This is a genomic window from Pararhodobacter sp., from assembly GCF_034676075.1.
GTDB lineage: Bacteria > Pseudomonadota > Alphaproteobacteria > Rhodobacterales > Rhodobacteraceae > Pararhodobacter.
In genome coordinates, this window is sequence record NZ_JAUCCQ010000005.1 from 55,760 (window position 1) to 97,956 (window position 42,197).

The following is a 42,197-nucleotide window of genomic DNA, read 5'->3' on the forward strand; positions in this document are numbered from 1 at the left end:
CCTCGTGGTTGTCGGCCTCCTTGGTCAGGGGCAGGGCGATGGTCAGGAAGTCATCCATCGCGGTGCGGTCGAAACAGGCGACCAGACCGCCATAGATTCCCTTGATGCCATGCGCCTTGCCGATGCCCTGGGTGGCGTTGGTGATCGGCTCGCGCGGGTCGCTGTCGCTTTCCACCAGCTCGTGCGGGATGCCGCAGGGATGGGCAAAGGCCACGCGGTCGGCGCCGAAACGGGTGATCTTCTTGGCCTCGATGCCGCGGCCATTCAGGCGGTCGACCCAGAAATCGGCCGCGCCCATCGGGATGGCCTGCATGATGGTGCGGGCCTGGTTGGTGCCGCGCCGGCCGTAAACCCCGGGCTTGCGGAACGGGAAGGTGGTGATGATGGTCGAGGCATCGCCGTTGGGCGAGCCGTAGTACAGGTGGTAGACGGGGATCACGCCGTCGAACAGCACGGTGCGCTTGACCGAATGCAGACCGAGATCCTTGGTGTAGAAGTCAAAGTCTTCCTGGGCACCGTCGGTCGACATGGTCAGGTGATGATAACCGCTGATTTGGCTCATAGTCGGGCTCCTCCCACTGGGCCGGATGCGCGCTGTCCCTCAGGACAGAGCACGAGGTTGAGGTCGAGCGCATGGCGGCGGGGTCCATCGGGGGACGCCAGCATGCGGAACTCGGCCAGAAGTTCGGGTTTGACCCCGAAGACGGCATCCCGACCGATGGCGGGATCCGCCCGGTCGAAAATCTGGGTGGTGAGCGTCTGGAACCCGGGGGCCGAGACGCGGAAATGCAGATGGGCGGGCCGGTCGAGCGACAGGCCCAGCCGGGTCAGCAGCGCCGCCACCGGCCCGTCGCCGGGCAGGGCGTAGCCCGCGGGCCGGATCGTGGTGAAGGCGAACGCGCCGCGCTCGTCGGCGGTCAGGCGGCCGCGCAGGTTGAACTCGGGTTGCAGGTCGGGTTCCTGATTCTCGTAAAGGCCCTGGGCATTGGCGTGCCAGACCTCGACCAGCGCGCCCGCGACGGGGGCGTGGTCCAGCCCGGTGACCCGGCCGGTGACCGCCATCGCCTCGCCCCGCCCGTCGAGCGAGAGGCTGCCGCCCAGCGGCACCTCGGGCGCGTCGGCGCGGTAGAAGGGACCGGCGGGCGTGTTCGGCGTGGCACCCGGCGGGCGGGGGGTGTTCAGATCCTCGACCGCGGCCGAAAGCCCCAGCGCATCGGCCAGCAACACCCATTCCTGGCGCCGCGGGTCGGTGTGATAGCCCACGTCGGTGAGGAAGCCGACCAGCGCCCGCAGGTCGTCGGCATCGGGGCGCAGCTCGTCCATCAGCGCCTGCAGGTGATCCGCCACCGCCATCATCGCCGCCACTAGCCGGGCCTGCGACGGATCGGCCGCGGCCGGGCCCCGGGCAATGCGGGCCCGGAAGGCGCCAAGCGGCGACAGGCATTCCTCGGCCTCGGACGGACTCGGCGCGGCGTGACGCATGATCGGGGGACCTCCCAGCTCCCGCCCTAACGATGGCCGAAGAATGCGCCCCGGGTGATGAAATGAACGCCGTGCAATATAGCGGTTTGCTATGTTGCCGCCGGTGGGATAGCCGAGGCGGTGGAGCGGGCAGGCGTGGGCGGGCTGATCACGGCCCGTGGCGTTCCCGGCGATGAACTGTATAGCGTCGGGCTATGTTAACCCCGACACTGCGCATTTGACTTCCCGCCCTTGCTGTTTCGATACTGCCGCCGATTTCGCCCCCGGCCTCAGGGCGGACCCCGGACAGGCGGGGCGGGCGCATCAGGTCGGTTGACATCGCGCCGAAGCGGTTAGTAGTATCATCATACAATCATACTCACGCCTGGGGAGGAGCCCGTGGGAACTCAACATGTGCTGGTCGCCGGTGGCGGCCCGGCGGGATTCATCACCGCCCTCGGACTGGCCGGCCGCTACGGGATCAAGGTGACGTTGGTCGAGGCCGAGCCGCAGATCGTCAATTCGCCCCGCGCGATGGTCTATCACTGGTCGGTCCTGCAGGGGCTCGAGGATCTGGGCATCCTGCAAGAGGCCATGGATCGCGGTTTTACCAAGCAGGATTACAGCTTCGTCGTCCACCGCACCGACGAGCGGATCCATTGGTCGCTCGACGCGCTCGAATCAGTCACCAAGCATCCCTACAACCTGCATCTGGGCCAGAACGATCTGGCCGAGATCGCCTGCCGTCGGCTGCAAACTAACCCGCTGGCGTCGATTCGCTTCGGCACGAAGATCACCGATCTGGCGCAGGACGACCACGGCGTGACGGCCTCCCTGCAAGGGCCCGAAGGCACCACCGAAGAGCGGTTCGACTGGGTGATCGGCGCGGATGGCGGCGGCAGCACGGTGCGCGAGAAGATCCTGAAGATGAATTTCTTCGGCATCACCTGGCCCGAGCGATTCGTCGCCACCAACGTCAAGCTGCCGTTCGAGGCCTACGGCTATGCCCGGGCCAACATGATCATGGACGATATCTATGGCGCGATCATCGCCAAGATCGACCGCGACGACCTGTGGCGCGTCACCTTCATGGAGGACGCGGGCCTGCCGCTCGACACGATCCGCGACCGGATTCACCATTTCTATCAGGCCTATGTGCCGGGGATCGAGCGCGACGCCTATGACCTCGTGCAATTCTCGCCCTACCGGATGCACCAGCGCTGCGCCGATACGATGCGGGTGGGGCGCGTGGTGCTGGTGGGCGATGCCGCGCATATCACCAACCCCACGGGCGGGCTGGGGCTGACCTCGGGCCTGTTCGATTCGTATTTCCTGACCGAGATCATGAACGCCATCGTCAACGAAGGCGCCTCGCATGACCTGCTCGACCGCTATTCCGACGAGCGGCGGCGCATCTTCCTCGAGATCGCCTCGCCCCAGGCCAGCCGCAACAAGCAGCGGGTGTTCCACGCCTACGAGGGCGCGTGGTTCGACCGCGAACTGACCCAGGTCCGGCGGCTGGCGACGGATCGCGACGCGGTGATGGCGCAGGCGACCTTCACGCGGCAGCTGCAATCCACGCTCTGAGCCCGCCCGGGCTCTTAGTTCCCCCTTCCTTTCAGCGAGGCCCCCGATGACCCGGACCGAGACCGATACGGGAGAGATCGCCGCCGACCCGGCGCTGCAGGCACCGGCTCCGGAGCCGGTGCCGCCGTCCCGGGTCCGCGATGCGCTGGCGGCGATGGATGAAGGCGTCGGCCGGGTGGCGCGGGTCGTCGCCACCGCCGGTGCCCTGACCATGCTGGGGGTGGCGCTGGTCACGACCTTCGATGTCGTGATCCTGCGCTGGATCTTCAACGCGCCGATCCCCGGCTCGAACGAGATCTTCCACACCGTGTTTCCGACCGCCATCGCCGCGGTGCTGGCGGCGGGCCTCTCGGCCCGGGCGACGCTGGAGATCGACCTGCTGGGCCTGATGCTGAAGGCAAGGACCATCGCCTGGCTTCGCGCCTTCGGGGCGGTGCTGTTCACCGTGACCGTGGCGCTGATCGCCTATGCGGTCTGGCGGCAGACGCTCTCCGCCTTCAATCAGGGCAAGGTCACGACGATCATGCAATGGCGGCTCTGGCCCTGGTATTCGGTCATCACCGCCTTCTTCGTCCTCTGCATTCCGGCGCAGCTGATGGTGGCGCTGCGGGCTTCGGCCGATCTGACCCGCCGCTGGTATGTCGGCGTGATCGTCGTCTTCGCGTTGGGGCTGGGCCTGTCGGCCGGGGCGGTCTGGCTGTTCCTGTCGCTGCAGACCTTCTTCCTGATGAACATGCTGACGGCAGCCGCGGCGCTGGTCGGCCTCCTCTGGGTGCTGATGCTGCTCTATGTGCCGCTGGCCGCGGCGCTCACCGCCTGCGCCACGCTGGGGATCCTGGGCATCTTCGGCCCGATGCAGGCGGTCAACATCGCCGGGGCCGAGACCAAGGGCCTGCTCATCAGCCTCGACCTGGCGGTGGTGCCCTTCTTCCTGATGATGGGCGGTTTCGCCGTGCAAAGCGGCATGTCGCGCGACATCTACGCCTTCGCGCAGGCGATCTTCGCGCCGTTCCGGGGCGGGCTGGCGCTGGCCACCATCGGCGGCTCGGCGGGCTTCGGGGCGCTGACCGGCTCGTCCGTCGCCACCGTCGCCACCATCGGCTCGGTCGCTTATCCCGAGATGGAGCGCCGCGGCTATTCGCCGAAACTGGCGGCAGGCGCCATCACCTCGGGCGGGACGCTGGGCCAATTGCTGCCGCCCTCGACCGTCGCCGTGGTCTATGCGCTGCTGGTCGAACAATCCATCGGCGCGATCTACATCGCCATGCTGATCCCGGCCCTGATGACGGTGATCTTCTACATGATCGCCATCGGTCTGACGGTCACCTTCGTCCCCTCGGCCGCGCCGCAGGGCGAGCCCTGGAACGGGCGCGAGATCGTGACCAGCGGCCTGCGGTCGCTGCCGGTGGTGGTGATGTTCCTGCTGGTCTTCGGCGGCATCTTCTTCGGCATCTGCACCGCGACCGAGGCCGCGGGGCTGGGCGCCGTCATCGCCTTCGCCATCCTCGTGCTCCGTGGCGGGCTCAAAGGCGGCGGGTTCTGGAAGGTCATGGCCGAGACCACGCGCTCCACCTCGATGATCTACTTCCTGATCATCGGCGCGCTGATCACCACCTTCCTCTTCTCGGCGACCGGGCTTTCCACGGCGATGACCGATGCCGTCGCCGGGCTGAACGCGCCGGGCTGGGTGATCGTGGTCATGCTCTGCGCGGGCTACATCCTGCTGGGCTTCATCCTCGACAGCATGGCGATCATGATGATCACCGCCAGCCTGACCGCCGGGATCGTCGGCGCCTATGGTTACGACCCGATCTGGTGGGCGGTGATCATGGTCGTGGTGGTCGAGATCGGCGTGATGACGCCGCCCTTCGGCCTGAACCTGTTCATGCTGAAATCGGTGGCACCGAAACTGCCGCTCAGCCAGCTCTATGCCGGGGTCATGCCCTTCCTGGTGGCCGACCTGATCAAGCTGGCGCTGCTGATCGGCTTCCCGATGCTGATCCTCTGGCTGCCCGGGTTCCTCTGACCCGGGCGATTCGCCAAGGCCGGAGCAGGGCGGTGTTCGCCCTGCGCAAGGCGCTGAAATCAGGCCGTTTTATTGTGTCTCCCGGGCGCGATGCGCGATTGACAGCACGGCATCCCGGTATCTAGCATATCGTATTATTGTATCACTAATCGGAGGGTCGAGATGCAGCATGTCCTGGTCGTCGGAGGCGGGCCCGTCGGGTTCCTGACCGCGCTGGGCCTTGCGCAACGCGGCCTCAGGGTCACGCTGGTCGAGGCCGAGCCGGATATCGTTAACTCCCCCCGCGCCGCGGTCTATCACTGGTACGTGCTGGAGGGCCTGAAGCAGCTGGGCATCCTGGACGAGGCGCTGGAAACCGGCTTCGCCAAGCAGGATTACTGCCATTTCGTGTTCCGCACCAATGAACGCATCCATTGGTCGCTGGCGCCCCTGGCCGAGGTCGCGCCCTATCCCTTCAACCTGCATCTCGGCCAGAACGATCTGGCCCGCATCGCCTGCCGTCACCTTGAGCGCTTCGCCAGTGCCGAGGTCCGTTTCGCGACCCGTCTCACCGATCTGACGCAGGACGCCAGCGGCGTCACCGCGCGCCTGTCCGGTCCCGGGGGCGAGACGGTCGAGCGGTTCGACTGGCTGATCGGCGCCGATGGCGGCGGCAGCACGGTGCGCGAGAAGTCCCTCAAGCTCAATTTCTTCGGGATCACCCATCCCGAACGCTTCATCGCCACCAATGTCCGGCTGCCGTTCGAATCCTTCGGCTATGCGCGGGCCAATATGGTGATGGACGATGTGCATGGCGCGATCATTGCCAAGCTCGACAAGTCCGACCTCTGGCGCGTCACTTTCATGGAGGATGCGTCGCAGCCCCTCGACACCGTGACCGAACGGATCGACGCCTTCTACCGCGCCTATGCGCCGGGGGTCGAAGAGTATGAGCTGGTGCAATATTCACCCTACCGGATGCACCAGCGCTGTGCCGACACCATGCGGGTGGGGCGGGTGATCCTGGCCGGGGACGCGGCGCATATCACCAACCCCACCGGGGGGCTCGGCCTGACCTCGGGGCTGCTGGACCTCTACTTCCTGCTCGATATCCTCAACGCCATCGTCAACGAGGGGGCCTCGCCCGACCTTCTCGACCGCTATTCCGACGAAAGGCGCCGGATCTTTCTGGAGATCGCCTCGCCCCGCGCGGTCCAGAACAAGCAGATGATCTTTCACGCACATGCCGGACGCCTGCTGGACACGCAGGTGCAGGCCGTCCGCCGCCTCGCGACCGATCCCGACGCCGTTCGGGCGCAGGTCCCGTTTGCCCGCTCGATGCAGTCCAGCCTTTAGGGCGGGCGGGGCCAAGATCCGATCCGGCGCGCGCCGGTCGGCCAATTCACTCTGGGAGGAGAGACCATGACGACCACGACCAAGACCGCGAGCCGCCGGTTCGCCCGCAGCCTGACCGCGGCGCTGGCCCTGTCGCTGCTGCCGATGGCGGCGCCCGCGCAGCAGCACCTGCGCTTCGCCACCGCGCAGGCGCCCGACAGCATCATCATGCGCTGCTGCTATCAGCCCTGGATCGACGCCCTGAACGAGGGTTCGAACGGCACGCTGGACGTGGCCCCCTATCCGCCGCCCTTCGCCGCGGCTGACAACATGTGGGACCGGGTGACGGCCGGCGTGGCCGATATCGGCAACATGATCACCTATGCCACCGGCCTGCCGTTCCAGCGCACCGCCGTCGCCTCGCTGCCGGGTCTGGCGTCGAATGCCGAGGCCGCCTCGGCCGCGCTCTGGCGGCTTTACGAACAGGGCATGCTGGACGACACCTTCGAGGAGGTGCATGTGCTCGGCCTCTATACGCCGATGGCGCTGTCGCTCTATTCGCGCACGCCCGTGCAATCGCTGGACGATCTGGCCGGGATGCGCGTGCGCTCGACCGGGCGCGAGACCTCGGCCGCGCTGGAAGCGCTGGGCGCCTCGCCGGTGTCGATTTCGTTCAGCGAGGCCTATCAGGCGATCAGCCGCGGCGTCGTGGATGGCGCGGTGGGCAACGGCAATTCGCTGGTCGTCTTCCGCTTCAACGAGATGCTGGAATACGAGGTCGACAACGTCTCGTTCGGCCTGTCGGTCATCGCCTTCATCATGAACCGCGACAGCTATGCCAATCTCGAACCCGAGGCCCGCGCCTCGATCGACGCCTGGAGCGGCGAGCGCCTGTCGCGCCATCTGGGCCGCGAACAGGATGTGCTGCGCGCGCAGTTCAACGACCAGCTGATCGAAGCCGGCACGCTGCACCAATACTCGCTGCCCGATGAAGAGCGCGCGCTCTGGCTGGAGCGTCTGGCGCCGATCACCGAGACCTGGCTGGCCGAGACGGACAACGGGCAGGCGGTCTATGACGCCTTCGTCGCCGAATACACCGCTATCCTGGCCGAGATCGAGGCCGCGGCGAACTGATCGCCGCCGCCCGAACCGGGGACCAGGGGGCAGGGGGCGATCGACCACGTCGGTCGCCCCCTTTCCGTGCCGGGGCCGCAATCCCCGCTGCCGATCAGCAAAAAAACACCGCTTTGAAAAGAACTTGGCGGTCAGGCGTTGCAGCAGAGAATATTGTATTATAGTATGATCATAGAGATTCTGGAGGAACGGGAATGGGCAGAACGATCGGCTTCATCGGGGTTGGGAACATGGGCCGTCCGATGGCGGAGCGGCTGATGGCGGCCGGTTTCGATCTGGTGATCCACGACGCCAATGCGGCGGCGGTGGCATCGCTGGTCGAAGCCGGCGCGCGGTCGGTCGCCAGCGCCGAGGCTCTGAGCGATGCGGTCGATACGGTGTTCCTGTCCCTGCCGACGCCGCCGATTGTCGAGGCGGTCGGCCGCCAGTTGCAGGGCAAGGCGCTGCGCCGGGTGATCGACCTGTCCACCACCGGGCCGCAGAAGTCGCGCGAACTCTCGGCCGCGCTGGGTGCGCGGGGCGTGCGCTGGCTGGACAGCCCGGTCAGCGGCGGGGTCGGCGGTGCCGTGGCCGGGACGCTGGCGGTGATGTTCTCGGGCCCGCGCGAGGATTTCGACGATCTTCAGGACATGCTGAAGGCGCTCGGCAAGCCCTTCTACATCGGCGCCGAGCCCGGTCTCGCGCAGACCATGAAGCTGGTGAACAACTGCCTGTCGGCGGCGGCGATGACGCTTTCGTCCGAGGCGGTGGTGATGGGCGTGAAGGCCGGGATCGACGCCCGTACCGTGGTCGATGTGATCAACGCGGGCAGCGGGCGCAACACCGCGACCATGCAGAAATTCCCGCAATCCATCCTCAACGGCGCCTTCGACTATGGCTTCCACACCGGGCTGATGCAGAAGGACGTGGCGCTTTTCGTGCGCACGGCCGAGGAGCTGGGGCTGGACCTGCCGGGCTGCCGCTCGGTGCTGGCCGCCTGGGACGAGGCGCTGGAAAAGCTGGGCGCGGGGTCGGATTTCACCCGCATCGTCACCCTGACGGAAGAGCGCGCCGGGGTTCAGGCGCGGGGTTGAGCATCGCCCGGGCGGGCGGCGCGCGCCTTCCGCCCGGGAGGGCCCCGGTCCGCCGGGGCGACAGGGAGGGATACCATGATCGAGATCTCGCGCAGCGGGACCCGGGCCTCGTTCCGGGCGCCAGCCAGCCGCTTCAGCGGCGCCGTCTGGCAGGACCAGATCGTCAAGATGCCGAAGCCCGGGCTTCTGTCGTCGAATGTCGTGACCTTCGAGCCCGGCGCGCGCACCGCCTGGCACACGCATCCGATGGGGCAGGCGCTGTTCGTGACCGCCGGGCAGGGGCTGATCCAGCGCTGGGGCGCGGCGGCCGAGGTCATCAACCCCGGCGACAGCATCTGGATCCCGCCCGGAGTCAAGCATTGGCACGGCGCGACCTCGACCGTCGCCATGACCCATATCTCGATGCAGGAAAGCGAGGACGGCCAGGTCGCCGACTGGCTGGAATTGGTCAGCGACGCCGAGTATGCCGCCACCCAGGCGCCGCAGGGCTGAGGGCGGGCGATGTCCATCGAACCCTACGAGGTCTTCGCCGTCAAATACGGCCATAACGCCGCGGCGACGGCGGCCGGGAACCATCTGGGCGGCGATCCGCACGACGGGCCGATGCCGCTCGATTATTTCGTCTGGGCGATCCGGGGCAACGGGCGGACCTTCGTGCTGGATACCGGCTATGACAAGGCGATGGGCGAGAAGCGCGGCCGCGCGCATCTGCGCTGCCCGGGCGAGGGGCTCAGCGCCCTGGGCATCAACCCGGACACGGTCGAGGACGTGATCCTCTCGCACATGCATTTCGACCATTGCGGCAATCACACGCTGTTCCCGCGCGCGCGCTACCATCTGCAAGACGCCGAGATGGAATATTGCACCGGGCGCTGCATGTGCCACGGCGCGCTGCGTCATCCCTTCGAGAAGGAAGATGTGACCGACATGGTGGGCAAGGTCTTCGACGGCCGCGTCACCTTCCATGACGGCGAGAGCGAACTGGCCCCGGGCCTCACGCTGCACAAGATCGGCGGGCATTCCAAGGGCTTGCAGGTCGTGCGGGTGATGACGCGGCGCGGCTGGATGGTGCTGGCCTCGGACGCGAGCCATTTCTATTCCAACATGGAGACCGGGCGCGCCTTCCCGATCCTGCACAGCCTGGCCGATACGCTCGAAGGCTATGACCGGCTCTACGCGCTGGCCAGCGACCGCCGGGGCGTGATCCCGGGCCATGATCCGCTGGTCCTTGCCCGCTATCCCGCCGCCGCGCCCGGGCTCGAGGGCATCGCCGCCCGGCTCGACGCCGACCCGAGGGAGTGAGCCGATGCAGCGCTACGGACATTTCATCGCCGGTGACTACGTCGACTCCATCGCCGGCCGCTGGTTCGAGACCGCGAACCCCTATACCGGCAAACCCTGGGCCGAGATCGCCCGGGGCGATGCCGCCGACGTGGCCCGCGCGGTCGCCGCGGCGGTCGCGGGGCAGACGGAATGGGCAGCGCTGACCGCCACGGCGCGCGGCAAGGCGCTGGTCCGGCTGGCCGAGCTGATCGAAGACCACGCCGACCATCTGGCCGAGATCGAGGTGCGCGACAACGGCAAGCTCTATGCCGAGATGCGGGCCCAGACCGGCTATATCGCGGAATGGTATCGCTATTTCGGCGGGCTTGCCGACAAGATCGAGGGGCAAGTGATCCCCTCGGACAAGGCCGGTGTCTTCAACTTCACCCGCTACGAGCCCCTGGGCGTGGTGGGGATGATCACCCCCTGGAACTCGCCGCTGCTGCTGCTGGCGTGGAAGCTGGGCGCGGCCTTGGCGGCGGGGAATGCGGCGGTGATCAAGCCCTCGGAATTCACCTCGGCCTCGACGCTGGAGTTCATGCCGCTGTTTGCGAAAGCCGGGTTCCCGGCGGGCGTCGTCAACACCGTCACCGGCTTCGGGGCCGAGGCCGGCGCACCTCTGGTCGACCACCCGGAAGTCGCCAAGATCGCCTTCACCGGCTCCGACATCGGCGGCGCCCGGGTCTATGAGGCGGCGGCGCGGCAGATCAAGCCGGTCTCGCTGGAACTGGGGGGCAAGTCGCCGAACATCGTCTTCGAGGATGCCGATCTGGACGCGGCGGTGATGGGGGCCATCTCGGGCATCTTCGCCGCCACCGGGCAGACCTGCATCGCCGGCTCGCGCCTCTTGCTGCAACGCTCGATCCATGACCGCTTCGTCGAGCGGCTGGTCGAGGTGGCGGGCGCCGCCAAGATCGGCGATCCGATGGCGGCGGATACCCATGTCGGCCCCGTCACCACCCCGCCGCAATACCAGAAGGTGCTGGATTACATCGCCATCGCCCGCAACGAAGGCGCGTGCTGCGTGCTGGGCGGCGGCCCGGTCGAGGGGGCGCCGGGCGGGCAATTCGTGCAGCCGACGATCTTCACCGGCGTCCACAATGGGATGCGCATCGCCCAGGAAGAGGTCTTCGGCCCGGTGCTGGCCGTCATCCCCTTCGAGGACGAGGCGGAGGCAATCGCCATCGCCAACGACATCCCCTTCGGCCTGGCCGCCGGGGTCTGGACCCGCGACATGGGCCGCGCGCTCAGGCTGTCCGAGCGGCTGAAGGCCGGGACCGTCTGGGTCAATACCTACCGCGCGGTCAGCTACACCTCGCCCTTCGGCGGCTACAAGCGCAGCGGCATCGGCCGCGAGAGCGGGATGGAGTCGATCAAGGAATATCTGCAGGTGAAATCCGTCTGGATCGCCACCGAAACCTCCGTCGCCAACCCGTTCATCATTCGCTGATCCCGCCCGGGGCGGGGCCGCGAGCCTACAGACAGACAGCCAGGAAGGAACACAGGCCATGTCATCCGATCACTTCGCCGACGGTCTCGCCGCCCGCAAGGCCACGCTGGGGGCCGATTACGTCCAGCGCAATCTCGACGCGGCCGACGATTTCTCGCGCCCCTTCCAGGAGGCGATGACGGCCTGGTGCTGGGGCTTCGGCTGGGGGGACGAGGCCATCGACCCCAAGACCCGCAGCCTGATGAACCTGGCGCTGCTGGGGGTGCTGGGCCGCTGGTCGGAATGGGAAACCCACCTCAAGGGCGCGCTCAACAACGGTGTCAGCCGCGAGCAGGTGCGCGCCGCGATCCATGTCGTGGCGATTTACGGCGGCGTGCCCTGTGGGGTCGAATGCTTCCGCATCGCCCGGAGGGTGCTGGACGCCCAACCCAAGGCCTGACCTTCGGCCGCGGCCACCCTCGGCCGCGGCGCCCAAGTCGATCCAGACAGCACAGCGGGAGGAACCCTGATGCCCAAGACTGACGCCCGGCCGACGCGGCCGAACCGGCCTCTGAACGGCAATCACCACATCACCGGCATCACCGCCGATGTCACGGCGAATGTGGATTTCTGGAGCCGGATCATGGGGTTGCGCCTCGTCAAGAAGACGCTGAACTTCGAGACGACCTTCCGCTACCACACCTATTTCGGCGATACCGACGGCGATGTCGGCAGCGTCGTCACCTTTCTGGAATTCAAGGAATTTCCGCGTGGCCTGCCGGGCAAGGGCAACCATCACGCGGCCATCCTGCGGGTCAAAAGCCACGCCGCGCTCGATTACTGGATGGACCGCCTGACGCAGGAGCAGGTCTATAGCGAGCTGATCCGCCTCGACCCGACCCAGCCCCGTCGACTGGTGTTCCAGGACCCCGAGGGCCATAATGTCGAGCTGATCGCCACCGATGCGACGGACGCGCCGCAGGCCTTCCCGGCCTCGGATATCCCCGCCGATTTCCGCATCACCGGGATCGAGGGGATCCGCACCAACGCCTCGCTGGACGAGATCGCGCCCTATGCCGAGCATTTGGGCTTCACCCGCAACGACGGCCTCGGCCGGTTTGAATTGCAGGGCACCACGCGCTCGTCGCGCTGGTATTCCAACCCCGCCCCGAACCCGCTGCCGTTTCAGGAAATCGCGGTCGGCGTCTGGCATCACCTGGCGCTCGATGCCGAGGAGAACCTGCAAGGCTGGCGTGATTTCTCGAACGAGGGGCCGCTCAGGACCACGCCGGTCTACGACCACCACGTCTTCGATTCCTGCTATACCAACACCCCGGCGATCATCGAACTGACCAGCGCGGGTCCGGGCTTCCTGGTCGATCAGACCAAGGAAGAACTGGGCGAGCGGCTGGCCTTGTCCAAACGCGTCGAGCCCCTGCGCGCCAAGCTGGAACGCGAGCTGACGCCGATCACCAACCCGCGGCGCGCCGATGGCACGCTGATCACCGAGCCCGCGTCAAAGCCCGTCCGGGCCTGACGTGTCCGCCCGCCGCCTCTCCCTGGGGGTGGCGGGCCTCCCCCTTCCTTGCCCCGCAGGTTGCCGATGACCCGTTCCTTCCGTCCCGAGGACCTCCACGCCGCCAGCCCCGCGCCCCTGACGCTTGCCGCGCAGGGCTTCTTCTGGACCGGGATCGAGTGGGTCGAGACCGCGGGCGGCCCGGCAATCCGCGGGCAGATGTATGTGGAATACTGGATCCCCGCCGCGCTGGGCTACCGCACGCCCCTGGTCTTGGTGCATGGCGGGGGCGGGCAGGGGCTCGACATGCTGGGCACCGCCGATGGCCGCCCGGGCTGGGTGCAGCATTTCGTCCGCGCGGGCCATCCGGTCTATGTAGTGGACCGCCCCGGCCACGGCCGCTCGCCGCATCACCCGGACGCGATGGGCGCCATGGGCCCGCTGCCGCCGCCCGCTTTCATCGAACGCGCCTTCACCCGGCCCAAGGGCTGGCCCGAGCAATACCCGAGCGCCGCGCGCCATGACCAATGGCCGGACGGCGGGCGGCCGGGCGATCCGGGCTTCGACGCCTTTCTGGCGGGCTCCGGTCCGATGATGACCGACCTTGGCCGCCATCACCTCGATTGCCAGCGGGGTCTGGTGGAACTCCTGGAACGGATCGGGCCCTCGGTCGTGCTGACCCACAGCGCCGGGGCGCCGACCGGCTGGCTGGCGGCGGATGCGCGCCCCGATCTGGTGCGGGCGCTGCTGGCGGTCGAGCCGGTCGGCCCGCCCTTCGCCTCGCGCCCGACCGGCACGCTGAGCTGGGGCCTGACCGCCGCGCCGCTGAGCTTCGATCCGCCCGCCGCCAGCCCCGAGGACATCGCCAGCGAGCTCCGCGCCCCGGCCCGGCCCGGCGATCTGGAATGTCTGGTGCAGACCGAACCCGCCCGCCAATTGCCGCGCCTCGCACAGGTGCCGGTGACGATCTTCACCGCCGAGGCCTCGTGGATGGCGCATGACAACCACGGCACGGTGGATTTCCTGCGGCAGGCAGGCGTCGGCTGCGATCATGTCCGGCTGGAAGAGCACGGGCTTCGCGGCAACGGCCATGCGATGATGCTGGAAAAGAACAGCGACGCGGTGGCGGCGCTGATCGCGGGCTGGGTGCGGGACGCGAGCGACCCCGCCGCCTGAGCCGCACCGCAAAAGGCCCGCCGGTGAGGCGGGCCTTCGGGTCATCGCAAGGGGCTCAGGCCCGGGGCGGAACCCGGGTGATCTTCGCCCCCATCGCGTTCAACCGCTCGTCGATGCGCTCGTAACCGCGCTCGATCTGCTGGGCGTTGTTGATGGTCGAGGTCCCCTCGGCGCACATCGCGGCGATCAGCATCGCCATGCCGGCGCGGATATCCGGGCTCTCCAGCCGCGAGCCGCGCATCTGCGAGGGGCCGGCGACGATGGCCCGGTGCGGGTCGCAGAGCACGATCCGCGCGCCCATGGCGATCAGCTTGTCGACAAAGAACATCCGGCTCTCGAACATCTTCTCGAACAGCATCACCACACCTTCGCATTGCGAGGCGGTGACGATGGCGATGGACATCGTATCGGCCGGGAAGGCGGGCCAGGGCTGGTCGGAAATCGTCGGGATATGCCCGCCGAAATCGGCCTGCACCTTCATCTCCTGATCGGCGGGGATGAAGAGGTCATCGCCCTTGATCTGGCAGCGGATGCCGAGCCGTTCGAACCCCATCAGGGTCGAACGCAGATGCTCGGTGCCCGCGTTCTTGATGGTGATCTCGGATTTGGTGACGGCAGCAAGGCCGATCAGCGAGCCGACCTCGATATGATCGGGACCGATCCGGTGCGAGCAGCCGCGCAGCTTGCGGCCGCCGTGGATGGTCATCGTGTTGGTGCCGATGCCCTCGATCTCGGCCCCCATGGCGATCAGGAAGCGCGCGAGGTCCTGCACATGCGGCTCCGAGGCGCAGTTCCGCAGGATCGTCGTGCCCTCGGCGTAAACCGCGGCGCAGAGCGCGTTCTCGGTCGCGGTGACCGACGGCTCGTCCAGGAACACGTCCTTGCCGACCAGTTTCTCGGCCCGGAAGGCATAATGCCCGTTGGTCTTGATCTCGGCGCCCAGCTCCTGCAGCGCCAGGAAATGGGTGTCGACCCGGCGGCGACCGATGACGTCGCCCCCGGGCGGCGGCAGGGTGACCTCGCCGCAGCGGGCCAGCATCGGCCCGGCCAGCAGGATCGAGGCGCGGACCCGGGCGCAAAGCTCGGGGTCGAGGTCGGCGGGACGCAGGCTCGCCGCGCGGATCTCCAGATGGTTGCGGCCCAGCCAGCGGGCCTCGGCGCCGACCGACTGGATCAACTCGACCAGCACCTCGATATCGCGGATGCGGGGGACGTTGGTCAGCTCGACCCGTTCGTCCGTCAGCAGCGCCGCCGCCACGATGGGCAGCGCCGCGTTCTTGTTGCCCGAAGGCTCGATCTCGCCCGAGAGGCGGTGCCCGCCCTCGACGATATACTGGATGCGCTCGTGTGGTTGTGCCTGTGCCATATCTGCCGCCTGCTTTTTTACCACGTCTAGCAAAGGACGGGCGGCACGGGAACCGGGTTTGACCCCGGTTCAGGGCTTCCAGCGCAGGAAATTGGCGATCAGGCGAAGGCCCGCCGACTGGCTCTTTTCCGGGTGGAACTGGGTGCCGAGGATATTGTCGCGCCCGACGATGGCCGTCACCGGCCCGCCGTAATCGACATGCGCCAGCAGTTGCGCCGGATCGGCGACCTGGAAGCGGTAGGAATGGACGAAATAGGCGTGATCGCCGGTCTTCAGCCCCTCCAGCACCGGATGCGGGCGGTCGAGGATCATGTCGTTCCAGCCCATATGCGGTACCTTCATCGCCGGGTCCGAGGGCGTGATCCGCACCACGTCGCCGCCGATCCAGCCCAGGCCCGGGGTGGTCTGGTATTCGTGGCCCGCGGTGGCCAAGAGCTGCATGCCGACGCAGATGCCGAGAAAGGGCTTGCCCTGCCGGATCACCGCTTCTTCCAGCGCCTCGACCATGCCGGTCGCGGCCAGAAGCTCGCGTTTGCAGGCGGGAAAGGCGCCGTCGCCCGGCAGGACGATGCGGTCGGCGGCCAGAACCTCCTCGGGGCGGTTGGTCACGCGGACCGTGCCGCCGCCGGTTTCGGCCGCCATCCGCTCGAAAGCCTTCTGCGCCGAGTGCAGGTTGCCGGATTCATAATCGACGAGAACGGTGAGCATGGCGGAGATCCCTTGTGCGGCTTTCCCCTAGCGCAGGCGCCGCACCGCGTCCAGAACCCGGCGCCCGCTTTTCAATCTGCCACAAATACGCCTGCAACCCCCGGAACCCGCGCCACCGCCGGGGCAGGGCGCTGCGCGCCACGGGAACGGGGCGGCGGGTGGGAGTGACCGTGGCGCGCCTTTACAGCATGCCCTTGGTCGAGGGCACCGCATCGGCCTTGCGCGGGTCGACCTCGCAGGCGTCGCGCAGGGCGCGGGCTACGGCCTTGAAGGCAGCCTCGGCGATGTGGTGGCTGTTCACCCCATGCACCTGGTCGAGGTGCAGGGTGATCCCGCCATGGGTGCTCAGCGCCTGGAAGAATTCGCGCACCAGCTCGGTATCGAAGGTGCCGATCTTCTGCGTCGGCAGCGCCACGTTCCACACGAGGAACGGCCGCCCCGACAGGTCCAGCGCACAGCGCACCTGCGCGTCGTCCATCGGCAGCGCGCATTCGCCATAGCGCCGGATGCCGCGCTTGTCGCCCAAGGCCTTGGCCAGCGCCTGACCGATGGCGATGCCGGTATCCTCGACCGTGTGGTGGTCGTCGATATGCAGATCGCCATCCGCCCGGACCGTCAGGTCGAAAAGCGCGTGCCGGGCCAGCTGGTCCAGCATGTGATCGAAGAAACCGACGCCCGTCTGGTTGTCGTAGCGGCCCGAGCCGTCGACATCCAGCGTCACGCTGATTTCGGTTTCCGAGGTCTTGCGGGTAATCGTGGCGCTGCGCATCTGTCTTATCCGTCGCGGGAACGCCGCGGGTATAGGGCGGGGCGGGGCGCTTGACTAGCCCTCGTAACCCTCGACGATCACCAGATCGGCGGTCGAGATCGGATCGCGGATCGCTTTCGCCGCCTGATATTCGGGGCTGTCGAAACAGGCGGTCGCGGCTTCGAGGTCGGGGAATTCGATCACCACGGTCCGCGCCCGGCTCTGGCCCTCGCGCTGTACCTGCGGGCCGCCCCGGACGATGAAGCGCGCGCCGTATTTCGCGAAGGGGATCGCATTGGCCTCGCGGTATTTGGCATAGATCTCGGGGTCGGCCACGTCGACATGCGCGACCCAATAGGCTTTGGGCATGGGGTTCTCCTTCAGGTGGGGGGATCTTGGCGTTCCGGCCGCCGGGCGCAAGTCAGAACTTCAGCCGCATCCGGGCGCCGGGGTGGAAAGGTTCGAACCCCAGCGCGGCATAGAAGGCGCGCGCCTTGTCGTTGCCGGGATGGGTGCCGAGCGCGAGGAACCGCCCGCCCTGGGCCCGGGTCTGCGCGATCGCCGCCTCGACCAGCGCCTTGCCCAGCCCGCTGCCGCGCTGGGCGGGATCGACGTAGAGGTGATGCATCTCCATCCCCCGCACCCCCCAATGCAATTGGGCCACCGGATAGAGCGCGGTATAGCCGCCCTCGGCGATCAGCACGCTCAGAAAGGCCCCGGGCCCGAAGAGGTCGCGTTCCAGCGCCTCGCGGGTGCAGGCGGCCGGGTCGCCGTGATGGGCCGCGAGCGCATGCACCATGGAAAGCAGGCGGTCGAGGTCGTCGGGCATGGCGGGGCGGATCATGGCTCGGGTCCTGAAACGGGCTGTGCCCCGGGGAACCGCGGGGGCGGGCGGGGCGCGCTACTGTCATCCCATCGCCCCCTGATCGCAACCCCCGCACGGAGCCCGCCATGCCGCGCCTTCCCCTCCTCCCCGCCCTGCTGCTGCTTCCGATCCTCTCGCCGCTGCCGGCCGCCGCCGTGGCGCCGATCTGCTACCACGCCCCGGTCCTGTCGCAGCCCGGCGCGACGGTGGCGATCATCTCGCGCATTCTCTGCGTGCGTCCCTCGCAAACGAGCGTGCGGCGCTGATCCGGGAGATGGGATAGGATGCCGCCATGATGCCGCCCGATCCCACCGCCCAAGGCCCGCACCTGGCTGCCACGCTCGCCGCCGGAACGCTCGATACCGGGGCGTTGGAGGCATTGCTGACCGACGCCCGCGCCGCGCCGCTGGCCGCGTATCCGGTCACGGCCCGGCGGCTTCGGGCCGTGGCGGGAACGCTCTATCAGGCCGGGCCGATGGGCGCGGCGCTGACCCGGGCGCCCGATCTCGCCTGGCTGCTGATCCATTCCCCGAACGGCTTTCACCGCGATGCGGCGCTGCTGCGGCTGCCCCTGCCGGCGCATCCCCTCGACCTCGCCGCGCTGCTCGCCCGGCTGGACGATTGGGTGCCCGAGGTCCGCCGCCTCGCCGAGACCCAACTCGCCCGGCATCTGCCCGCGATCCCGCCGAGGGTCGCGGCCGAGGTGGCGCTGGCACGGGGCGAGTGCCTGGAGCGTGCCTGGCGGATCTCGCCCACCGGGCGGCGGCTCTGGCCGGCGCTTCTGGATCGGGTGCCCGAGGCGCTGATCGAGGTGCTTCGGACCGTGCAGGGCCGGGCCGTGCGCCAGCTTTTCCTGCGGCTGATGCGCGATCCCGCCTTTGACGCCGCCCTGCCGATGCTGCTGCGCGAGGCGGCGCATCCCTCGCTCCGCGCCTCTGCGCTCTGGTGGCTGGTCGGGGGGCAGGTCAGCTACACCGCGCCGCGCGGGCCCCGCTGGCGGGGCGATCACCCGGTGGCGGGGCGCCGTCCGCTCAGCATCGCGCCGGATGTGGCCCAGGTCATGGCCCTCGGCGCCGCCGACCGCAGCAGTCCGGTGCGCAAGGTCGCGGCCGAGATGCTGAAAGCCTATGCCGCGCGCGACCCGCAGGCCGCCGGGGCGCTGGCCCGGCACCTGGCCCGGGACCGCAATGCCGGGGTCCGCGCGCGCGCCGAATGGTTCCTCGGCCCCCGTTGACAGGCGCCGTTCCACGCCCGAGGCTCGGCCCATGACCGACCTTCATCTGCACCGCTGGGGCGATCCCTCGGCCCCGCCGCTTCTGATGCTGCACGGCTTTCCCGAATACGGCGGCGCCTGGGCCGGGGTGGCGGCGCATCTGCCCGGCTGGCATTGCCTCGCCCCCGACCAGCGCGGCTATGGCCGAAGCCCGGTGCCCGAGGGGGTCGAGGCGTACCGGATCAAGCCCCTCGTCGCCGATATCGCCGCGCAGATCGAGGAACTGGGCGCTCCGGTCCCGGTCGTCGCCCATGACTGGGGCGCGGCGGTGGCCTATGCGCTGGTCATCCGGCGGCCTGAGCTCGTCTCGGCGCTGGTCGTGGTGAACGGCGTCCATCCCGGCCCCTTCCAGCGCGAACTGGCCCGGGGCGGGGCGCAGGCCGAGGCCTCGGCCTATATCGACTACCTCCGCGACCCGGGCGCCGAGGCGCGGCTCTCGGCCGGTGATTTCGCCGGGCTCCGGCGGCTCTTCGCGGCGAAGATGGACATGTCCTGGCTGACCGGGCCGGTTCTCGACGCCTATCTGACGGAATGGTCCCGCCCTGGCGTGCTGACCGGGATGCTCAACTGGTATCGCGGCTCGCCCCTGCGGGTGGCGCGCCCGGGCGAGCCGCTGGACCTGCCGGAGCTGCCGGTCGAGGCCGGGCGCGTGCCGGTCCCGCATCTGGTGATCTGGGGGGAGGACGACAGGGCGCTGCTGCCGGTCTGTCTGGAGGGACTCGACGCCTGGTGCCCCGACCTGACCATCCGCCGCCTCCCCGGTGCCGATCACTGGATCTGTCACCAGAAACCGGCCGGGGTGGCGGCGATCATCGCTGAATGGCTGACATTTCGCGGTCTCTGACCGCTGTCACTTTTCCAACAATCTGCCCCAGAGATCGTAGTCGGAAGCCTCTTCAACTTCCACTTTTACGATATCGCCGGGTTGCAGCCCCTCGAAATCCTCGTCGATGAACAGGTTGCCGTCGATCTCGGGCGCGTCGGCCTTGGTGCGGCAGGTGGCGCCTTCGTCATCGACGCTGTCGACGATCACCTCCTGCACCGAGCCGACCTTGGCCGCCAGCTTCGCCTCGGAGATCGCCTGCGCCTTCTCCATGAAGCGCTCCCAGCGTTCCTGCTTCACCTCGGGCGCCACATGGTCCGGCAGCGCGTTCGAGCGGGCGCCCGCCACATCCTCGTACTGGAAGCAGCCGACGCGATCGAGTTGCGCCTCGTCCATCCAGTCGAGCAGGGTCTGGAATTCCTCTTCCGTCTCGCCCGGATAGCCGACGATGAAGGTCGAACGCAGCACGATCTCCGGGCAGTCCGAACGCCAGCGGGCGATCTCGTCCAGCGTCTTCGCCGCCGCCGCCGGGCGGGCCATGCGCTTCAGCGTGTCCGGATGGGCGTGCTGGAAGGGGATGTCGAGATAGGGCAGCACGAGACCTTCCGCCATCAGCGGGATCAGGTCGCGCACATGCGGATAGGGATAGACGTAGTGCAGCCGCACCCAGGCGCCGAGCGAACCCAGATCGCGGGCAAGATCGGTGATATGCGCGCGATGCCCCTTGGCCTCGGCATGTTTCAGATCGACGCCATAGGCCGAGGTGTCCTGCGAAATGACCAAGAGCTCGCGCACCCCCGCCTCGACCAGCTTCTCGGCCTCGCGGATCACCGCATGGGCCGGGCGGCTGACCAGTCGGCCGCGCATGTCGGGGATGATGCAGAACTTGCAATGGTGGTTGCAGCCCTCGGAAATCTTCAGATAGCTGAAATGCCGCGGCGTCAGCTTGACCCCGGCCGCGGGCAGCAGGTCGATGAAGGGATCGGGCGAGGGCGGCACCGCGCCATGCACCGCGTCCAGCACCTGCTCATACTGGTGCGGGCCGGTCACCGCCATGACCTTGGGATGGGCGCCGGTGATATACTCGGGCTCGGCCCCCAGACAGCCGGTGACGATGACCCGCCCGTTCTCGCGCAGCGCCTCGCCGATGGCTTCCAGGCTCTCGGCCTTGGCGCTGTCGAGGAAGCCGCAGGTGTTGACGATGACCGCATCGGCGCCCGCGTAATCGGGGCTGATGGCGTAGCCCTCGGCGCGCAGGCGGGTCAGGATCCGTTCGCTGTCGACCAGCGCCTTGGGGCAGCCGAGGCTGACCATGCCGATGGTCGGCTGGCCCGCTCGGGGGGCGTCCTGGATCAGCGCACGCGGCGCAAGGTCTGGGCGGAGGCTGGGAGGGTTCTGGCTCATGCGCGGCGATATACGCCTGCCGGTGCCCGCCGCAAAGCCCTTTCATTCTGCGCCAAATACGCAATCTTCCGGGACAGGGGAGGGTCCGGGAGGGGGCAAGCCCCCTCCCGGGCAGGGGAGCGCGAGGGGGCGGCAGCCCCCTCGCCCCCCACTCATCTTGCGCCGAAGCCCATGCGCTTGAGCAGCCCGTCGCGCCGGATCAGCGCGTGATAGAGCGCCGCTGCGACATGCAGCACGATCAGCGCGATCAGCAGATCGGCGATGAGCCCATGCACCAGCCGCGGGGTGAAGGCATGGAAATCGGCTGGCAGGGTGCCGGAGCCGAACAGCGCCTCGCCCAGCCCCGATTGCACCGACAGCGCGATGCCCGAGGCCGCCATCAGCAGCACCAGCACATAAAGGGCCCCATGCGCCAGCGGTGCCAGCCGGTCGGCCAGGGCGATGCCGGTCCTCGCCGGGGCGGGATGGGCGGTGCGCCAGCGCACCAGCAGCCGGATCAGCATTAGCGCGCCGATACTCACCCCCATGATCGCGTGGATGCGCAGGGCGTCGATCTTGCCGGGCTCGGTATTCGGCATGTCCGAGATGACGAGGCTGCCGGCGATCAGCGCCAGCATCACCAGAAGGGCAATCAGCCAGTGCAGCGTGACGAGGGCGGGGTGGTAACGGGCGGGACGGGGGGACATGGCGGGCTCCGGGTTGGGATGGCGCAGTGTCGCAAACTTCTGCAACAGTAGCAATTGCAAATATTGCTCAGGCGACGAACTGATGCTAGCCGGGGGCATGGACGATCTGCCCGCCTCGAAAGCCACCCGTCACGCCAGCGCCGGCTGGCTGGTCCAGCGCCTCTCGCAGCGGTTCGAGGCGTCGATGGAACAGGCGCTTGCCCCGCATGGGCTGGCGCTGGGGCAATTCGCGCTGATGATGGCGGTGTTGGAAACCGAAGGCATGACCCAGGCGGAACTGGGGGCGATCTTCGCCATGCCGGCCTGGAAGATCAGCCGCCACCTCGATGCCTTGGCCGAGGCGGGGCTCGTCACGCGCGAGGCTGATCCGGCCTCGCGCCGCAGTCACCGGATCTTTGCCACCGAGGCCGCGCGGCAGGCGGCGCCCGGTTGGCGGGCCTCGGCCCGGGGGGTGAACGAGGCGCTGCTGGCGCCGCTCGCGCCCGAGGACCGGGCGCGGCTGGTGGGCTTGTTGCAGGCGGTCGTGGTGCCGGGCGAGTCCTTCTAGACCCCTTCGTCGAAAGGCTCGAAACTGTCGGGGCTGGCCCTGCGCCAGCGGGCCATATAGCCGAAGCGCTCGTCATCTTCGCGCAGCAGGAAGCCTTCGGGCATGTAGGGGAAGACCTCCTGCCCGGTGACCATGTCGCGCTCGTTCTTGCGCATCATCAGGTGCCAGGGCAGGAAATCCGAGGGATGCGACAGGCCCGCGGCGCCGGCCATGTCGCCCAGCGCCTTCATGGTGTTGCGGTGGAAATTGGCCACCCGCTGCGATTTGTCATCGACCACCAGCGCCCGCTGCCGTGCCTTGTCCTGCGTCGCCACGCCCGAGGGGCAATGGTTGGTGTGGCAGGCCTGGGCCTGGATGCAGCCGATGGCGAACATGAAGCCGCGCGCCGAATTGGCCCAGTCGGCGCCCATGGCCAGCGCCCGGGCGATGTCGAAGGCATGGATCAGCTTGCCTGAGGCGCCGATCTTGATCCGGTCCCTGAGCCCCGCGCCCCTCAGCGCGTTGTGGACGAAGGTCAGCCCCTCGACCAAGGGCATCCCCATATGGTTGGCGAATTCCAGCGGCGCGGCGCCGGTGCCGCCCTCTTTTCCGTCGACGACGATGAAATCGGGCGTCACGCCGGTCTTCAGCATCGCCTTGACGATGCACATGAATTCCCGCCGGTGCCCGACGCAGAGCTTGAAGCCGATCGGCTTGCCGCCGGAGAGTTCCCGCAGCCGGGCGATGAATTCCATCATCTCGATCGGGGTGGAGAAGGCCGAATGCGCGTCGGGCGAATGGCAATCCACCCCCATCGGCACGCCGCGGGCCTCGGCGATCTCGGGCGTGATCTTGGCGGCGGGCAGGATGCCGCCCTGGCCGGGCTTGGCGCCCTGGCTCATCTTGATCTCGATCATCTTGACCTGGGGATCGGCGGCGACCTCGCGGAACTTCTCGGCGTCGAAACCGCCGTCCGGGGCGCGGCAGCCGAAATAGCCGGTGCCGATCTCGTAGATCAGGTCGCCCCCGCCCTCGTGGTGATAGCGGCTGATCCCGCCCTCGCCGGTGTCATGGGCGAAGCCCTGGGCCTTGGCGCCCTTGTTCAGCGCCAGGATCGCATTGGCGGACAGCGCGCCGAAGGACATGGCCGAGATGTTGTAGATCGACAGGTCATAGGGCTGTTTGCAATCGGGCCCACCGACCCGGACCCGGAAATCGTGGTTGGTGATCTTCTTCGGCCGGATCGAATGGGTGAGCCACATGTAGCCCCCGCCATAGACCTGCAGCTTGGTGCCGAAGGGGCGCTTGTCCTCGACGTTCTTGGCGCGCTGATAGACGATGTTGCGATCCTCGCGCGAGAAGGGGACCTCGGCTTCGTCGTCTTCCAGCAGGTATTGCCGGATCTCCGGGCGGATCATCTCGAAGAAATAGCGCAGATGCCCCAGCACCGGATAATTGCGCAGGATCGCATGCTGGGTCTGCATCTGGTCATAGATCCCGACCGCCGTGAGGCCGGCAAACAGCACCAGCGGGATCAGGAACCAGGCCGACCAGGCGAGAAGGATCGCCGAAAGGATGGTGAGGACGATTACCAGCGCAAAGGTCGAATAGCGCAGGGTCTGCGAGAGCATGACGCTCCTCCGGCTTGGGATCGGGGCCTTCACCCTAGCAGATGATCCCTAACGGAACACCCCTGGCTTGGTGACAGAGGCATGACGAAGACGCGGCGGTTCGCGGTCGGCAGAGGTTGCCACGGACCCGCCCGCCTGTTAGCCCGGCGCTCCGTTCGCTGCCTCCGCCCTGCGCTGGCCGAACGAGGGCGCGCGTCGCCTGAGACCCCTGGAACCCCCTCAGGCCCCGTTGCCGCCCCGCAGCCCTCGGGCCCGGGGCGTTGCGCCGGGCCGGGACAGCATGGAGCGTGCCTCAATGACGGCTGACACGATACTCGAAGCCAGCACCCCCTCGCGGGACGACCTCGATCACCTGGCGCGCGGGGGCGGGCCGGTGCTGCTGCGCGGCTGCGCGCTGGAGGGGGCGGATCTGAGCGACCTCGACCTCACCGACTGGCGGTTCGAGCGCTGCACCCTGTCCGGCGCGCGCTTCACCGGCGCCCGGCTCGACGGGGTCGCCCTTGTCGGCTGCCGGGGCGCGACGGCGACTTTCGCGGGGGCGATCCTGACCGATTGCCGGGTCGAGGGCGGGGATTTCGGCAACGCCAGCTTTTCGGCCACGACGCTGTCCTCGGTCGCCTTCAAGGGCTGCAAGCTGACGGGGGCGGATTTCACCGGCGCCCGGACGCTGGACGTGAGTTTCGAGGAGGTGATCCTGACGTTGGCCTTGATGCCGAAGTTCTCGTTCCGCAAGGCGCAGCTTCAGGGCGTGACCTTCGCCGAGGCCGATCTGAGGGGCTCGGATTTCCGCGATGCGGTGTTCTCGGGCGCCTCGCTCAGGGACGCCCATATCGCCGATTGCCGGTTCGAGGGCGCGGATCTGCGCGGCGCGGATCTGGGCGGCATCCGGCTGACGGATGCCAGCCGCTTCAAGGGCGCGGTGATTTCCAAGGCGCAGGCGGGCGACTTGCTGGGGCAGCTCGGCCTCATGGTACGCTGAGGTGGGTCAACGGAAGCGGGGCGCCCGTTTCTGCATCCCGGCCATGACCGCCTCCATCTGGTTCTCCGAGCCGATGATCGCCGCCTGCAACCGGGCCTCCAGCGCCAGATGCGCGTCGCCACCGGGCCAGGCGGCACGGACCAGCGCCTTCGCGCCCTGCGCAGCCTCGGGGCTGCGGGCGGCGATGGCTCGGGCGGTGTCGCGCGCGGCCGCCAGCGGGTCGTCGGCCAGACGCGTGACCAGCCCCAGCGCCTGCGCCTCGGGCGCGGGAACCTGCCGGGCGGTGAGGATCAGCTCCAGTGCCTGATCGGCGCGCATCAGGGGCGGCAGCAGTTTCGTCAGCCCCATGTCGGGGATGAGGCCCCAGCGGCTTTCCATGATGGAGAATTGCGCGTCGGGCGCGGCGATGCGGATATCCGCCCCCAGCGCCAGCTGCATCCCGGCGCCGAAGCAGACGCCTTGCACGGCAGCGATCACCGGGACCTTCAGATCCGCCCAGACGGTGCAGGGATGCTGGAAACGGTTCGCGGCCCGCCCGCCGGGAGGCGAGACGATCTCCTGCCGCAGGCTGTCGAGATTGGCGGCGAAACTGCCCAGCGTGGCGATGTCGATCCCGGCGCAGAAGGCCCGGCCCTCGCCACGCAGCACCACGGCGCGCAGGCCCTGTTCCCCGGCCAGCCGGTCGCCCGCCGCGCTGAGCGCGTCGAACATCGCCATGTCGAAGGCGTTCAGCTTGTCGGGGCGGGTGAGCGTGACCTCGGCGATGCCGTCCTCGATGGTCACGCTGACGCGGGTGTCGGCCATGATGTCCTCCGTCGTTTGCCGCAGGCTGGCAGGGCAGGGGCGGCCCGGCAAGGGCGACGCGACGGCAGCGCCCTCAGCCGGTCTGCCACCAGAGCCGGGTCAGGTGGAAGAACGCGGGCGCTGCGAAGATCACGCTGTCGAGCTGGTCCAGAAACCCGCCCTGTCCCGGGATCAGATGCGACCAGTCGCGCAGGCCCCGGTCGCGCTTGATCGCGCTCAGCACCAGATGCCCGACCTGACCGGCCAGCGAGGCGACCGCCGCCATCGCCGCCGCGCCCAGGGGGCCGAAAGGCGTGATCCAGAACAGCACCAGGCCCAGACCCGCCGCCGCCGCCAGACCGCTGGCGGCGCTGCCCCAGGTCTTGCTGGAGAGCCCCGGCACGATGCGCTTCCAGCCTCGGCCGCGGCCGGTGTAGAAGGCCGCCAGATCCCCGGTCTGCACCACCAGCACCAGAAAGGCGATCAGCAGCATGCCGCGCCCCGGCTCCTGATCCGGGCGCTGCAACCACATCAGCGCCGGGATGTGGCTGAGGCAGAAGACGGCGATCATCAGCCCCCATTGGGTTTCCGACACCCGGCTCAGGAAGCGCTCGGTCGAGCCGCGCAGCACCGAGACGAAGGGCAGAAGCAGGAAGACCCCGACCGGGATGAAGACCGCGAAGGCGCGTTGCAGGTCGAAGAACACCAGCAGGAATTGCACCGGCAGGATGATGTAGAAGGCCAGCGCCAGCGACAGGTGGTCGGCCTTGGTCCGCGCCGAATAGGTGTAGAATTCCCGCAAGGCCGCGAAGGAGGCCACGGCGAACAGCAGGATGATCGCCCAACTTCCCGCCAGCATCGCCAGCGTGAACAGGATGAACATCGCCCACCAGCTGTCCACCCGGGTCATGAAGACCTCGACCGCGGTGTCGGGCTGGGGACGGCGCGCCCGCATCCGCTCGCCAAACAGGGTCAGCGCCAGCAGCACCAGCGCCACGGCCAGCGCCAGCAGGGCGATGTCGCGCATCAGGGGGCTCATGGCCGCGTCTCCGGTCTGAGGGCTGCGAGCGCGGCGGCGGCCCGGGTCAGGAAGTCGCGCCGGTCCTCCCCCTCGCGCAGCGCCACCGGCTCGCCGAAGATCACCGAACACATCAGCGGCAGGGGGATGAGTTCGCCCTTCGGCATCACCGAATTGAGGTTGGCGATCCAGGTGGGCACCAGCTCGACCTCGGGCCTTGCGCTGGCGATGTTGTAGAGGCCCGACTTGAAGGGCAGCAGGGGATCGGGCCCCTGATTGCGCTGGCCTTCCGGGAAGATGATGAGCGAGGCGCCTTCGTCCAACGCCTGAAGGATCGCGACCATCGGATCGTCCGTGCGCTCGCCCGCCCGGCGGTCGATCAGCACGGCGCGGAACACCTCGGCCCCGGCGAAGGCGCGCAGCGGGCTTTTCAGCCAGTAATCGGCGGCGGCGACGGGGCGGGTCTTCTGACGCAGGTGATGGGGCAGCACCGACCAGATCATCGGCATGTCGCCGTTCGAGACATGGTTGGCGAAATAGACCCGCTGGCGGGGCGAGGGGCCGACGCCGCGCCAATCGGCATGCACGGCGGTGATGGCGCGGGCGAAGAGCACGATGGCCTGACCCGCGACGCGGGCGGCGAAGCGGCGCCAGGCGGGCAGGCGCGCGGGCTCGGGGGCGGGAACGCTGGTCATGGGCCGCATCATGCGACGCGAGCGCGCCGCTGGGAAGGGGTGGCAAAACCCCGCGCCCGTCGCGGCCGCGTGAACCGCCCCGCCTTGTGCCGGGGCCGCCCTTTGATAACATGGCCTGGTACAGGTCTGCCCGGAGGTTGGAAAATGCGTTGGATCTTCAGGCTGCTGGGGGCACTGCTGGTGCTGGTCATCCTGGCGGTGGGGGCGCTGTTCCTGCTGCCCGCCGACCGCATCGCCAACCTCGCCGCCCGCCAGTTCGAGGCCGCGACCGGCCGGGCGCTGACCATCGACGGCGATGTGACGCCGACCTTCTGGCCGGTGCTGGGCGCGCGGGTCGAGCGGGTGACGCTGGCCAATGTCGCGGGGTCTGACGCAGGCCCGATGCTGGTGGCGGACTCGGTCGATCTGGGCGTCGACCTGTCGCAGCTCATTCAGGGCAATCTGGTGGTCCGCCGGTTCGAGGCCCGCCAGCCGCAGATCGTGCTCGAACGCGACGCCAACGGCGTCGGCAACTGGAACTTCGCCGGGATCGGCGACCAGAACGCGCCGACGGGCGAGGCGGGCACCCGTTCCGCCCTGCCGCCCATCGTGCTGGACCGGGCCCAGATCGAGGGCGCCAGCCTGCGCTACATCGACCGGCAGGCGGGGACCGACGTGACGGTGCAGGGCGTCTCCATCGACCTGTCGATGCCGGAATCGGGCGGCGCCGCAACGCTTCGCATCGCCATCGACCGCAACGGGCAGGAGGCCGAGGTCAACGCCCGCCTCGGCTCGGTCAGCGACCTGCTGGCGGGCGAGGTCGTGGCGGTCAGCGCCTCGATCAGCGCCGAGGGGGCGCAGGGCTCGTTCGAGGGCCGCGCGGGGCTGGAACCCGTGGCGGCCGAGGGGCGGCTCAGCATCGACATCAGCCGCCTTGGCCCGGCGCTGCAACTGGCGGGGGCGGGCGGCGCCGAACCGATCCCCGAGGCTGCGCGGCCGCTGACCCTGGGTGGGCAACTCACGCTCGCGCCCACCGGCAGCCTGCATCTGCGCGAGGGGCTGGTCGGCATCGGCGCGAACCGCCTGCGGCTGGCGCTTGACACGACCTTCGACGGACCGCGGCCCAGCATCGCCGGGCAGATCAGCGCCGACGGGCTGGACCTGACGGGCTTCACCGGCGGCACCAACAGCGGTCCCAGTTCTGGCGCCTCGGGCTGGCCCACCACCCGCATCGACGCCTCGGCGCTGGGGCTGGCCGATGCACAGATCGGCCTGACGCTGGGCCCGGTCAACACCGGCTTCGGCATCATCGACGCGACCCGCGGCTCGCTGACCATCGACCGCGCGCGTGCCGTCCTCGGCCTGAACGAGGTCCGCGCCTTCGACGGCACGCTCTCGGGCGAGCTGGTCGCCAACAACCGCAACGGCCTCTCGGTCGGCGGCACGCTGGCGCTCAGGAACGTGAGCCTGATGGCGCTGCTGCGGCAAGCGCTGGGCTTCGAGCGGCTGACCGGCACCGCCTCGGCCGACCTGCGCTTCCTGGGGGCGGGCCAGTCGGTCGATGCGATCATGCGCTCGCTCGAAGGGCAGGGGACGCTGCAATTCGGTCAGGGCGAGATCCAGGGCATCGACCTGGCGGCGATGTTCAACAACCTCGATCCCTCGGCGCTGGGCGCCGGGTCCTCGACCGTCTACACCAGCATCGGCGCCAGCTTCACCATGGCGGGCGGGGTGCTGTCGAACGAGGATCTGCTGCTTGATGCGCCGCTGTTCGCGGTGCGGGGACGGGGCACTGCGGATATCGGCGGCATGACGCTGAACTACCGCGTCACGCCCGAGGCGATGCGCAATGCCGAGACCGGGCAGGCGCTGCGCGTGCCGCTGCTGATCACCGGCCCCTGGTCCGAGCCGCGTTTCCGGCTGGATCTGGAGGGCATGGCCGAACAGCGCCTGCAAGAGGAACGCGAGCGTCTGGAAGCCCGCGCCCAGCAGGAAATCCAGCGCCTGCAGGACGAGGCCCGCGCCCGCGCCGAGCAGGCGATCACCGAGCGGCTGGGCGGCAGCGTCACCCCGACCGAGGGCCAGACCCCCGGCGAGGCTTTGGGCCAGTCGCTGGAGGATCAGGCGCGCGAAGGTTTGCGGCGGCTCTTGGGCGGCGGCGGATCGCAACCCGCGCCTGCCCCCAGCGAGTGACCCCTCACCGCATGTAATGCAGCCGGTCGAACCGGGCCCGCAAGGCGCGGGTCCGAGGCGCCACAGCCGCCGGATCGTTGCTGCGCAGCGCCTCGGCGACCAGCGCGGCGATTTCGGGGATGTCGGCCGGGGTCACGCCCCAGCGCACCAGCTCCGGAGTGCCGATCCTCAGGCCGTTCAGGTCGCCCTCGACCGGGGCGATGGGCAGGCCGATGCCGCAGGCCAGAAACCCGGCCTTTTCCAAGGTCTTGGACGCCGCCTGTCCACCGCCGAACCCGGCCGCCTCGACCGCGAATTGGTGCGAGGTGGTGAAGCCCTTCTCGGCCGCGAAGACGGGCAGGCCCGCCGCCGCCAGCGCCTCGGCAAAAGCCCGCGCCGTGTCGGCCATGGCCTGTGCATAGGCCCGCCCGTGCTCGCGCCAGTCCAGCAGGCTGATCGCCAGCGCCGCCGATTTCGCCGCGTCGAAATTGGCGGTGAGGCCCGGAAAGGCGATGCGGTCCAGCCTTTCGGCAATCGCCGCGTCGTTGGTGACGATCAGCCCGCCCGCCGGGCCGCCCAGCGACTTGTAGGTGCTCATCGTCATCAGATGCGCGCCCTGCGCCAGCGGATTGGCCCAGACCCCCCCGGCGATGATCCCGCATTGATGCGCCGCGTCGAACAGGACCTTGGCCCCGACCTCGTCGGCAATCGCCCGGATCTGCGGCACGGGATGCGGGAAGAGGTTCAGGGATCCGCCCACGGTGATGATCTTCGGCCGGACCTTCAGCGCCAGTTCCCGCAAAGCCTCAAGATCCACGGTATAGCCGTCGGCATCGACCGGCGCCGGATGCGTGACCAGCCCGTAAAGCCCGGCGCAACCGTCGGCGTGATGCGTCACATGCCCGCCGATGCTGGCGGGCGGCGCGATGATCGCGTCGCCGGGTTTGGCCAGCGCCATGAAGCCATAGAGGTTGGCTAGAGCGCCCGAGGCGACGCGGATCTCGGCGTGGGTCGCGCCGAAGACCTCGGCCGCCAGTTCTGCCGCGATCACCTCGATCTCCTCGATCGCCTGCAGCCCCATTTCGTATTTGTCGCCGGGATAGCCCAGCGAGGGCCGGCTGCCGAGGCCACGGGCCAGTGCCGCCTCGGCCCGCGGGTTCATCACATTGGTCGCGGGGTTCAGGTTGAAGCACTCCTGCTCGTGGATGCGCTGGTTCTGCTGGATCAGCGCCTCGATCCTTGCATCGAGCGCGGCACTGTCCAGCGCGGCGGCGGCCCGGGCGAGCGTCTGGACATGGGCCTCGGCCGCGGCGGGCACCCAGGGGCGGGGGGCGAGATGGGTCATCGGGATCTCCTGTTCTGAGGACAGGATGCGGGGCGCGGGCCTTGCGCGCAAACCGAATTTCCTGTCCCCTGAGGCACAGGAAATTTGAGTCTGAGATGCCGGTCGCCCCACCCCCGCCCCGCCTGCCGCCCCTGCCGCATCTGGCCGCCTTCGAGGCTGCCGTGCGGCTGGGCGGCTATGCCGCGGCGGCGGCGGAACTGGGGGTGACGGCGGGGGCGGTGCGGGCCAAGGTCCGGGCGCTGGAGGGAGCGCTGGGCGTCACGCTGTTTCAGGCGCTGCCGCAGGGGGTGACGCCCACGGCCGAGGCCCGGGATCTGGCCGAGGTCGTGGCGCGGGGCCTTGCCGCACTGGAGCGCGCGATGGCGCCGCTTGGGGATCCGCCCCTGCCGCTGGGCGCGCTCCGCGTCTTCGAGGCGGCGCTGAAATCGGGCGGTTTCGCCAAGGCCGGTGAGGGGCTGGGCCTCAGTCCCGGGGCGGTGGCGGCGCAGGTGCGGCGGGTCGAGGAATGGGCGGGCCGTCCGCTTTTCACCCGTCACGCGCGGGGCGTGACCCCGCAGGCCGAGCCTCTGGCCGTGCTGCCGGGCCTGTCGCGGGCGCTGTCACGCTTCGACGCGCTGGCCATCGGCGCGACGACAGTCCGCATCGCCGCCTTGCCCGCCGTGGCGCAGCTCTGGCTCATGCCGCGCCTGCCCGCGCTGAGGGCCGCGCTGCCCGGCATCGCCGTCTCGGTCACGGCGCTGGAACGCCCGCCCGAGGCCAAGCGCGCACCCTATGATCTGGCGCTGTTCTTCGCCGAAACCGGCGGCAGGCTGCTGGCCGAGGATGCGCTGATCCCGGTCTGCGCCCCCGCTTTGGCCACGGCCCTGCGCAGCCCGGCGGATCTGGCCCGCCTGCCGTGCCTGAGCGATTCCAGCTGGGCGGCGGATTGGCGGGTCTGGACCGCCGTTGCCATGCCCGGCCGCCCGGTGCCGCGCGGGGTGGAGCATTCGCTCTATGCGCTGGCGGTGGCCGAGGCGATGGCGGGCGCGGGCGTGCTGATGGGCCGCACCGCCTTGCTGGCGGGGGCGCTGGCCGAGGGTCGGCTGGTCGCGCCCCTGGGCCCTGCGGTGCCGGTCGCCAGGGGGCTGCGGCTGACGCGGCTCAGGCCCCTGCCGCGCGGTGGCGCGGCGGCGCGGGTGGCGGAATGGCTGGCGGGGCCGGGCCTCAGCCCCTGAGCGCGGCCAGTTCGGCGCGGTGTTCCTGCATCCGCAGCATGACGCGGTAATCGCGGTCATAGGTCTCGCGGCGGGTGGGATCGGGCTCGATGACCGTCGCCAGCCGCGCCATCGCGCGGGCGGCACCGGGCAGGTCGCTGTGCAGGCCCGCGGCGGTGGCGGCGGCGATGGCGGTGCCCAGCAGGACCACATCCTCGGCCTCGGACCGAAGGACCCTCAGCCCCGTCACATCGGCGAAAAGCTGCTGCAGCAGCGGCGGGCGTGCCAGCCCCCCGGCGATGGCGAGGCTCTCGGCGCGACTGCCCGCCGCCTGCAGATGCTCGACGATCTGCCGCACCCCCAGCGCCAGCGCCACGGCGGTCCGCCAATAGAGCGCGGCCAGCCCCTCGGTGCTGCGGTCGAGCGACAGGCCGCTGACCACGCCCCGCGCCGCGGCATCCGACAGGGGCGAGCGGTTGCCGTTGAAATCGGGCAGCACGTCGAGCCCGGCGCCGAAGCCCGGGCCCTGGGCGGCCAGGGCTTCGGCGATCAGGGCCAGCACCGTCGCATGATCGGGGCGGGCGGCGAGCCCGGTCGCGGGCCAGAGGTCCAGCACGTATTCCAGCGCCGCCCCCGCCGCCGATTGCCCGCCCTCCGAGGTCCAGAAGCCGGGCAGCACCGTGTCGCGCGACGGCCCCCAGAGGCCCCGGGCGAAAAGCGGGCGCGGGGTGATCGCCATGATGCAGTTCGAGGTCCCGGCAATCAGCGTCAGGCATTCGCCGGTCGTGGCGGCGGGATGCAGGCCGACCGTGCCCAGCGCCCCCGCATAGGCGTCGATCAGCCCCGCCGCGACCGGCAGGCCGGGCGGCAGGCCCAGCTCGGCAGCGGCCCGGGGCGTGAGGGTGCCGATGGGGCAGTCGACGGGGGCGGCGCAGTCCGGCAATCCGGCGCGGTCCAGCAGATCCTCCAGTCCGATGGCCGCCAGGAAGTCCCGCTGCCAGCCGCCGTGATCGGGCAGATAGGGCCATTTCGCCGCCAGCGCGCAGGCCGAGGCAGCGGTTGCCCCCGTTGCCCGCGCCGTCAGGTCGTCGGCGAGATCCCGGGCATAGCCCAGCCGTGACCACAGCTCCGGGCGCTGCGCCTTCAGCCACATCAGCTTGGGCGTCTGCATCTCGGGCGACATGGTGCCGCCCAGATGGTCGATCAGCCGGTGGCGGGTTTCGGTGCAGGCCTGCGCCTCGGCCTCGGCCCGGTGGTCGTACCAGGCGATGGTGTCGCGCCCGCCACCGAGGTCCAGCGGCGCGTCGGTCCGGTCGCGCAGGACCAGCGAACAGGTCGCATCGAAGCCGAGCCCGGCGATCTCGGCGGGCGCCACGCCCGACCCCGCGACCGCCGCCTGCACCGCGCTGCATACCGCCGCCCAGATCTGGTCCGAGGCGTATTCGGCCCGCGCGCCCGGCCCGTCGGTCAGCGCCAGCGGCACCACGGCACGCGCCAGCATCGCGCCCGAGGTGTCGAAAACCCCCGCGCGCGCACTCCGCGTCCCGACATCGACCGCCACCAGATACGCCGGCATAGCCTCCACTTTCAGGCGGCACCCCGGATCAGCCCGGGCAAGTCCGCCATGTCCGCGATGATGGCCATCGGCGCGAGATTTTCAACCGCCGCGCGCAACGAGGCGGGTCCTGCATGCGATCCGCCGGTAAAGGCGATGGCCCGCATCCCCGCGGCTTCGGCGGCCTGCAGCCCGGCCGGGCTGTCCTCGACCACCAGACAGGCGGCGGGATCGGCGCCCATGCTGCGGGCGGCCAGCAGGAACAGATCCGGCGCCGGCTTGCCGTTCGCGACCATCGTGGCGCTGAAGATATGCGGCTCGAAAAGCGGCAGCAGCCCGGTGACCCCCAGCGACAGCCGGATCCGGTCGGGCTGGCTGGAGGAGGCCACGCAGACCGGCAGGTCCAGCGCCTGCACGGCCTCGGCCACGCCCTGCACCGGCTGCAATTCGGCCTCGAACCGGGCCAGCAGGCGGCGGCGCATCTCGGCCAGCAGGGGATCGGTCAGCGTGACGCCCCGCTCGCGCGCCAGCCAGTCGCGCACGCTGCCCAGCGACTTGCCGAGGAAATGCGCGTAGCCTTCCTCGGGGGTCAGCGGGCAGCCCGCCTCGGTCAACAGCCCCAGCATGACCTCCAGCGAGATCGTCTCGCTGTCGACCAGCACGCCATCGCAATCGAAGATCACGAGGGCGGGGTGGGGCCAGCTCACCATGCCTCAGCCCTGCTCAAGATAGCGGGTGAGGGTGGCGGCGGTGCCGTCGCGCCAGAGCGCGTTCAGCCAATGGGCGAAGCGGGCGGCGAACCCGGGATGTTCGGCCAGATCGCCATAGATCGCGTCCTGCTCCAGCCAGGCCTGCGGGCGGCGGCGTGCCTGTTCGGCGACCGGGACCAGCCGGTCCCAGTTCGGGTCATTGGGCTCGATGATCTTGCCGCTGTCCGTCACACCGGCACAATAGCGCGCCCAGAGCGCGCATTCCAGCGCCAGCCCGTTGAAGCCGCCGCCCGAGGCCAGCGCGTCGCGCAGCGTCGGGATGATGAATTTCGGCTGCCGGTTCGAGCCGTCGAGGCAGAGCCGCCGGATCGTATCGCCGATCTTGGGGTTGGAAAACCGCCGCTCGATCAGGTCCAGATAGCCGGGCAGGTCGGTATCGGGAACCGGCGGCACCTGCGGCAGGATCTCGGTCTCCTCGATCTTCCTCAGGAAGCCGCGCACCAGAGGATGCACCATCGCCTCGTGCACGAAATGGATGTCCATCAGCCCGGCCGGATAGGCGATGACCGCGTGGCCGCCGTTGAGGATGCGCAGTTTCATCAGCTCGAAGGGCGCCACATCGGCCACGAATTGCGCGCCGACCGCGTCGAAAGCCGGGCGGCCGAGGGGGAAGTGATCCTCCAGCACCCATTGCGTATAGCCCTCGCAGAACACCGGCCAGCCATCCGCCACGCCGAAGTCCTGGGCCAGAAGTGCGCGTTCGCGGTCGGTGGTGGCGGGGGTGATGCGGTCGACCATGGCGTTGGGGAAGGCCACGTTGGCGGCGATCCACTCGGCGAATTCGGGGTCCGACAGACGGGCGAGGCCGCAGAGCGCGTTCTTCGTCACCACCCCGTTATGGGGGATGTTGTCGCAGCACATGACGGTGAAGGGCAGGATGCCCGCATCGCGGCGGGCCTTCAGCGCGACCAGCATCATCCCGAAGGCGGTTTTCGGCGCGCCGGGGCTGGCGGCATCGGCGCGGATCGCGGGATGGGTCGGATCGAAGCGGTCCTTGGCGTCGAGAAAATAGCCGCCCTCGGTGATGGTCAGCGAGACGATGCGGATATCGGGCTGGCTCATCCGTGCGATGATCGCGGGGGCATCGGCGGGGGGGAGGTAGTCGATCATCGAGCCCAGCACCCGGGCCTCGGAATGATCGGCCTCCTGCTCGACCAGCGTGGTCAGCCAGTCCTGCGCCTGCAGGATGTCGCGGCCCTTGCGCTCGCCCTCGAAGACGCCGGCGCCGACCAGCGCCCAGTCCAGCGACTGGCCCCGGTTGAACAGCCGGTCCAGATACATCGCCTGATGCGCCCGGTGGAAGTTGCCGACGCCGAAATGCAGGATCCCGGCCGAAAGGCTGTCCCGCGCATAGCCGGGTTTCGCCACGGTCGCGGGCAGGGAGGCGAGGGTTGCAAGGGAGAGGGGCGTGGCCATGTCAGCTCATCCAGTTCCCGCCGTCGACGTTATAGGTCTGGGCGACGATGTAATCGGCCTCAGGTGAGGCCAGGAATATGGCCATGCCGGTCAGGTCCTCGGCGCGGCCCATGCGGCCGAAGGGGACGGCGGCGCCGACCTCGGCCTTCTTCTGGCCGGGCGCCTTGCCCTCGTACTTGGCGAAAAAGGCGTCGACCCCGTCCCAATGCTCGCCCTCGACCACGCCGGGGGCGATGGCGTTGACGTTGATGCCGTGGGCGATCAGGTTCAGCCCGGCCGATTGCGTCAGGCTGATGACCGCGGCCTTGGAGGCGCAATAGACCGCGACCAGCGACTCGCCCCGGCGGCCCGCCTGCGAGGCCATGTTGATGATCTTGCCGCCGGTGCCTTGCGCGATCATCTGCCGGGCGACGGCCTGCATGGTGAACAGCACCCCCGCCACGTTGACCGAGAAAACCCGGTCGTAATCGGCCCGCGTGATCTCGACCAGCGGCGCGGCGGTGAAGAGGGCGGCGTTGTTCACCAGAATGTCGACGCCGCCCATCTGCGCCACGGCGCCCGCCACGGCGGCGTCGATGCTCTCCTGCCGCGTCACGTCCATCTGGACCGCTCGCGCGCCGATCTCCTGCGCGGCGGCCTCGGCCCGGGGCAGGTCGATATCGGCGATGGTCACCTCGGCGCCTTCCGCCCGATAGGCCCGCGCGAGGGCCAGCCCGATTCCCCGGGCGGCGCCGGTGATCAGCGCGCGTTTCCCGTCGAGCCGTCTCATGGCAGGCGCAGCCCCTCGGCGTCGAAACGGTGGATCTGGCTGGCGTCGGGCGTCAGATGGATCGTGTCGCCGTAATGCAGATCGACCTCGCCCCCGGCGCGGATCGTCAGGGGATCGGCGAAACCGGGAACGGTCACATGGAAGAACGTGTCCGAGCCGAGGTGTTCCGAGACGCCGATCGTCCCGGTCCAGGTGCCGCCCTCGGCCGAGATCTGGAAATGCTCGGGCCGCACGCCGATGGTGTGGGCGCCGTGTTTCTCGGCCTCGGCCCCTTCGATCAGGTTCATCTTCGGCGAGCCGATGAAGCCCGCGACGAAGGTGTTGCGCGGGGTGCGGTAGAGTTCCAGCGGCGAGCCCACCTGCTCGATATGCCCGGCCCGCAGCACGACGATCTTGTCGGCCATGGTCATGGCCTCGACCTGATCGTGGGTCACATAGATCATCGTCGTGGCGAGGCGCTTGTGCAGTTCGCTGATCTCCAGCCGCATGCCGACCCTGAGCGCCGCATCGAGGTTCGAGAGCGGCTCGTCGAAGAGGAACGCGGAGGGCTCGCGCACGATGGCGCGTCCGATGGCGACGCGCTGGCGCTGGCCGCCGGACAGCTGCCCCGGGCGCCGGTCGATATAGGACGACAGGTTCAGCACCTTCGCCGCGCCATCGACCCGGCGGTCGATCTCGGCCTTGTCCATGCCCGCCATCTTCAGCGGGAAGGCGATGTTCTTGCGCACCGTCATATGCGGGTAGAGCGCATAGGACTGGAACACCATCGCCAGCCCGCGCTTCGCGGGCGAGAGATGCGTGGCATCCGTCCCGTCGATGCGGATCTCGCCGCCCGACACATCCTCAAGCCCCGCGATCAGCCGCAGAAGTGTGGATTTCCCGCAGCCCGAGGGGCCGACGAAAACCACGAATTCCCCATCCTCGATGCGCAGGTCCAGGGGCGGGATGACCTCGACATCGCCGAAGGCCTTGCGCACTTTATCAAGCGTGATGCGTCCCATGAATTCAGTCCCTTACTTGACGGCGCCGAAGGTGAGGCCGCGCACGAGTTGCTTCTGGCTGAACCAGCCCATGATGAGGATCGGCGCGATGGCCATGGTCGAGGCGGCGCTGAGCTTGGCGTAGAACAGGCCCTCGGGGCTGGAATAGCTGGCGATGAAGGCCGTCAGCGGCGCCGCGTTGACCGTGGTCAGGGTGAGGGTCCAGAAGGCCTCGTTCCACGCCAGGATGATGTTCAGCAGCACGGTCGAGGCGATGCCGGGAATGGCCATCGGCGTGAGCACATAGAGGATCTCGTCCTTCAGCGTTGCGCCATCCATTCGCGCGGCTTCCAGGATCTCGCCCGGGATCTCGCGGAAATAGGTGTAGAGCATCCAGATGATGATCGGCAGGTTGATCAGCATCAGGATGAAGATCAGCGCGATCTTGCTGTCCAGAAGGCCCAGCTGGATCAGGATCAGCCGGATCGGGTAGAGCACGCCCACCGCGGGCAGCATCTTGGTCGAGAGCATCCACAGGAGGATGTCCTTGGTGCGCCTTGCCGGCACGAAGGCCATGGACCAGGCCGCGGGGACGGCGATCAGGATACCCAGGAACGTGGACCCCAGCGCCAGCGCCACCGAATTCCACAGATAGCGCATGTAATCCGAGCGCTCCTGCACCACGCGGTAATTCTCCAGCGTCCAGTCGAAGTTGAAGAACACCGGCGGGTCGGCGATGGCGGTGGCCTCGGTCTTGAACGAGGTCAGGATCGTCCAGAGGATCGGGAAGAAGATCATCAGCCCGATGCCCCAGGCGAGGGCGGTGAAGACGATCTTGCGTTGCGTGGTGACGGCGCGGGCCATGATCTGCTCCTTACGCGTCGAGGTTCTTGCCGACGACGCGCATCAGGATCGCGGCGACGATATTGGCGAGGATCACGGCGATGATGCCGCCCGCGGAACCAAGCCCCACGTTCTGGCTTTCGATCACGCGCTGATAGACGAGGTAGGTGAGCGTGCGGGTGCCGAAGGCGCCGCCGGTGGTGACGAAGATCTCGGCGAAGATCGACAGCAGGAAGATCGTCTGGATCAGCACCACGACGGTGATCGAGCGGGCGAGGTGCGGCAGGGTGATGTAGCCAAAGCGCGCGAAGGGCCCGGCGCCGTCCATTTCGGCCGCCTCGAGCTGTTCGCTGTCCAGCGACTGGATCGCGGTCAGCAGGATCAGCGTGGCGAAGGGCAGCCATTGCCAGCTGACAATCAGGATGATCGAGAAAAGCGGGAACTGGCTCAGCCAGTCGACGGGTTGCAAGCCCAATCCCTTGAAGAGATGCGCGAAAAGCCCGTTGACCGGGTTCATGAACATGTTCTTCCAGACCAGCGCCGAGACGGTGGGCATGACGAAGAAGGGCGCGATGACCAGGATGCGGACGATCCCCTGACCCCAGATCGGCTGATCGAGCAGAATCGCGAGCCCGATGCCGCCCACGACGGTGATCAGCAGCACCCCGCCCAAGAGTTGCAGCGTGGTGAGGATGCTGTCCCAGAAGGCCGAGGAACTGACGAAACGGACGTAATTCCCCAGCCCCTCGCAGCAGTCGAAGGTCCCGCGCAGAGGCCGGTAATCGAGGGTGGAGAACCACAGCGTCAGGATCAGCGGCACCAGCATCCACACGAGAAGCAGGAAGACCGCCGGGGCCATCATGGCGCGGGCCGCGGATCGGGAATGCTGGGTGGCCATCGGAACCCTCGGGCTGGGGCGGGGGAGGGTGGCGCGCAGCCCGGGGGCTGCGCGCCCTGTCAGCGGAGGAGGAACCCCGGACCGGCGGTTGGGAACCTGTCCGGGTCGGCTGGTCGCCCCGGGCTCAGTAGCCCGCGGCTTCCATTTCTTCGGTCGCCAGCGACTGGGCCTGCGACAGGGCGTCTTCGGCCGACATCTGCCCGGCAAGCGCGGCCGAGAAGAGCTGGCCCACTTCGGTCGCGAGACCCGCGAATTCCGGGATGGCGACGAATTGTACGCCCGTATAGGGGACCGGATCGACCGAGGGGCTGGTGGGATCGGCGGATTCCATCGACCGCAGGGTCATTTCCGCGAAGGGCGCGGCGGCCAGATATTCCTCGTTTTGATAGAGCGAGGTCCGCGTGCCGGGCGGCACGTTGGCCCAGCCCTCTTCCGCGGCCACGAGTTCGGTATAGGCCGACGAGGTCGCCCAGGCGATGAAGGTCTTCGCCGCTTCCTGCGCATCGGACGAGGCCGGGATGCCCAGCGACCAGGCCCAGAGCCAGTTGCCGCGACGGCCGAGCCCGTTGTCGGGCGCCAGCGCGAAGCCGACGTGATCGGCGACCTGGCTGTCGGTCGGGTTGGTCACGAACGAGGCCGCGACCGTGGCGTCGATCCACATGCCGCATTTGCCGGTCTGGAACAGGGCGAGGTTCTCGTTGAAGCCGTTGTTCGAGGCGCCGGGCGGGCCGTAATTGGTCATCAGATCCAGATAGAAGGTCAGCGTGTTCGACCAGGCTTCGGTGTCGAACTGCGGCCGCCAGTCCATGTCGAACCAGCGCGCGCCGAAGGAATTGGCCATGGCGCTGAGGAAGGCCATGTTCTCGCCCCAGCCGGCCTTGCCGCGCAGGCAGATGCCATAGACCTCGTTGTCACGGTCGGTCATGGCGGCGGCGGCTTCGCGGATGAACTCCCAGGTGGGCGCCTCGGGCATCTCCAGCCCCGCCGCTTCCATCAGGTCGGTGCGGTACATGACCATCGAGCTTTCGCCGTAGAAGGGCGAGGCATAGAGATGCCCGTCCACCGTCAGACCGCCGCGCACCGCGGGCAGCAGGTCGTCGACGTTGTACTCCTCGCCCATGTCGTCCAGCGCCACCAGCCAGCCGTTCGCGCCCCAGATCGGAACCTCGTAGGTGCCGATGGTGATCACGTCATACTGCCCGCCGCCGGTGGCGATGTCGGTCGTCACGTTCTGGCGCAGGACGTTCTCTTCCAGCGTCACCCATTCGACGGTGATGTCGGGGTGCATGTCGGTGAAATGGCTGGTCAGCCCTTGCATGCGGATCATGTCGCCGTTGTTCACGGTGGCGATGGTGATCGTCTCGGCCTGGGCCGCGAGCGCGACAGCCGTCAGCGCCGTCGCACCCATCAGGGCGCGCAGGGTATAGGTCATGGTATCCTCCCAAGATGAGCAAATGCTAAGCTCTTGGGCAAATTCTCACACGATCGCGTGAAAGGTCAACTGATTTCTGGCCCCGGCGCCGAGGGGCGGGGGCAGGTCTTTGGGATTGTTTGGAAAATTCAGGGCAGGGTGGCGCGGTCAGGCTGTTAGCGCCAACGCCGTATCCTCGTCGGTCACCAGGCCGGTGATCAGCTTGCCGGTCAGGGCGGCTCGAATCGCCGGGATCTTGGCGGGGCCATTGGCGGCGGCGATGGTGGGGCGCTCGGGCGCGGGGCTCAGCAGGGCGGAGCTGACGCGCTGGTTCACCTCATCCTCCAGCAGGCGGCCGTCGCGGTCGAAGACATAGCCGATGATCTCGCCCACCGCGCCCTTGGCGGTCAGGCGCTGCTGATCCTCGGGCGTCAGGAACCCGTCGATGACCAGCGGCGCGTCGGGCGCCATGGTGCCGACGCCGACGAAGCGCACATCGGTCCGGGCCGAGAGGCCGCGCGCGGTTTCCAGCGTCTTCTGTCCCAGCAGCGCGGCGCGTTCCTCGGCCGAGGCGGTGATCACCGGCAGCGGCAGCGGGTAGGTGGTGGCGCTCACCTTGTCGGCGATGGTGAAGAGCACGTTGTAATAGGCGGTCGAGCCATCGGGCGAGATGGTGCCGGTCAGCGACACGATCCGGTGCTGCGCGCAATCGAGATGCGGCAGATGCTCGACCGCCGCCCTGAGCGTCCGCCCGGTGCCGAGGCCGATGACCAGCGGCTCGGGCTGGGTCAGGAAACGTTCGATCAGATCGCCCGTTGCCTGCGACACCGCCAGGCCGGAGGAGGCGGGCGTGTCGAGGGACGGTACCACCTCGCAGAGCGTCAGCCCGTAGCGGGCCTTCAGATCGCGGGCCAGTTCCATGCAGCGGGCGATGGGATGGTCGATGCGCACCTTGACCAGCCCCGCCGCCAGCGCCTGCGAAACCAGCCGCTGCGCCGATTGCCGGGATATGCCCATGATCTGCGCGATCTCATCCTGCTTGCAGCCGCCGATATAGGCCAGCCAGGCGGCCCGCGCCGCGTCGTCGTGCTTGCGTTCGCCTGTCGTCATCATTGCCCCCGTTTGCGCGGCCATGGTGGTCGCCCCGGCCGGGTTTGGCAAGGCGACGGGCTGGCGCTTGGCCCGTAGGATGGGCAATATTGCCCATCCTACGAGGAGGGAACCGATGACCGACCTGCCCAAGAACCATTTCAAGGCGGCGCTCGCCGCGATGCAGGTGCAGCGCGGCCTGTGGTGCCAGATCACCGACCCGCTGGTGGCCG

General features: G+C 68.9%; 41 protein-coding genes (1 of these 41 cut by a window edge). 18 read left to right on the top strand and 23 right to left on the bottom strand.

Annotation, left to right across the window (positions count from 1 at the left end; all coding sequences use genetic code 11):
• Positions 1 to 562, bottom strand: the 5' portion of a protein-coding gene (locus VDQ18_RS03605) for a glyoxalase (RefSeq protein WP_323019649.1). Its footprint begins 398 nt before the window's first position; the window shows 562 of its 960 coding nt (coding positions 1-562); it begins with the start codon at positions 560 to 562; its stop codon lies off the left edge, out of view.
• Positions 559 to 1,482 carry a dioxygenase gene (locus VDQ18_RS03610; RefSeq protein ID WP_323019650.1) on the bottom strand — a complete coding sequence of 308 codons (924 nt, stop codon included), beginning with the start codon at positions 1,480 to 1,482 and terminating at the stop codon, positions 559 to 561. Before VDQ18_RS03610 ends, VDQ18_RS03605 begins: the two co-directional genes overlap by 4 nt.
• A 378-nt stretch (positions 1,483 to 1,860) precedes the next feature.
• On the opposite strand from VDQ18_RS03610, the gene VDQ18_RS03615 reads away from it, so the two are divergent.
• From VDQ18_RS03615 to VDQ18_RS03665, 11 genes are all read left to right on the top strand, one after another.
• Complete coding sequence (locus VDQ18_RS03615) at positions 1,861 to 3,048, top strand: FAD-dependent oxidoreductase (protein ID WP_323019651.1); 1,188 nt, start codon at positions 1,861 to 1,863, stop codon at positions 3,046 to 3,048.
• A gap of 46 nt (positions 3,049 to 3,094) precedes the next feature.
• Positions 3,095 to 5,074 carry a TRAP transporter large permease subunit gene (locus VDQ18_RS03620; RefSeq protein ID WP_323019652.1) on the top strand — a complete coding sequence of 660 codons (1,980 nt, stop codon included), beginning with the start codon at positions 3,095 to 3,097 and terminating at the stop codon, positions 5,072 to 5,074.
• A 162-nt stretch (positions 5,075 to 5,236) separates the two neighbouring features.
• Positions 5,237 to 6,409, top strand: a complete 1,173-nt coding sequence (locus VDQ18_RS03625) for an FAD-dependent oxidoreductase (RefSeq protein WP_323019653.1) — start codon at positions 5,237 to 5,239, stop codon at positions 6,407 to 6,409.
• A 66-nt stretch (positions 6,410 to 6,475) separates the two neighbouring features.
• Positions 6,476 to 7,522, top strand: a complete 1,047-nt coding sequence (dctP, locus tag VDQ18_RS03630) for a TRAP transporter substrate-binding protein DctP (RefSeq protein WP_323019654.1) — start codon at positions 6,476 to 6,478, stop codon at positions 7,520 to 7,522.
• Between the two features lie 194 nt (positions 7,523 to 7,716).
• Positions 7,717 to 8,595: an NAD(P)-dependent oxidoreductase gene (locus VDQ18_RS03635; protein ID WP_323019655.1), complete on the top strand. Its 879-nt coding sequence runs from the start codon at positions 7,717 to 7,719 to the stop codon at positions 8,593 to 8,595.
• Between the two features lie 75 nt (positions 8,596 to 8,670).
• Positions 8,671 to 9,087: a cupin domain-containing protein gene (locus VDQ18_RS03640; protein ID WP_323019656.1), complete on the top strand. Its 417-nt coding sequence runs from the start codon at positions 8,671 to 8,673 to the stop codon at positions 9,085 to 9,087.
• 9 nt (positions 9,088 to 9,096) lie between these two features.
• A complete protein-coding gene (locus VDQ18_RS03645; RefSeq protein WP_323019657.1) occupies positions 9,097 to 9,897 on the top strand; it encodes an N-acyl homoserine lactonase family protein in 801 nt (266 codons plus the stop codon).
• 4 nt (positions 9,898 to 9,901) lie between these two features.
• On the top strand, positions 9,902 to 11,368 hold the full coding sequence (locus VDQ18_RS03650) for an aldehyde dehydrogenase (protein ID WP_323019658.1): 1,467 nt from the start codon (positions 9,902 to 9,904) through the stop codon (positions 11,366 to 11,368).
• 58 nt (positions 11,369 to 11,426) lie between these two features.
• Positions 11,427 to 11,807: a carboxymuconolactone decarboxylase family protein gene (locus VDQ18_RS03655; protein ID WP_323019659.1), complete on the top strand. Its 381-nt coding sequence runs from the start codon at positions 11,427 to 11,429 to the stop codon at positions 11,805 to 11,807.
• 69 nt (positions 11,808 to 11,876) lie between these two features.
• Positions 11,877 to 12,884, top strand: coding sequence for a VOC family protein (locus VDQ18_RS03660; RefSeq protein WP_323019660.1), 1,008 nt, complete (start codon positions 11,877 to 11,879; stop codon positions 12,882 to 12,884).
• A 66-nt stretch (positions 12,885 to 12,950) separates the two neighbouring features.
• Complete coding sequence (locus tag VDQ18_RS03665; RefSeq protein WP_323019661.1) at positions 12,951 to 14,039, top strand: alpha/beta hydrolase; 1,089 nt, start codon at positions 12,951 to 12,953, stop codon at positions 14,037 to 14,039.
• Between the two features lie 55 nt (positions 14,040 to 14,094).
• Here the strand turns inward: VDQ18_RS03665 and murA are convergent, their stop codons facing one another.
• The 5 genes from murA to VDQ18_RS03690 all read right to left on the bottom strand — a co-directional run bounded on the left by murA (position 14,095) and on the right by VDQ18_RS03690 (position 17,705).
• A complete protein-coding gene (gene murA / locus VDQ18_RS03670; RefSeq protein ID WP_323019662.1) occupies positions 14,095 to 15,405 on the bottom strand; it encodes a UDP-N-acetylglucosamine 1-carboxyvinyltransferase in 1,311 nt (436 codons plus the stop codon).
• A 69-nt stretch (positions 15,406 to 15,474) separates the two neighbouring features.
• Positions 15,475 to 16,113 carry an imidazole glycerol phosphate synthase subunit HisH gene (gene hisH, locus VDQ18_RS03675; protein WP_323019663.1) on the bottom strand — a complete coding sequence of 213 codons (639 nt, stop codon included), beginning with the start codon at positions 16,111 to 16,113 and terminating at the stop codon, positions 15,475 to 15,477.
• A 181-nt stretch (positions 16,114 to 16,294) separates the two neighbouring features.
• Positions 16,295 to 16,882 (bottom strand): imidazoleglycerol-phosphate dehydratase HisB, encoded by a 588-nt coding sequence (gene hisB, locus VDQ18_RS03680; RefSeq protein ID WP_323019664.1) that lies wholly within the window; start codon positions 16,880 to 16,882, stop codon positions 16,295 to 16,297.
• Positions 16,883 to 16,936: 54 nt separating this feature from the next.
• Positions 16,937 to 17,230, bottom strand: coding sequence for a DUF1330 domain-containing protein (locus VDQ18_RS03685; protein WP_323019665.1), 294 nt, complete (start codon positions 17,228 to 17,230; stop codon positions 16,937 to 16,939).
• A gap of 52 nt (positions 17,231 to 17,282) precedes the next feature.
• On the bottom strand, positions 17,283 to 17,705 hold the full coding sequence (locus VDQ18_RS03690) for a GNAT family N-acetyltransferase (RefSeq protein ID WP_323019666.1): 423 nt from the start codon (positions 17,703 to 17,705) through the stop codon (positions 17,283 to 17,285).
• 107 nt (positions 17,706 to 17,812) lie between these two features.
• Here VDQ18_RS03690 and VDQ18_RS03695 point away from each other — a divergent pair, with 107 nt between their 5' ends.
• The 3 genes from VDQ18_RS03695 to VDQ18_RS03705 are packed head-to-tail and all read left to right on the top strand — an operon-like array spanning position 17,813 to position 19,843.
• On the top strand, positions 17,813 to 17,992 hold the full coding sequence (locus VDQ18_RS03695) for a hypothetical protein (protein ID WP_323019667.1): 180 nt from the start codon (positions 17,813 to 17,815) through the stop codon (positions 17,990 to 17,992).
• 26 nt (positions 17,993 to 18,018) lie between these two features.
• Positions 18,019 to 18,960, top strand: a complete 942-nt coding sequence (locus VDQ18_RS03700) for a hypothetical protein (protein ID WP_323019668.1) — start codon at positions 18,019 to 18,021, stop codon at positions 18,958 to 18,960.
• A gap of 31 nt (positions 18,961 to 18,991) precedes the next feature.
• On the top strand, positions 18,992 to 19,843 hold the full coding sequence (locus tag VDQ18_RS03705; protein ID WP_323019669.1) for an alpha/beta fold hydrolase: 852 nt from the start codon (positions 18,992 to 18,994) through the stop codon (positions 19,841 to 19,843).
• 6 nt (positions 19,844 to 19,849) lie between these two features.
• On the opposite strand, the gene rimO is transcribed toward VDQ18_RS03705, so the two are convergent.
• Together rimO and VDQ18_RS03715 are read right to left on the bottom strand one after the other, a co-directional pair.
• Positions 19,850 to 21,226, bottom strand: a complete 1,377-nt coding sequence (gene rimO / locus VDQ18_RS03710; RefSeq protein WP_323019670.1) for a 30S ribosomal protein S12 methylthiotransferase RimO — start codon at positions 21,224 to 21,226, stop codon at positions 19,850 to 19,852.
• 152 nt (positions 21,227 to 21,378) lie between these two features.
• Positions 21,379 to 21,912: a cytochrome b gene (locus VDQ18_RS03715; RefSeq protein WP_323019671.1), complete on the bottom strand. Its 534-nt coding sequence runs from the start codon at positions 21,910 to 21,912 to the stop codon at positions 21,379 to 21,381.
• Between the two features lie 97 nt (positions 21,913 to 22,009).
• Between VDQ18_RS03715 and VDQ18_RS03720 the strand changes: the two genes are divergently transcribed.
• Positions 22,010 to 22,459: a MarR family winged helix-turn-helix transcriptional regulator gene (locus tag VDQ18_RS03720; RefSeq protein ID WP_323019672.1), complete on the top strand. Its 450-nt coding sequence runs from the start codon at positions 22,010 to 22,012 to the stop codon at positions 22,457 to 22,459.
• Here VDQ18_RS03720 and VDQ18_RS03725 read toward each other — a convergent pair.
• Entirely contained in the window at positions 22,456 to 24,069 is a 1,614-nt protein-coding gene (locus tag VDQ18_RS03725; protein ID WP_323019673.1) for an FMN-binding glutamate synthase family protein, read from the bottom strand. The genes VDQ18_RS03720 and VDQ18_RS03725 overlap by 4 nt on opposite strands.
• A gap of 295 nt (positions 24,070 to 24,364) precedes the next feature.
• Between VDQ18_RS03725 and VDQ18_RS03730 the strand changes: the two genes are divergently transcribed.
• Complete coding sequence (locus tag VDQ18_RS03730) at positions 24,365 to 25,048, top strand: pentapeptide repeat-containing protein (protein WP_323019674.1); 684 nt, start codon at positions 24,365 to 24,367, stop codon at positions 25,046 to 25,048.
• Between the two features lie 6 nt (positions 25,049 to 25,054).
• Here VDQ18_RS03730 and VDQ18_RS03735 read toward each other — a convergent pair whose 3' ends face one another.
• The 3 genes from VDQ18_RS03735 to VDQ18_RS03745 form a co-directional block, all read right to left on the bottom strand.
• The gene (locus VDQ18_RS03735) at positions 25,055 to 25,852 is read right to left on the bottom strand and encodes a crotonase/enoyl-CoA hydratase family protein (protein WP_323019675.1); all 798 of its coding nucleotides are present in this window, start codon (positions 25,850 to 25,852) and stop codon (positions 25,055 to 25,057) included.
• 73 nt (positions 25,853 to 25,925) lie between these two features.
• A complete protein-coding gene (locus VDQ18_RS03740) occupies positions 25,926 to 26,870 on the bottom strand; it encodes a phosphatidate cytidylyltransferase (protein ID WP_323019676.1) in 945 nt (314 codons plus the stop codon).
• Positions 26,867 to 27,544: a lysophospholipid acyltransferase family protein gene (locus tag VDQ18_RS03745; protein ID WP_323019677.1), complete on the bottom strand. Its 678-nt coding sequence runs from the start codon at positions 27,542 to 27,544 to the stop codon at positions 26,867 to 26,869. Before VDQ18_RS03745 ends, VDQ18_RS03740 begins: the two co-directional genes overlap by 4 nt.
• A gap of 144 nt (positions 27,545 to 27,688) precedes the next feature.
• Between VDQ18_RS03745 and VDQ18_RS03750 the strand changes: the two genes are divergently transcribed.
• The gene (locus VDQ18_RS03750) at positions 27,689 to 29,716 is read left to right on the top strand and encodes an AsmA family protein (RefSeq protein ID WP_323019678.1); all 2,028 of its coding nucleotides are present in this window, start codon (positions 27,689 to 27,691) and stop codon (positions 29,714 to 29,716) included.
• A 4-nt stretch (positions 29,717 to 29,720) separates the two neighbouring features.
• Here the strand turns inward: VDQ18_RS03750 and glyA are convergent, their stop codons facing one another.
• Positions 29,721 to 31,040 (bottom strand): serine hydroxymethyltransferase, encoded by a 1,320-nt coding sequence (gene glyA, locus VDQ18_RS03755; RefSeq protein ID WP_323019679.1) that lies wholly within the window; start codon positions 31,038 to 31,040, stop codon positions 29,721 to 29,723.
• Positions 31,041 to 31,135: 95 nt separating this feature from the next.
• Here glyA and VDQ18_RS03760 point away from each other — a divergent pair, with 95 nt between their 5' ends.
• Positions 31,136 to 32,254 carry a LysR family transcriptional regulator gene (locus tag VDQ18_RS03760; RefSeq protein ID WP_323019680.1) on the top strand — a complete coding sequence of 373 codons (1,119 nt, stop codon included), beginning with the start codon at positions 31,136 to 31,138 and terminating at the stop codon, positions 32,252 to 32,254.
• Here the strand turns inward: VDQ18_RS03760 and VDQ18_RS03765 are convergent.
• The 9 genes from VDQ18_RS03765 to VDQ18_RS03805 form a co-directional block, all read right to left on the bottom strand.
• Entirely contained in the window at positions 32,244 to 33,809 is a 1,566-nt protein-coding gene (locus VDQ18_RS03765; protein ID WP_323019681.1) for an FGGY family pentulose kinase, read from the bottom strand. The two genes, VDQ18_RS03760 and VDQ18_RS03765, sit on opposite strands and share 11 nt — an antisense overlap.
• 11 nt (positions 33,810 to 33,820) lie before the next feature.
• Positions 33,821 to 34,498, bottom strand: a complete 678-nt coding sequence (locus VDQ18_RS03770; RefSeq protein WP_323019682.1) for an HAD family hydrolase — start codon at positions 34,496 to 34,498, stop codon at positions 33,821 to 33,823.
• Positions 34,499 to 34,501: 3 nt separating this feature from the next.
• On the bottom strand, positions 34,502 to 35,974 hold the full coding sequence (locus VDQ18_RS03775; RefSeq protein ID WP_323019683.1) for a mannitol dehydrogenase family protein: 1,473 nt from the start codon (positions 35,972 to 35,974) through the stop codon (positions 34,502 to 34,504).
• 1 nt (position 35,975) lies between these two features.
• Positions 35,976 to 36,743: an L-iditol 2-dehydrogenase gene (locus VDQ18_RS03780; protein ID WP_323019684.1), complete on the bottom strand. Its 768-nt coding sequence runs from the start codon at positions 36,741 to 36,743 to the stop codon at positions 35,976 to 35,978.
• Positions 36,740 to 37,744 (bottom strand): ABC transporter ATP-binding protein, encoded by a 1,005-nt coding sequence (locus VDQ18_RS03785; protein ID WP_323019685.1) that lies wholly within the window; start codon positions 37,742 to 37,744, stop codon positions 36,740 to 36,742. The genes VDQ18_RS03780 and VDQ18_RS03785 overlap by 4 nt, the downstream gene beginning before the upstream one ends.
• 12 nt (positions 37,745 to 37,756) lie before the next feature.
• Positions 37,757 to 38,587 carry a carbohydrate ABC transporter permease gene (locus VDQ18_RS03790; RefSeq protein ID WP_323019686.1) on the bottom strand — a complete coding sequence of 277 codons (831 nt, stop codon included), beginning with the start codon at positions 38,585 to 38,587 and terminating at the stop codon, positions 37,757 to 37,759.
• Between the two features lie 10 nt (positions 38,588 to 38,597).
• Positions 38,598 to 39,464 carry a sugar ABC transporter permease gene (locus VDQ18_RS03795; RefSeq protein ID WP_323019687.1) on the bottom strand — a complete coding sequence of 289 codons (867 nt, stop codon included), beginning with the start codon at positions 39,462 to 39,464 and terminating at the stop codon, positions 38,598 to 38,600.
• A 124-nt stretch (positions 39,465 to 39,588) separates the two neighbouring features.
• Entirely contained in the window at positions 39,589 to 40,896 is a 1,308-nt protein-coding gene (locus VDQ18_RS03800) for a sugar ABC transporter substrate-binding protein (protein WP_323019688.1), read from the bottom strand.
• Positions 40,897 to 41,043: 147 nt separating this feature from the next.
• Positions 41,044 to 41,985 (bottom strand): sugar-binding transcriptional regulator, encoded by a 942-nt coding sequence (locus tag VDQ18_RS03805; protein ID WP_323019689.1) that lies wholly within the window; start codon positions 41,983 to 41,985, stop codon positions 41,044 to 41,046.
• Positions 41,986 to 42,197 lie beyond the last annotated feature (212 nt).

Excerpts from the sequence above, each read along its gene's own strand:
- VDQ18_RS03740 (WP_323019676.1), bottom strand. The coding sequence starts at position 26,870 with ATGAGCCCCCTGATGCGCGACATCGCCCTGCTGGCGCTGGCCGTGGCG.
- rimO (WP_323019670.1), bottom strand. The coding sequence starts at position 21,226 with ATGAGCCAGAACCCTCCCAGCCTCCGCCCAGACCTTGCGCCGCGTGCG.
- VDQ18_RS03800 (WP_323019688.1), bottom strand. The coding sequence starts at position 40,896 with ATGACCTATACCCTGCGCGCCCTGATGGGTGCGACGGCGCTGACGGCT.
- VDQ18_RS03805 (WP_323019689.1), bottom strand. The coding sequence starts at position 41,985 with ATGACGACAGGCGAACGCAAGCACGACGACGCGGCGCGGGCCGCCTGG.
- VDQ18_RS03730 (WP_323019674.1), top strand. The coding sequence starts at position 24,365 with ATGACGGCTGACACGATACTCGAAGCCAGCACCCCCTCGCGGGACGAC.
- hisB (WP_323019664.1), bottom strand. The coding sequence starts at position 16,882 with ATGCGCAGCGCCACGATTACCCGCAAGACCTCGGAAACCGAAATCAGC.
- VDQ18_RS03790 (WP_323019686.1), bottom strand. The coding sequence starts at position 38,587 with ATGGCCCGCGCCGTCACCACGCAACGCAAGATCGTCTTCACCGCCCTC.
- VDQ18_RS03660 (WP_323019660.1), top strand. The coding sequence starts at position 11,877 with ATGCCCAAGACTGACGCCCGGCCGACGCGGCCGAACCGGCCTCTGAAC.
- VDQ18_RS03795 (WP_323019687.1), bottom strand. The coding sequence starts at position 39,464 with ATGGCCACCCAGCATTCCCGATCCGCGGCCCGCGCCATGATGGCCCCG.
- VDQ18_RS03715 (WP_323019671.1), bottom strand. The coding sequence starts at position 21,912 with ATGTCCCCCCGTCCCGCCCGTTACCACCCCGCCCTCGTCACGCTGCAC.
- VDQ18_RS03785 (WP_323019685.1), bottom strand. The coding sequence starts at position 37,744 with ATGGGACGCATCACGCTTGATAAAGTGCGCAAGGCCTTCGGCGATGTC.
- hisH (WP_323019663.1), bottom strand. The coding sequence starts at position 16,113 with ATGCTCACCGTTCTCGTCGATTATGAATCCGGCAACCTGCACTCGGCG.
- VDQ18_RS03685 (WP_323019665.1), bottom strand. The coding sequence starts at position 17,230 with ATGCCCAAAGCCTATTGGGTCGCGCATGTCGACGTGGCCGACCCCGAG.
- VDQ18_RS03775 (WP_323019683.1), bottom strand. The coding sequence starts at position 35,974 with ATGGCCACGCCCCTCTCCCTTGCAACCCTCGCCTCCCTGCCCGCGACC.
- dctP (WP_323019654.1), top strand. The coding sequence starts at position 6,476 with ATGACGACCACGACCAAGACCGCGAGCCGCCGGTTCGCCCGCAGCCTG.
- VDQ18_RS03750 (WP_323019678.1), top strand. The coding sequence starts at position 27,689 with ATGCGTTGGATCTTCAGGCTGCTGGGGGCACTGCTGGTGCTGGTCATC.
- VDQ18_RS03725 (WP_323019673.1), bottom strand. The coding sequence starts at position 24,069 with ATGCTCTCGCAGACCCTGCGCTATTCGACCTTTGCGCTGGTAATCGTC.
- murA (WP_323019662.1), bottom strand. The coding sequence starts at position 15,405 with ATGGCACAGGCACAACCACACGAGCGCATCCAGTATATCGTCGAGGGC.
- VDQ18_RS03655 (WP_323019659.1), top strand. The coding sequence starts at position 11,427 with ATGTCATCCGATCACTTCGCCGACGGTCTCGCCGCCCGCAAGGCCACG.
- VDQ18_RS03765 (WP_323019681.1), bottom strand. The coding sequence starts at position 33,809 with ATGCCGGCGTATCTGGTGGCGGTCGATGTCGGGACGCGGAGTGCGCGC.
- VDQ18_RS03640 (WP_323019656.1), top strand. The coding sequence starts at position 8,671 with ATGATCGAGATCTCGCGCAGCGGGACCCGGGCCTCGTTCCGGGCGCCA.
- VDQ18_RS03625 (WP_323019653.1), top strand. The coding sequence starts at position 5,237 with ATGCAGCATGTCCTGGTCGTCGGAGGCGGGCCCGTCGGGTTCCTGACC.
- VDQ18_RS03745 (WP_323019677.1), bottom strand. The coding sequence starts at position 27,544 with ATGACCAGCGTTCCCGCCCCCGAGCCCGCGCGCCTGCCCGCCTGGCGC.
- glyA (WP_323019679.1), bottom strand. The coding sequence starts at position 31,040 with ATGACCCATCTCGCCCCCCGCCCCTGGGTGCCCGCCGCGGCCGAGGCC.
- VDQ18_RS03720 (WP_323019672.1), top strand. The coding sequence starts at position 22,010 with ATGGACGATCTGCCCGCCTCGAAAGCCACCCGTCACGCCAGCGCCGGC.
- VDQ18_RS03735 (WP_323019675.1), bottom strand. The coding sequence starts at position 25,852 with ATGGCCGACACCCGCGTCAGCGTGACCATCGAGGACGGCATCGCCGAG.
- VDQ18_RS03665 (WP_323019661.1), top strand. The coding sequence starts at position 12,951 with ATGACCCGTTCCTTCCGTCCCGAGGACCTCCACGCCGCCAGCCCCGCG.
- VDQ18_RS03760 (WP_323019680.1), top strand. The coding sequence starts at position 31,136 with ATGCCGGTCGCCCCACCCCCGCCCCGCCTGCCGCCCCTGCCGCATCTG.
- VDQ18_RS03690 (WP_323019666.1), bottom strand. The coding sequence starts at position 17,705 with ATGATCCGCCCCGCCATGCCCGACGACCTCGACCGCCTGCTTTCCATG.
- VDQ18_RS03705 (WP_323019669.1), top strand. The coding sequence starts at position 18,992 with ATGACCGACCTTCATCTGCACCGCTGGGGCGATCCCTCGGCCCCGCCG.
- VDQ18_RS03620 (WP_323019652.1), top strand. The coding sequence starts at position 3,095 with ATGACCCGGACCGAGACCGATACGGGAGAGATCGCCGCCGACCCGGCG.
- VDQ18_RS03770 (WP_323019682.1), bottom strand. The coding sequence starts at position 34,498 with ATGGTGAGCTGGCCCCACCCCGCCCTCGTGATCTTCGATTGCGATGGC.
- VDQ18_RS03695 (WP_323019667.1), top strand. The coding sequence starts at position 17,813 with ATGCCGCGCCTTCCCCTCCTCCCCGCCCTGCTGCTGCTTCCGATCCTC.
- VDQ18_RS03645 (WP_323019657.1), top strand. The coding sequence starts at position 9,097 with ATGTCCATCGAACCCTACGAGGTCTTCGCCGTCAAATACGGCCATAAC.
- VDQ18_RS03635 (WP_323019655.1), top strand. The coding sequence starts at position 7,717 with ATGGGCAGAACGATCGGCTTCATCGGGGTTGGGAACATGGGCCGTCCG.
- VDQ18_RS03610 (WP_323019650.1), bottom strand. The coding sequence starts at position 1,482 with ATGCGTCACGCCGCGCCGAGTCCGTCCGAGGCCGAGGAATGCCTGTCG.
- VDQ18_RS03780 (WP_323019684.1), bottom strand. The coding sequence starts at position 36,743 with ATGAGACGGCTCGACGGGAAACGCGCGCTGATCACCGGCGCCGCCCGG.
- VDQ18_RS03700 (WP_323019668.1), top strand. The coding sequence starts at position 18,019 with ATGATGCCGCCCGATCCCACCGCCCAAGGCCCGCACCTGGCTGCCACG.
- VDQ18_RS03650 (WP_323019658.1), top strand. The coding sequence starts at position 9,902 with ATGCAGCGCTACGGACATTTCATCGCCGGTGACTACGTCGACTCCATC.